The sequence below is a fragment of the Nocardia exalbida NBRC 100660 genome (genome assembly GCF_000308575.1).
GTDB lineage: Bacteria > Actinomycetota > Actinomycetes > Mycobacteriales > Mycobacteriaceae > Nocardia > Nocardia exalbida.
On sequence record NZ_BAFZ01000041.1, the window covers coordinates 168,757 to 226,427 of the forward strand.

Genomic DNA, 57,671 nt, shown 5'->3' on the forward strand with positions numbered 1-57,671 from the left:
CCACGGCCTCCGGGCCGTGCGGTGAGGGTGAAACGGTGCGGTAAGAGCGCACCAGCGCCCCGGGTGACCGGGGCGGCTTGGTAAACCCCGCCCGGAGCAAGGTCGAAGGTCGCACCGTTCGCGGTGCGGCTGCGCAGGCGCTCGAGGGCTGCTCGCCCGAGCCTGCGGGTGGACCGCTCGAGGTACCCGGCGACGGAGTGCCCAGATGGATGGTCGCCTCCCGGCCCCAGGGCCGGGGACAGGATCCGGCTTACAGACCAACTCGTCCGCCCGCCGGGCGTGCTTCACAAGTGCGAAGCACGCCCGCGCAGAGCAGGGTCAGCACATGAGCTTGGCCATTTGATAGATCGCCTTGGCCTCTTCGGAGCTGGGCTGGGTGGCGCCGCCAGCGCGCTTGGTGATGTTCGCGACGACGTCGCCCTCCGATTTACCGGCTTTGATGTCCCCGCATGTCTCGGTCAGGATGCTCGCGATCTTCGCGTCGTCCTTGCCTTCGGACAGCTTGGGGAACGCGCCGCGGAAGCTGACGAGGAACGCGCCCGCCTTCACGCTGTCGACCTGCGCGGCGGCCTGCGTCGCCGTGGTCGTGGCCTGCGAGCCGGCATCGCCGGTCTTGTCGTCCCCGCAACCGGTGAGGAGCAGGGTGAGGAGGGTGGCGCCTGCCGCGAACGCGGCCGTGGTTCTGGCCGCGAGCGCGGCGGTAGTTCTGGTCACGCAGCGGCATGCTAGCGGCCTGTAACGACCGTCGCCTCCCGTCAGGTGAACGGGAGGCGACGAGTAGTGGGAGAAAAGAATCGCGCGGTCAGATCGGGTTGATCACGAAAACCTGCGCCCAATAGGCGGCCTGCTCCGGGCCGAGCAGAGGCAACAGGTAGTCGAACAAAATCGATGACATAGGTATGGAGCTCCCAAATTGTCGACGTGCGGGACATTTCGAAGGCGCGGGCGAACGCGACGCCCGTCACGGCGGGCCACGTTAGCAGCGCGGGCGCGCTCGTGTCTCGGGGCGAGAAATTTTCCGCTGCCCGATTCGTACGGAACTGGCCCTGATCGTGATCGACGTCATAAAGTAGTCGCCGTTGGCAAGGCCCGGCGCAGGGCAGCACCGGGCCATTCATACTTCGATCGCGGGAAAGCAGGTCTCAACACATATGCGAGTAGTTCGCTCCATGGTCGCAGGCGCATTGGTCGCAGGCGCCGCTTCGATTTTCGCGGTGCTGGGTGCGGGTTCGGCAAGCGCCGTCGCGGTGACTCCACTGCAGGGTGGGGTTCAGGTCGACCTGAGTCCCGCCGACACGGTGTGGGTGCACCAGAACCACGTCGGCCTGGCTCTCGCCGGGTTGCCGCATCCGTCCGCCGCCTCCTTCGGCGAGGCGCTGGACGCCGCGGCCGGGGTCTCGTCCTCGGTGCCCGGTGGCCGGGTCACCTTCACCGTCTACGGTCCGTTCGATCAGTTGAACGGCACCATGCTGGCGCTCCAGTAGGACCGGCGCCTCAGCGTGGAACTCCACCCGCGGATCGTGTCGGGGCCGGTCGATTTCGGCGCCATACGTTCCGAGTTCGGCCTGGCCTCGGCGTACCCCGCCGAGGCCAGCGCGGAGGCCCGCGACGCGGTGGACGCGTTCGCGGGCATCCGGGCCGATCGCACGGACATCCCGTTCGTGACGATCGACCCGCCCGGGGCCATGGATCTGGATCAGGCCCTGCACATCGAACGCACCTCCGGCGGCTTCATCGTGCATTACGCCATCGCCGATGTAGGCGCCGTGATCGCCCCCGACGGCGCGCTGGCCGAAGAGTCCGGCGCCAGGGGACAGACCTTCTATCTTCCCGACGGCACCGTGCCGCTGCACCCGCCCGCGTTGTCGGAAGGCTCCGCGAGCCTGCTTCCCGAGCGGACGCGCCCGGCCGCGCTGTGGACCATCGAACTCGACGAGCAGGCCGAACCGGTGCGGTTCTCGGTGGTTCGTGCCCTGGTCCGCTCCCGGGCCCGGTTCGACTACTTCCACGTGCAGGCCGACGCGGCGTCCGGTCGGCTGCACCCCTCCATCGCGGCCCTGCCGGAATTCGGCACGCGGCGCATCGAGGCGGGGCTGGCGCGCGGCGCGATCGGGCTGCGGTTGCCCGCGCAAGCCGTGGTCGAGGACGAGCACGCCGACGGGCACTGGCGGCTGGTGGTGGAACCGCGCACCGCCGCCGACGACTGGAACGAACAGGTCTCGCTGCTGACGGGCATGTGCGCGGCGCGGATCATGCTGGACGCGGACGCGCCCGCCGGGGAGCGGGTCGCGCTGCTGCGCACCATGCCGCCACCATCGGAAGCCGCGATCGATTCGATGCGCCGCACCGCGCAGGCGCTGGGCGTGGCGTGGTCCGACGGCGAATCGGTCGGGCGGATGCTGGCCGGACTTGATACCGGCACACCAGCGGCGCTGGTCCTCATGTCCGAGGCGACAACCCTGCTGCGCGGCGCTTCCTACACCGTGGTCGACGGGGAGTCAGGGGAGCCGCCCGCGCCGGAAAATCTGCGGCACAGTGCGATCGGCGCCCCGTACGCGCACGTCACCGCCCCGCTGCGGCGGTTGTCGGACCGGTTCACGACCGAGATCTGCCTGGCCAGGTGCGCGGGAACCGAGGTGCCGCGCTGGGTGCGCGAGGGGCTGGCGGGCGCGGCCGACGCCATGCGGCGCAGCGACAACGTCGCGGGCAAGCTCGAACGGGCCTGTATCGACCTGACCGAGTCGACCCTGCTGGCGCCGCGGACCGGCGCGCAGTTCGACGCCGTGGTGGTGCGCGAGGCCAACGGCAACCGGCCCGCCGTGGTCTTCGTTCCCGACCCGCCGGTGCTCGGGCCGTGCGTGGGGAAACCGCCGGAAGGTAAGACGGTGCGGGTGCGGCTGCTGTCGGCCGACCCGGTGGAGCGGAAAGTGTCGTTCGAGTACCCGGCGTGACAGGCCGGGAGCCCGCTCATCCGAACAGTGTGGCGGCGGTGGCCGGATAGCGGCTCAGCTCGCGACCTGCCGCCGCGTCCTCCGCGGCGGCGAGAATCTCGTAGAGACCGGCATCCTCGCCCGCGGCGGCGGCCTCGGCCGCGCGGTGCAGGATCGCCTCGTGCGACTCCACCGCGTCCCGGTGATCGCCGAGCACGGTCTGGAGCTTCTTCGCGCGGCTGCCGCGCTCGGCGGCCTCGTCCCCGATCACCTGCTCCGCCGCCTCGCACGCGTACCGCAGCCGCTTGGCGCTCTTGCGGATGTCGTGCAGCAACTCCACCCGGTGCAGCGGGTCGACGGTGGCCTCGGCGCGGACCAGGGACTGCACCCGGTCGAGGTCGCGCCGCAGCACCTCGCCGAAGACGTCCGTCGCGGACGCGGCGGCGCGGGAGTGGCGCAGCGGCGGATCGGTGCGCCACCCGGACAGTTCGTCGCGCAGCTCGCGGTAGCGCGCGCTGTCCAGCGCGGCCAGCACCTCGTCGTGCGCCGCACGATAGCGCTCGCGCTCGGTGTCGACCAGACGCTTGGTGACGGCGTCGAGGCCGGCCCGCTCGGCATGCTCGGTGAGCAGGTCGGCGAACCGGTCGGCGCGCACCTCCGCGTCTCGCGCCGCGCCGAGCAATCCGGCCAGCCACTTGAGTTCCGCGCCCATCGCGGCGGCGGGTTTCTTCGTGAGCAGTCGGCCGTAGGACCGCAGCACGCTGCGCAGCCTGCGGGTGGCCACCCGCATCTGATGGACCGAATCCGGTGCGTCGGCGCGGACCTCGGGCTCGGCGGCCAAGAGCCGGTCGATGTCCTCGCGCAACGCGGCGACCAGTGCGTTCCCGGCCGTGACCACCGGGCGGACCCCTGCTTTCGCGAATCGGTCGGTCGCTTCGATCAGGTGATGGGTGATGCCGGGTTCGCTCGCCGCGTGCCCGGCGTCGTCGACGATGTGCAGGACCGAGCCGGGCCAGGCGCGATGCAGATCCCACGCGCTGACCGCCGGGCAGACGATGTCGTGACGGCCCTGCACGATCACGGCGGGAATGTGGGAGATGGCGTCGATATCGCGCAGCAGCTGGCCCTCCTCGAGGAACCCGCCGTTGCGGAAGTAGTGGTTCTCGATGCGCGCGAACGCGAGGGCGAATCGGGGATCGGACGTCTCGGCCACCCGATCCGGGTGCGGCAGCAGCGAACTCGTCGCACCCTCCCAGCTGGACCAGGCGATCGCGGCCGTGCGGGCGAGCTGCTCGTCGGGTGCGTGCAGCAGGCGGTGGTAGACCTCGACCAGGTCGCCGTCGCGTTCGTCCTCGGGCACCGGTGCGAGGAACTTCTCCCACTCGTCCGGATAGACGTAGCCGGCGGCGCCGTTGTAGTACCAGTCGATTTCCTTGCGCCGCAACAGGAAGATCCCGCGCAGCACCATTTCGGTGACGCGGTCGGGATGCCGCTGGGCGTAGGCCAGCGCGAGCGTGGACCCCCACGAACCGCCGAACACCTGCCAGCGATCGATGCCGAGATGTTCGCGCAACGCCTCGATATCGGAGATCAGATGGCCGGTGGTGTTGTACTCCAGACTCGCGCCGTCGGCCAGGTGCGGGGTGGATCGGCCGCACCCGCGCTGGTCGAACAGCACGATCCGATAGGCGGCCGGATCGAAGAACTGCCGATGGAACGGCGCGGTCCCGCCGCCGGGGCCACCGTGCAGGAACACCACCGGCTTGCCCTCCGGGTTGCCGCTGACTTCCCAGTACACCGACTGGCCGTCGCCGACCGCCAGCATGCCGGAGTCGTACGGCTCGATCGCTGGATAGCGGGTGCGCATCCGACCGCCCGGCTCAGAACGCCAGACCGGAGGCCAGATCCGGGATGCCGAGTGCCTCCACGGCCTGCTGCCGCACGTCCGGGCAGCTCTTGGTGGTGAGGCGGTCGACGATCGGCTTGTCGGCCAGCACCGCGCCGTTGATGCCGCCGTTGCGCAGCGCCCACTCGTGCACCAGGGCGTTGAGCCCGATCTTGCCGAGGGTGCCGCCCTGGATTCGCCAGTTGGACAGCTCCGGCCGGATCATGTCGCACAGCTGGGCCGCGGCCGCGTCGGAGATCTCCGGGGCCGTCGGCGTGACGCGGCCGGAGGTCGTGCCCGGCGCCCCGGTGGCCGATACCGTGGTCGAACTCGAGCTGCCGGTGGGGGCCGGGTCCGAGTCGCTGCCGCAAGCGGTCAACGCCCCGGCGGCGAATACGCCCGCCACCAGCAGGGTGCTGCGTGATATCCAACGGCTGTACGGCATGGGTACCTCTGGTCGTGTCGGTAATGTCGGCATCGAGTCTGCCATTGATTTCGGCGACCGGCCCGAACCGGCCGTTTTCGGTGGGAATAGGTCACTGGAAGTGCGCGCGGAGCTCGTCGAGCAGATCCTGGCGTACCCGATCGAAGGCCGGCTCGGCGCTTTCCACGGTCCGCCACGGATGCAGGGCGACCAATGGAGCCAGGCGGTCGGCTGCGGCGATCTCGGCCTCGGATACGTCCCCCACCTGTCGCCAGCGGGCGAAATACTCCGCGCGATAGGGACTGTTCAGCACGCGGTGGGACAGGAACGGGTGGGTGATCACGGCATCGCCCCAGTCGAAGAGCAGGCCGGGCCCTGCACCACGCGCGAAGACGTTGCCCGGGTGCAGATCGTTGTGCTCGATGCCGAGCAGACCGGACGCGGTCAGCACGGTGGCGGCCGCTTCGATGCCGCCGCCGAGCCCCGGCACGCGCGGCTCGAAATGGCGGTAGACGCTGATCAATTCGCCCGGCGGCAAGTACGGTGTGCCGGTGGCGCGCAAGTCTTCCACGTGCGTGCCGAGCGCGCGCTGGAGATCGGCATAGTGGCGGATCAAAGCGGGCCATCCTGCGTCGAAGCCGTCGGCGGTGGCGCCGCCGTCCGGGCTGAGCAGCCAGCCGTTGTCCGGGTGCACCGCGAGCGGTTCCAGCACGCTGCCGGGACGCAGGTGGGCCAGCAGACGCAACAGCGGTCCCTCGTGGACGAAGGCGCGCGCGTTGGCCTTGACCCACATCGGGCCGGCATCGGTGGGAACACGGGCGAGTAGCGACCATGCTCGCCGCTTGGTCTCCACCGCGATGCCGGTGACTTCGATGCCGTGGGCACGCAGGATGGTGCGCGCCCAGTTCACCAGGGGTTCCAGCGGTTGGCCGAGCAGCGTGCGGGGGGCGTGCGCTGCCCGGCCGGTGCCGGCCGGGGAATCGCCGGTCAGAAGCTGTGTTCCGGCCCGGGGAAGCTGCCCCGGCGCACTTCGTCGGCGTAGGCCGCGGCGGCGGCGCGCAATTCGTCACCCACGTTGCCGAAGCGCTTGACGAATTTCGCGGTCTTGCCGCTGGTGTAGCCGGCCATGTCCTGCCAGACCAGCACCTGCGCGTCGGTGTCCGCGCCCGCGCCGATGCCGACGGTGGGAATGGTCAGTTTGCGGGTGACCTGTCCCGCCAGCTCGGCCGGGACCATCTCCATGACCACGGAGAACGCGCCGGCCTCCTGGACCGCGATGGCGTCGGCGATCAGTTGCTCGGCGCCGTCGCCGCGGCCCTGCACCCGGAATCCACCCAGCGTGTTCACGCTCTGCGGGGTGAAGCCGATGTGCGCCATGACCGGGATGCCCGCCGCGGTGATGAGCGCGATCTGCTCGGCGACGCGCTCGCCGCCTTCCAGCTTCACCGCGTGCGCCCCGCCCTCCTTCATGAACCGGGTCGCGGTGGCCAGCGCCTGCTGCGGGGAGGACTCGTAGGTGCCGAACGGCAGGTCGGCCACCACCAGGGCGTGCGGCGCGCCGCGCACCACGCCGCGCACCAGCGGGATGAGTTCGTCCACGGTGATCGGCACGGTGGTGTCGTAGCCGTACACGACGTTGGCCGCGGAGTCGCCCACCAGCAGCACGGGAATGCCTGCTTCTTCGAACAGCCGCGCCGAGGAATAGTCGTAGGCGGTCAGCATCGCCCAGCGTTCGCCGTCGGCTTTCATCTGCTGCAAGTGGTGCACCCGGGTCTTGCGCACGACCTTCTCGGTCTTGCCGGGCACCGCACCGTAGGCAGGGGTTTCCGAATCGGATCCGGACATCATCGTCCCTTTCGTCTGTGTCGCCTCGGGGCCCGTCCGGGTCCCCGGGATTGTCTGACGAGAATCAGTGTGCCACTCGCCACCGAGGCGGATTAAGGCGATGACCGGTGCAATTGGTCACAGCACGGGTCGGGTTCGCCCGGGGCGGTGCCCGCGGTGGCGCGATGGCAATATCGAGGGCATGTCGACGGTGCGAAGTGGGCGCGGAGCGTTCCCGGTGGCGGTGCTGGCCTCGGTCGCTGTCCTGATGTCGGGGTGCGCCGTCACCCGCACCGAATCGGGGCAGCCGACGACGGCGCCGCCCACCGGCCTGGAGAAGTTCTACGGACAGACGGTGCAGTGGGGCGACTGCACCGGATTCGGCGGACCCGACGACCGGCTCCCGCCGAGCACCGAGTGCGCGCGGGTCACCGTGCCGGTGGACTACGCGGCGCCCGATGGGCCGACCGCGCAGATCGCGGTCTCCCGGATCCGGGCGACCGGGCGGCGGGTCGGTTCGCTGGTGATGAACCCGGGCGGGCCGGGGGAGTCCGGCCTCGGCCTGTCGTCGCTGGGTAACAAGACGGAGTTGGCCGAGCGCTTCGACCGGGTCGGTTTCGACCCGCGCGGTGTCGGCTCCTCCACACCCGTGATCGTCTGCCAGACGCCGCAGGAGCAGGACGCCGAGCGCGCCGAGCCGGAGGAGGACTACACCCCGTCCGGTATCGCCGACGCGGAGGCCGACAACCGCCGGTACGCCGACCGTTGCGCCGAACGCACCGGAAAGGACTTCCTCGCCCATGTCGGCACCCGCGAGGTCGTCCAGGACCTCGACGTCATGCGCGCCGCGCTGGGCGACGCGAAGCTCACCTACGTGGGGTACTCCTACGGCACCAAGATCGGTTCGGCCTACGCGGAGAAGTTCCCCGACCGGGTGCGCGCGATGGTGCTGGACGGCGCCATCGACTCCTCCCAGGACCCGGTGCAGGAGTCGCTGCGGCAGGCGGCGGGCTTCCAGAAGGTGTTCGATGCCTACGCCGCGGACTGCGCGCAGCAGCCGGACTGCCCGCTTGGCGCCGATCCGGCGCAGGCGGTGCCGCGGTTCCGCGCGCTGGTGAATCCGCTGTGGGACAAGCCCGCGCAGACCACCGATCCGCGCGGGCTGACCTACGGCGACGCGCTCACCGGCGTGCGCCAGGCGCTCTACACCGACGAGTTGTGGAAGGTGCTCACGCTGGGGCTGTCGGAGTTGCGCGACGGGCGCGGCGATACGTTGCTGGCGCTGGCCGACCTCTACGACGGCCGCCGCGACGACGGCAGCTACGCCAATACCACCGACGCGTTCAACGCGATTCGCTGCGTGGACGACCCGCGCGTCGCCGATCGCGAGGTGACCGGACGCCAGGACGCGCAATACCGCAAAGCGGCCCCGTTCCTGGACGACGGCCACGCCACCGGCGCCGCGCCGCTGGAGTTGTGCACCGCCTGGCCGGTGCCGAACACGAGTGAACCGCACCGCATCTCCGTACCCGGGCTGCCGAAGACGGTGGTGGTCTCGACGACCGAGGATCCGGCGACGCCGTACCAGGCCGGAGTCGACCTGGCCGGGCAGCTGGGCGCCGCGCTGATCACCTACCAGGGCAACCGGCACACGGTGGCGCTGGCCGGCGGCGTGCCGTGCGTGGACGACGCGGTCATCGCCTATCTGGTCGACCTGACCGAACCCGCTCCCGGTCTCACCTGCTGAACCGGGCGGGCACGGTTGCTGGTCGGTGACATCGTCCGGCCCGGTCCGGAGAAAACTCACAAACGGGACGATCCGGCTGTGCGGAGTCTTCCGAAAACATCCAGGTCAGCAATCTTAAGCGTGTATGTAACACAGATTTAACGCCGGATGCTTACGCTCGCGGGCATGGATCGCCAGAAGGAATTCGTGCTGCGGACGCTCGAAGAGCGGGACATCCGCTTCGTACGTCTCTGGTTCACCGACGTCTTGGGCTACTTGAAGTCCGTCGCGATCGCGCCCGCCGAACTGGAAGGCGCGTTCGAAGAGGGTATCGGCTTCGACGGCTCGGCCATCGAGGGCTTCGCCCGGGTCTCCGAGGCCGACATGGTCGCCCGGCCCGATCCGTCGACCTTCCAGGTGCTGCCGTGGGCCACCAGCAAAGGCCACCAGCACTCCGCGCGCATGTTCTGCGACATCACCATGCCCGACGGCTCGCCGTCCTGGGCCGACCCGCGCCATGTGCTGCGCCGCCAGCTGAACAAGGCCGGTGACGTCGGCTTCAGCTGCTACGTGCACCCCGAGATCGAGTTCTTCCTGCTGGAGAACGGTCCGCAGGGCGGCGTTCCGGTGCCCGCCGACAGCGGCGGCTTCTTCGACCAGGCCGTGCACGATTCGGCGCCGAACTTCCGCCGCCACGCCATCGACGCGCTGGAGTCCATGGGCATCTCCGTGGAGTTCAGCCACCACGAGGGCGCTCCCGGCCAGCAGGAGATCGACCTGCGCTACGCCGACGCGCTGTCCATGGCCGACAACGTGATGACCTTCCGCTACCTGATCAAGGAAGTGGCCATCGACGAGGGCGTGCGCGCGACCTTCATGCCCAAGCCGTTCGCCGAATACCCGGGCTCGGCGATGCACACGCACATGAGCCTGTTCGAGGGTGAGACCAACGCCTTCCACGACCCCGACGACCCGCAGAACCTGTCGGAGACGGCGCGCGCGTTCATCGCGGGCATTCTCGAGCACGCGCCGGAGATCAGCGCGGTCACCAACCAGTGGGTGAACTCCTACAAGCGCCTCATCCACGGCGGTGAGGCCCCCACCGCGGCCTCGTGGGGCCGGTCCAACCGATCGGCCCTGGTGCGCGTGCCGATGTACACGCCGAACAAGTCGTCCTCGCGGCGCGTCGAGATCCGCAGCCCCGATTCCGCGTGCAACCCCTACCTGACCTTCGCCGTGCTGCTCGCGGCCGGTTTGCGGGGCATCGAGAAGGGCTACACGCTGCCGCCGGAGGCGGAGGACGACGTGTTCGCGTTGACCGTCGCGGAGCGGCGCGCGATGGGCTTCCGCGAGCTGCCGGGCACGCTGGACGAGGCGCTGCAGGCGATGGAGCGCTCCGAGCTGGTCGCCGAGACCCTCGGTGAGCACGTGTTCGACTTCTTCCTGCGCAACAAGCGCCGGGAGTGGGCGGATTACCGCAGCCAGGTCACGCCGTTCGAGCTCAAGGAATACCTGGGGTTGTGATCCGCGCGATGTCCGGGGGCGGCGTGCCCCCGGTCGCGGCCATGTAATTTGAGAACCATGGTCCGGCCCCCGTCTGCGCGCTCCGCCGTCCCCGGTGTCGGCCGGCTCGGATTGCTCGAGCCGTCCGCCGCCGCGTCGCTGCGCGAATTGGGCTGGGACAACGTCGAGAGCATCCCCGTGCTGTGGGCACTGTCCCGCGCGCCGGACGCCGACCTCGCGTTGAGCACGCTGATGCGGTTGCGCGAGAGCATCGCCGACGGCTGGGACGCCATCGATTCGGCGATCCGCACCGATAGCTCCCTGCGGGGCAGGCTGTTCGCGCTGCTCGGCTCGTCCAGCGCGCTGGGCGATCATCTCGTGGCGGCACCGTCGGCGTGGGAGGTCTTGCGCCGCAAGGAGTTACCCGACCGCGACGAGCTGATCGCCGACCTGCTCGAGGTGATCGAGGCCGAGCCCGCGCAAGGGCCCCGCGCAGCCGAGACAGCGTCGCAGGGCGACTCGATCGGGGGTGGCGGTCGGGAGGCGGGCGAGCTGCTGTTTCGCGCCGGGCTCTCCGGACCCGACGTGGTGGCGTCGTTGCGCAAGCGGTACCGCGACCAGTTGATGCTGCTGGCCGCGCTGGATCTGGCGGCAACGGTGGAGAACGAGCCCGTGCTGCCCTACCAGGTGGTCGGCCGTCACCTCACCGACCTGGCCGATGCCGCCCTGACCGCGGCGCTGGCCGTCGCGGTGGCGCGGGTCTGCAAGGACGAGCCGGTGCCGGTGCGGTTGGGCGTGATCGCGATGGGCAAGTGCGGTGCCCGCGAGCTGAACTATGTCAGCGATGTGGACGTGGTGTTCGTCGCCGAGCCCGCCGACGCCACCGCCACGCGCTTGGCCGCGGAGATGATGAGCGTCGCGAGCCAGGCGTTCTTCGAGGTCGACGCGGCGCTGCGGCCGGAGGGCAAAGCCGGCGCCCTGGTGCGAACGCTGGATTCGCACATCGCCTACTACAAGCGGTGGGCCCGCACCTGGGAGTTCCAGGCGCTGTTGAAGAACCGTCCGGCCACGGGTGATCTCGCGCTCGGCGAGCAGTACCGCGCCGCGCTGATGCCGATGGTGTGGTCGGCGTCGGAGCGTCCCGATTTCGTCGCCGATGTCCAGGCGATGCGCCGCCGCGTGGAAGATCTGGTGCCCGCCGATCTGCGCGAACGCGAACTCAAGCTCGGGCGCGGCAGTCTCCGGGACGTCGAGTTCGCCGTGCAGCTACTGCAATTGGTGCACGGGCGGGTGGACGAGACACTGCACGTACAGGGCACCGTCGAGGCGCTCGGCGCGCTGGCCGCGGGCGGATACGTCGGCCGCGACGACGCGGCCAATCTCACCGCGTCCTACGAATTCCTTCGGCTGCTGGAACACCGGCTGCAACTCCAGCGGCTGCGTCGCACCCATACGCTGCCCGCCGCCGACGACGAGGAGGGCATGCGCTGGCTGGCCCGCGCGGCGCACATCCGCCCCGACGGCAGGCAGGACGCGGTGGGCGTGCTGGACAGCGAGATCCGCCGGAACGCGGTGCGCGTCCGGCGATTACACGCCAAGCTGTTCTACCGGCCGCTGCTGGAATCGGTGGCGCGCCTGGACTCCGCCGCGCTGCGCCTGAGCCCCGAGGCCGCCATCCGGCAGCTGGCCGCGCTCGGCTACGCGGCGCCCGAACACGCCCTCGGCCACCTCAAGGCCCTGACCGGCGGCGTGTCCCGTAAAGGCCGCATCCAGGCCCTGTTGCTGCCGACGCTGCTCGAATGGCTCGGCGACACACCGAATCCCGATGCGGGCCTGCTGGCCTACCGCCGCGTGTCGGAGGGGCTGGCCGATCAGATCTGGTTCCTGCGCGAACTACGCGACGAGGGCGCGATCGCGCAGCGGCTCATGATCGTGCTCGGCTCCTCGGAGTATCTGCCCGATCTGCTGATCAACGCGCCCGACACGATCCGGATGTACGCCGACGGGCCCGGCGGTCCGCTGCTGCTCGGCCCGCAGCCCGAGGAGGTGGCTCGCGGCATCCTCACCGCCGCCGCGCGCTACGAGGACCCGAAACGCGCGGTAGCCGCGGCGCGTTCGCTGCGCAGGCACGAACTCGCGCGGGTGGCGTCGGCCGATCTGCTCGGCATGCTCGAAGTGCCGCAGGTGTGCCGGGCGTTGTCGTCGGTGTGGGTCGCGGTGCTCGAGGCGTCGTTGCTCGCGGTGATCCGGGCGAGCGAGGCGGAGCGGGGTGCGCCCGCGCCCGCCGACATCGCGGTGATCGGCATGGGCAGGCTCGGCGGGATGGAGCTCGGCTACGGCTCGGACGCGGACGTGCTGTTCGTCTGCGATCCGCGGCCGGGGGAGGACGAGACCAAGGCCGTCAAATGGGCGATCGGGGTGGCCGACCGGGTGCAGCAGCTGCTCGGTGCGCCGAGCACCGACCCGCCGCTGCACGTGGACGCGGGGTTGCGTCCGGAGGGGCGCAACGGCGCGCTGGTGCGCACGCTGGCCGCCTACGCCGCGTACTACGAGCAGTGGGCGCAGCCCTGGGAGGTGCAGGCGCTGCTGCGCGCCAACCAGGTGGCCGGTGACGAAGAACTCGGGGTGCGATTCCTGCACGTCATCGACAAGGTGCGGTATCCGGCGGGCGGGGTGTCGGCCGAGGCGGTGCGCGAGATCCGGCGGATCAAGGCCAGGGTGGACGCCGAGCGGCTGCCCCGCGGCGCCGATCCGGCCACGCACACCAAGCTGGGACGCGGGGGGCTGGCCGACATCGAGTGGACGGTCCAGCTCGTGCAGCTGCGGCATGCCCACGAGGTGCCAGGTCTGCACAACACCTCCACGCTCGAAGCGCTGGACGTGATCGAGCAGACCGGCCTGCTGGACGGGCAGGACGTGGCGCTGCTGCGCGACGCGTGGCTGACCGCCACCAACGCCCGCAACGCCTTGGTGCTGGTACGCGGCAAGCCGACCGATCAGCTTCCGGGGCCCGGCCGCCTTCTATCCGCCGTCGCACGCGTCGCGGGGTGGCCCAACGACGACGGCAGCGAATTCCTCGATCACTACATGCGCGTCACCCGGCGCGCCAAAGCCGTCGTCGAACGAGTTTTCGGCGCGTGAGCGGCTCCCGCGCGGGCTCTCCCTCGGCCGGTGTCACGAACCGAGGGTGAGGCCGGTGCGGGCCGCGCGTTGTTCGCCCCAGTCGTAGAGCGCGGTGAGGACGGGCACGAGAGTGTGGCCTTCGTCGGTGAGGGTGTATTCGACCTGCGGCGGCACCGTGTCGAAGACGGTACGCCGGACCAGGCCGTCGGATTCCAGTTCGCGCAATTGCTGGACCAGCATCTTCTCGCTGGTCGTCGGCATCCGCCTGCGCAGCTCGCCGTAGCGGTGCACGCCCTCCTTCAGGTGGGCGAGGATCACCGGCTTCCACTTGCCGCCGATCAGGTCGACGGTCACCTCCACGGCGCAGTGGTAGCGCTTGTCGGGCACGTGTCCTCCGGGTACTCACTGAAAAGTGCGTTCTTGTAACACTGTAATCATCGCGATTCCATGGATGCCGTTCAGAGGAACCATCGCGGACATGGAGTGAAATTCTATGAAGGTCATCGTTTTCGACCGATTCAAGCCCGGCGTCACGCTGGAGACGATCAACCCCTATCTGCCCGAGGAGGTCGCCAATGTGTGGCGGCTGTGGAAGGCGGGCATCGTCCGGGAGAACTACGCCCGCGCCGACGAGCCCGGCGTGGTCATCGTCTTCGAGGTCGACAGCGTCGAGGAGGCGCGCAAGTACGTCGCGGACTTCCCGCTGACCAAGGCCGGGTACCTGGAGTGGACCTTTGTGCCGGTGCAGGCGCCGTTGCCGCTGGAGGCGCTGATGGACCCGGCCGTCGACGTCGCCGAGCCCTACGACCGGACCGCGTGAGCATGCGACACGCCTTCGGACTGAGCATCCCGGGGACCGTACCCGAGGCCTGCGATCCCGCGCGGATGGCGCTGCTCATCTACGACATGCAGGTCGGCATCGTGCGGCAGATCCCGGAGGGCGAGAAGATCGTGCGCGCCTGCGTGCGACTGCGCGACGCCGCGCGGGCGGGCGGTTTCCGCGTCTTCTACACCAGGCACATGTCGCTGCCGGTCGCGGCCTCGGGCGTCGCCCAGTTGCGCACCGCCATGTCCTGGCAGCGCGTGGACGACCCCGCCGAGCTGCGCTCCAGCTTCCCGCAGGGCTCCGCGCAGTTCCAGCTGGTACCCGAGCTGACGCCCGGCCCGGACGAGGTGATGTTCGACAAGATCACCATGTCGGCGTTCGCGGCGACCCCGCTGGATTTCGCGCTGCGCGACTGCGGCATCGACACCTACGCCGTGGCGGGCATCGCCATGGAGGTCGGCATCGAGCCGACCGTCCGGCACAGCCTCGATCTGGGTTATCTGCCGATCGTCGTCACCGACGCGTGCGGTGCCGGGCATCCGGAAGCGGCCGAAAGATCTTTTGCCACATTACAATTCGCGGGTGGCTCGCTCACAACGGACACCGCTGTACTCATCGAGTCCATGAGTCGGCCCTCCCGCTGACGCCGTCGGTCCGCTGCGCGCCGCCCGCCGGGCCGGGGTCGTGGCCGTAAGCTCGCTCGCCCGGTCGCATTCCGGCTCATCGATGCCCGTGGGCGAGGCCGCCTTGCGGCGGGGTGCTCGCAGCACCGGTCAAGGATTGGAAACGGTCGACGAACTGGCGGATCGCCAACCGGTTCTCGTCACCGAGCCCGTTCGCGGCCGTGACGATGACCATGGTGCCGGAGTCGATCCGCAGGACGTCCCAGGCCACCGGCAGGACGGGCGCGTGCACACTGCGCCCGTTACCGCTGACCGTGATGGACGAACGGCAGACACCCGGAATCCAGGCCAGCTCTTGGGCGATCTCGGCCGTGAGCGGCCCCTGCGCGGGAAATTCCTCGACGTACATCCTCGACCTCGTCACGTCGCCGACGGTGGTGAGTCAGTGTAGCCGGGCAGGAATCCGCTCGGACCACACAGAACGAACACCTGCGCTCCATCGCGTCTTCGGGGAGCTTGCCTAGGCTCGACCACATGCGTGAATGGATGGGCCGGGCACTGCTCGGTGTGGGGTGGTGCGCTGTCGCTGCGGGCGCCGTCGGACTCGTGCTGCATTTCGGCGCGTGGCAACGGCGCGGGCTGGTGCTGCTCGCCTCGGGGGCGACGTACTTGATGATCGGCGCCATCGCGGGTGTGGTGTTGCTGCTGATCGCGCGTGGGTGGCGCAGTGCGGCCGTCGCCGGAGTGCTGGCGGCGGCCGTGCTGTGGACGCTGGTGCCCGCGTTCGTCCCGGAAGGGCGGGCCGCGAACGGCCCGCAGCTAACCGTCATGCAGTCGAATCTGCTGTTCGGCGGCGCCGATCCGGCCGCAGTGGTGCGCGCGGTGCGGGACAACCACGTCGACGTGCTGACGGTCGACGAGCTGACCGGTGCCGCGGTCGAGCGACTGGCGGACGCCGGCCTGCTCGGCGAATTGCCGTATCACTACACCGAGCCCACCCGCGGCGGCGGCGGCGGCACCGGCATCTACAGCCGATATCCGCTGCGCGACAACAGGAAGTACGACGGCTACATCCTCAACAATGTCTCCGCGACGATGGTTCACCCCGAGCGCGGGCCGATCACCGTCTTCGCGTTCCATCCCGTGCCGCCGCCGTTCGATTTCCCGGCGTGGCAAGCGGAAATGCGCAGAACCCGCGAAATCCTCGACGCGCATCGAGGTCCCGCCATCGTGGGCGCCGACTTCAACGCGACTCGCGACCACGCGGCCTATCGTGACCTCTTGCGCGGCCGCTTCGCCTCGGCCGCCGACCAGACCGGCGCGGGCCTGCTGCCCACCTTTCCCGAGGACCGCGTCTGGGGCCCGGTGATCGGCATCGATCACATCCTCCTGGCCGACGCCACGGCCGAGGAGTTGCGGACGCTCTCCATCCCCGGCTCGGATCATCGAGCGCTGGTCTCTCGCATCCGCCTGCACTGACCGGGAGCTCGCACCCACCTGCGTGAAGACGTTGCGCGCCTTGCGAAGCCTGACGACAACCGTGGCCGCGATGATGCGCGAAGCCGGTTCGCGGCGATTACGATGTGAGCGCTCGGCGGGCCCGAGACGCGGTACTCGGGGAGGCGAGTTCGATGACGAAGAACAGGCGATTCGGCGCGGTGGCCGTGCTCGCGGTGGTGACCGCCGTGCTCGCCGGTTGCGCAGTGGGGACGAATAATCATGCGGCGCAGCATGTCTCGCCGCCGGCCGACACCTGGGAGCTGGCCGGATCCATGACGGCCGCAGGCCCGAACGGCCCGCGCAAGGGCGTGGCCGACGCGCCGCTCACGGCGGAGAACGGCGACGGCGGCGCCATGGACAAGCTGGCCCTCAATACCATCGCCGACGTTCAGGACTTCTGGGCCACCGAATACCCCGAGTACTTCCCCGGCACGTTCAAGCCGGTGACCAGGTATATCTCCTGGGACGCCAAGGCGCCGAAGGCTCAGTCGGTCAAGTTCTGCAAGTCCGACACCTACCAGGTGGTGAACGCCGCCTACTGCGGCGGCGACCACACCATCGGCTGGGACCGGGGCGTCCTGCTGCCGAAACTGGTGCAGAAGTACGGTGAGATGGCGGTGGTGATGGTGCTGGCCCACGAGTACGGGCACGCCATCCAAGGGCAGGCGAAGCTGGCGGGTCTGCTGACCCCGCCGCTCGTGCAGGAACAGCAGGCCGATTGCCTCGCCGGTGTCTTCCTGCGCCACGTGGCCGAGGGGAATTCGGCGCACTTCGCGCTCAACACCACCGACGGCCTCAACGCCGTGCTCGGCGCCACGGTGGCCGTGCGCGACCGGGACCCGAACGATCCGGAGAACGTGCACGGCTCGGCCTTCGAGCGGGTGACCGCGGTGCAGATCGGCTATACCGATGGCGCGGACGGATGCAAGAAGATCTCCAGGAAGGAGATCGCGCACCGCCGCGGCAATCTGCCCACCACTTTCGAGCCCGGCGAGGAGCAAGCCCAGCTCCCGGTGGATGCCGCCGCGCTGACCAGTCTCGGCCAAGCGCTGACCGAGATCTTCCCGGTTACGCGGCCGCCGCAATTCGACTACTCCGGGGTCGGTCGCGGCTGCTCGGACGTCACCGTCACCCGGCCGGTGTCGTATTGCCCTGCCGCCAACCGGATCGGCACCGACGTCCCCGCCCTGGCCCGGCGCGGCGGACCGATGGCGGGCGACGACCCGTTGTCGGCGGTGGTGGACGGCGACTACAACGCGTTCGTCGTCTTCGTGTCGCGGTATGCGCTCGCGGTGCAACAGGATCGCAAGCTGTCGCTGACCGGCGCGGAGACGGCCGGTCTGCGCACCGCCTGCCTCAGCGGCGTAGTGACCACCATGCTGAGCCGGCCGGGCAGCGATCCGCACCTGTCCGCGGGCGATCTGGACGAAGCGGTCTCCGGCCTGCTCGCCGACGGCGCGGCGGCCGCCGATGTGAACGGCAAGGTCGTGCCGAGCGGCTACCAGCGGCTGGAAGCTTTCCGCACCGGCGTCCTGGACGGCGAGAGCGCCTGCCTGGCCCGGTTCCGGTAGGCGCTACACCGGCAGCGACCGCAGCGAGCTGAGCGTGCCCGCCAGCGCGCGGGCCGCTTCGGCGCCCTTGGTCAGGAAGTGCTCGGTGAAGTACGTGACGTGCTCGCTGTGCTCGTGGAAGTGGTGCGGGGTGAGCACGACCGAGAACACCGGCACGTCGGTGTCCAGCTGCACTCGCATCAGGCCGTCGATCACCGCCGACGCCACGAAGTCGTGCCGGTAGATGCCGCCGTCCACCACCAGCGCGGACGCGACGATCGCCGCGTATCGGCCGGAGTGCGCGAGGCGCTTGGCGTGCAGCGGGATCTCGAAGGCGCCCGGCACCTCGTAGACGTCGATGCCCGCGGGATCGAAACCGAGGTCGGTGTATTCGGTGCGGAAGCCCTCGTAGGCCTTGCCGACGATCGAGCTGTGCCAGCTGGCGCGGATGAACGCGATGGATCCGGTTGTACTCATGTCGAGATACTACTTTCCGGTAAGGTGCGCTTCCAGCCAGCCGACCACGTCGTCGAGGACCTTCTGCTGCTCGGGCTCGTTGAACACCTCGTGGTAAAGGCCCTCGTAGCGGATCACCGTGAGATCCTTCGACCCCGCGCCCCGCTCGATGAGATCGGAGCTGGACGGCGCGGCGATCGCGTCGGCGGTGCCGTGCAGCACCAGCACCGGCACGGTGAGTTGCGCCAGTCGCTGTTTGACCGTATCCGTCGCGCTCAGCATCTCGGCGCCGGTGCGGGCGGGCAGCTTGCCCCGGTAGACCAGCGGATCGTCGTCGTAGGCCACGACCACCGCCGGGTCGCGGCTGATCTGCGACGAATCCAGCTTCAGCACACCGAGATTCGGAGTGAACCGGCTCAACACCGGTGCCAGCGCGCGCTGCACCGGATTGCCCACCGGGATGTCCAGCGGCGGGGCGGACAGCACGATGCCCGCGACGTCGATCGGCTCGCGGGTGGCCAGAGACAGGGTGATCAGGCTGCCCATCGAGTGCGCGACCACGAAGCGCGGCACGCCGGGCTGCGCACGGCTCGCGATGGCCAGCATGGCGGCGACGTTGTCGGCGGCAGCCGCCATGGAGCCGATGTTGGCCTTGCCGCCCGCGGACTTCCCGTGCCCGATGTGGTCGAGGGCGTAGACCGCGAAACCCGCGCCGACCAGCCGCCGGCCGACGTGCGTGTAGCGGCCGGAATGCTCTGCCACGCCGTGCACCAGGACGATCACGCCCCGCGCGGCGCCCTCCGGCAGCCACGCGCGCCAGGCGACCGCGCCGTCTGCTCCGTCGAACTCACCGGACTCGGTGCGGATCGCGGTCGGCTCGGTGGGCGTGGCGTCGCCCGCCGTCGGCTCGATCGTCATGCCTGGGCTCCTGACGTTTCTGGCGCGCCGACCGTCGCGAAATGCTCGATCAGCCGCCGGTTGAACTCGATGAGTCGAGCGTAGTTGACGCGGGAGAGGCGCTCGTCGGTTCCGTGGATCGAAGCCAGGTCGCTCGCCTCCAGCACGATCGGCGCGAAATTGCACCGGGTGCGCGCCAGGTCGTCGTAGTGCCTGGAGTCGGTCGCGCCGGGAACGATGCCGGTGGTCACCGCGATACCGGGGACGACGGCACGGGCGATACCGGCGATCAGCTCGAAGGCGGGGCCGGGCACCGTGATCCGCGACGGCTCCGACGACATCCCGATCAGCTCGAAACCGATCCCTTTGTCGCGCACCACTTTCCGGCAGTGCGCAAGCACCGAGGCGACCGTGTCGCCGGGCAGAATGCGGAAGTTCACCATGGCCTCGGCCCGCTGCGGCAGCACATTCGCCCGCACGCCGCCGCGGATCACCGTCGGCGCCGTGGTGGTGCGCACCATGGCCTCGGTCTGTGGCTGGGCCGCCATCACCCGGGTGATCACCGGCGCGGCGATGCCCGCCAGGCCCAGCAGCCGCCGCCGCGGGCCCGGCATGACCTCGCGCATCCTGGCCAGCATGTCCGCGATCACCGGCGTCAGGCGCAGCGGCATCGGATTGTCCTGGATGCGGGCCACGGCTCGCGCGATCCGGCCGACCGCCGTCTGCTTGCCCGGCATGGACGAATGCCCGCCCACCTCGGTGACCGACAACCGCACCGTCGCGTAGCCCTTCTCGCCGAGCATGATCGTCGCCACCGGCTGGCGCACGCCGTCGACGATGCCCGAGGTGATCACCCCGCCCTCGTCCAGCAGCAGATCCGCGCGCACGCCCTCCTGCCGCAGGTGGCCGGCCATCCGCTCGGCGCCGTCGCCGCCGAAGACCTCCTCGTCGTGCCCGAACGCCAGGTACACGGTGTGCCGGGGCCGCAGGCCCGCGGCGAGCGCGGACTCGACCGCCTCCAGGATGGCCAGCACCCGGCTCTTGTCGTCGATCGCCCCACGGCCCCAGATGTATTCCTCGTCGACCACGCCGGCGAACGGCGGGTGGGTCCAGCGCTCGAGGTCGTCCACCGGCACCACGTCCTGGTGCGCGAGCAGGATGGCGGCCACCCGGTCCGGTTCGACGCCCGGCCAGCGGTAGAGCCTGCTGTGCGCGAACCGTCGCAGTTCGAGTTCGGCGTGCACCCGGGGGAAGGATGCCCGCAGGTGCGCGTCGAGGCGTTCGAACGCCGCGCTGTCGGCGTCACGCGGGTCGTCGGTGGACACCGTCGCGCACCGCAGCGCGGCGGCGAGGCGTTCGGCGGTCAGGTCGTCGACCGGTTCCGTCATCGGTCACCGGTGCGGTCGGGCAGATTCATGGACACCGTTGCATTGTTCAACATGCTCGGGTCCAGGGCGATCGTCTTCTCGTTTCGCCACTTCACGATGCCTTCGGTGAGCCCGCCCGGCAGATCGGGACGGCGCGTTCCGGTCAGCAGGGGCAGTTCGATGCGCGCGGACGTCACCGTGACCGAGGCGAAGGCGGGGGAGTGCGACCATACGTCGTCGACCACGTCGGTGACCCGCACCCCGATGCGGTGACCGGCCGCGATCGGCCAATCCTGAGCCAGCAAGCGGACCTCGGCGACGTCGCGGACGGGGGCGATCCCGCGGGTGATCACGGTCGCGCGCAGGTCGGGTGCGATGTCGTAGAGCTCGACCGCGACCGTCGCGCTCGCCGGGCCGCTCAGCCGCAGGGTGGCGGTGGGGATGCCGGACAGGTGCTGGTCCCCGGTCAGCGGCGCGGAGACCGACCACAGTTCCCGGTCGGGCCCGGGGATCAGGCCCCGGTCGGTGTACTCGCCGGTTCGAAGTTCGACCGGGACCCGCTGCGCGTCGGCGGGCGGCCACGCGGTCTCCGCGCGCCAGCGGCCGTCGAATTGGCCGACGGTGATCCGCGGTCCGGAAACCACCACGTCACGACCCGCGACGTGCTTGTCGAAGAACGCGAGCAGCTCGGTGTCGAAGTGGGGTGTGCCGCATTTGTCGTGGCAGGTGCGGTGTCCCCACTGACCGAACCAGGCCCGGTGCTCGCCGGGCCCGAGGCCGTTCCACAGGTCGAACACCCGGTAGGCCCGGGTGTTGTAGTCGACGAAGCCCTGACCGAGGAACAGCGGGATCGTGTTGCCGCGCAGTCGCGCGACGAGGTCGCGGTCGCGCCAGAAGGCGCTGTCCGGATTGTGGTCGCCGATCTCGGCCAGGTACTGCCGATAGCACTGCCACGGCAATTGCGTCGCGTTCACCTGGTATTCGCCGGAGTCCTCCGGGCGCGGTGGGGTCGACGCGATGAGCAGGTGCTCCAGCCCCGCGAAGTCGGCGGGGCGCACACCACTCTCGGTGATCGGCTTGCCGGAGAATTTCCACGAGACGCCCTGCATGTACAGGTAGGAGTACGGGTCGACGACCGGCTCGAACGCGCCCACCGCGGCGAGGCCCTCCGGGGCCGCGGCCGAGCCCATGAGTCCCGTCCATGCTTCGTAGGACGTGCCGAACAACCCGACCTTCCCGGTGGACCACGGCTGACCCGCCGACCACTCCACAGCGGCGGCGACATCCGCGCGTTCCCCGGGGCCGCCGAAGTCCGGGCAACCATTGGAGCCGCCGAACCCGCGCAGGTCGACGATGACGTAGGTGTAGCCCGCGTTCAGGAACAGTTCGGCGGTGAGATTGTCGGTGGACGGGCCCGCGGTCAGGCGCGGCTCACTCAGGTACGCCAGGTGCGCGCGATAGGGGCTGACGGTGAGGATCACCGGTGTGCGCGTGTCGTCGGAGACACCCGCCGGGCGCAGGATGTCCGCGTGCAGCCGGGTGCCGTCCTTGCCGTCGATGAAGGTCTGCCTCCACTGATAGGGCACCGGCAGCGGCTCGGCGGCGGCGGTCACCGGAGTGAACGCGGCCAGCAGCAACAGCAGGCCGCATACGGCACGCGACAGGACGGCTCGTTCGGTCACCATAGGACTATCGAGTGTGCCCGGACAGCCGTCCAGCCCCCGGAACCAGGGTGGTCGCCATCCACCGTTCCTGGGCAGACCGGGATCCGGCGGCCGTTCCGGAGTGCGGATTCGCGGTTGCCACGCATGGAGGGCTTCGGCGGTCGTGCCGATGACGCCGTAGCCGAACATGACCGCCATACGCACATCAGTGCCTGCGGAAGGAGTGGACGATGGCGGAGAACACCGAGCCGGGATATCTGGCGTATGTGCCGACCATTCTCGGATTTCGGAGGTTCTCGGCGCGATGGCGATCGCGGCACAACGTATCCGGCTGGTGAAGGAATGGGCCTGTGCCGGTGTGTTTTTCGAACTCGCCGGTGCATTCGTCTCGCATATGGCGCACGGATCGGCGGTCGTCCATCTTTTCTACCCTGGATCTTGCGCGGCCTGCGTGGTCGCGTCCTGGCGTTGCGCCCCGCGAGCCGCGAGCCGAGCGTGCCGATTCCGGCGATACGGGCAGGTCACGTGGGTGGAGGAGGCGCAACGGGATGCGGCAGCGGCGTAATATCGAGGCAGGCCATGGCGAATGGCTATGGCTCGGTCCAACTCATCGGTGGCGCAAGGTAATCCATCCGGTGTCCGACGGGGTCGGCGTATGATCATGCCAGTGCGAATACCCGGGGGAAGAATGAACGAGCCGGCTACCGCGGACTGGGAACAGTTCGTGCAAGCGCTGGCGCATTGTCTTTCGGAGTTGCCCTCGCGGGCGACCCTGATCATCGCCGCCCCCGGAAATCGCTATGTCCAATTTGTCCAATACGACATCAAATTGTCCGCTGAACTGGCCGGGAACCATTACCTGAGCAACCCCATACCGGAGCCCGCCGCGCAGGAGTTACGCGCACTGGGCTGGCACGAGCCCGTGGTGCGGCGCGACGCGGACAACTGGACCAGGACCCTGTTCTGGCCCATCGCGCCGAACAGCCTGGTCGAGTTCGCCCGCTCGGTCGTCGTCGGCCTGCGCGACGCCCTCGGTGTGGCGACCCCCGTCGAGTTGCGCGCGATGGGCTGGACCGAGGCGTCGGGCGACCTGGATCTCACGGTGCTCGGCCCGATCGCCCGGCGCGGGTAGAACCGGCCGGGCCGCTGTCCCACGGCAAAGCCGCGACTACCTGGGCACTATCCTGAGAGACATGGCAGCAGGCAAGCCCACCAAGGAAGCGAAGGCCGCGGCGAAAGCGGCCCGCAAGCAGCAGTCGAGAGAACGCCGCAAACAGCTGTGGCAGGCGTTCCAGATGCAGCGCAAGGAAGACAAGCTGCTGCTGCCGCTGATGATCGGCGCCTTGGTCGGCATCACCGCCGTCTTCGTCGTGATCGGCCTCGTCTTCGGGCTGACCTGGTTCCTGGTTCCGCTGGGCGTGGTGCTGGGGGCGCTGGTGGCGTTCATCATCTTCGGCAGGCGGGTGCAGAAGAGCGTCTACCGCAAGGCCGAGGGCCAGGCGGGCGCCGCGGCCTGGGTGCTGGACAACCTCCAGGGCAAGTGGCGGGTGAGCAACGGCATCGCCGCCACCACCCAGTTGGACGCGGTGCACCGGGTGATCGGCCTGCCCGGCGTGGTGCTGGTCGCCGAAGGCTCCCCGCAACGGGTCAAGTCGCTGCTCGCCCAGGAGAAGAAGCGCACCGCCCGGCTGATCGGCGACACCCCGATCTACGACGTCGTCATCGGGAACGACGAGGGCCAGGTTCCGCTCAAGGACCTGCAGCGCTACCTCACCAAGCTGCCGCGCAACATCGACACCAAGCGGATAGACCTCATCGAAGGCCGGTTGTCCGCCCTCAGCGCGCGCGGCGGGCCCGCTCTGCCGAAGGGGCCGATGCCCGCGGGCGCCAAGATGCGCGGCGTGCAGCGGACCATCCGCCGCCGCTGATCCTGCTCGGTCGAAAGGCCCGCGTCCGAGGACGCGGGCCTTTCGTCTGCAATCGTCGCGAGGACATGGCTCGAGCCGCGCCCGGTTCGCGCTACCGGCCGAACCCGGCGCTCAGCGTGAATGCACCAGCGCCGTGCCGGTCGCTCGGTCGTGCATGCCGCGTCCGTCGGCGTCGGTGAACAGCGCGGGCACCACGAACAGCAGCAGGACCTGCCTGGCCAGCGCCCGGACGAACCCGACCGGCGCGTCCGCGTCGATGCGCACCGTCCGCAACCGCAGGAAATACTGCCCCGGCGTGAACCCGAACAGCGTGACCGCGCCGACGCCGATGACGAACCAGATGAGCAACGTCACACTCGACGCCGAACTGCCGCGGACGATCAGCGCCGCGATGCCGAGCGCGATCATCCAGTCCACGAACAGGGCGGCGATGCGGCGCCCCATACCGGCCAGCGAGCCCGCCCCGGTCTCCGGCAGGCCGAGTTCGGCGCCCGGGAACTCGGGGGTTGCCGGGCCGCCGGAGTCGGCGGGGGGTCCGGAGAGCCAGGAGCCGGTGATGCGTGCCATGCTCCCAGAATAGGTGCGACCGGACCGGCGCCCGGGATCGCATAAGCGGAGTTCAGCGTCGGCGCGCATGTCGGCGAGGGCACGACTACCATGCAAGTCGAGTCCGGGTGGTCAGCACCACGCGGCCAGATGCACGTGTAACACCGGCGAAACACATCCTTGACTGCGGGGAAACACGGCATCCATAGCGTCTGGTCGCGACGAACCCATGCAAGCGACACTGGCTGGGAACCGATCCGTAAGGAGAACAAGTGACGTTCAGCACGGCCGACGAGGTCATCAAATTCATCGCTGATGAGGACATCGAGTACGTCGACATCCGGTTCAGCGACCTGCCCGGTGTGCAGCAGCACTTCTCGATCCCGGGGAAGGCCTTCACCACCGACCTCGCCGAGGAAGGGCTAGCGTTCGACGGCTCCTCCGTCCGTGGGTTCCAGTCCATCGACGAGTCGGACATGCTCCTCCTGCCCGACTTCTCCACCGCGCGCGTCGACCCGTTCCGCGCCGCCAAGACGCTGAACCTCAACTTCTTCGTGCACGACCCGTTCACCCGTGAGGCCTACTCCCGCGACCCGCGCAACATCGCGCGCAAGGCGGAGGAGTACCTGCGCTCCACCGGTATCGCCGACACCGCGTACTTCGGCGCCGAGGCGGAGTTCTACATCTTCGACTCGATCCGCTACGACTCGTCCATGAACGGCGCCTTCTACGAGATCGAATCGGTCTCCGGTTCCTGGAACACCGGTGCCGAGTTCAACCCGGACGGCACCCTGAACCGCGGCTACAAGGTCCGCAACAAGGGCGGTTACTTCCCCGTCGCGCCGTACGACCACTACGTCGACCTGCGCGACAAGATCTCGACCAACCTGCAGAACGCGGGCTTCGAGCTCGAGCGCGGCCACCACGAGGTCGGCACCGCCGGTCAGGCCGAGATCAACTACCGGTTCAACACCCTGCTCGGCGCGGCCGACGACCTGCAGCTGTTCAAGTACATCGTGAAGAACACCGCGTGGGCCGAGGGCAAGACCGTCACCTTCATGCCGAAGCCCCTCTTCGGTGACAACGGCTCGGGCATGCACGCCCACCAGTCGCTGTGGAAGGACGGCAAGCCGCTGTTCCACGACGAGGCCGGCTACGGCGGCCTGTCCGATATCGCCCGCCACTACATCGGCGGCATCCTGCACCACGCGCCGTCGCTGCTGGCGTTCACCAACCCGACCGTGAACTCCTACCACCGTCTGGTGCCGGGCTACGAGGCCCCCATCAACCTGGTGTACTCGCAGCGCAACCGCTCCGCCGCGGTCCGCATCCCGGTCACCGGCAACAACCCGAAGGCCAAGCGCATCGAGTTCCGCGCACCGGACTCCTCGGGCAACCCGTACCTGGCCTTCGCCGCCATGCTGATGGCCGGCCTGGACGGCATCAAGAAGAAGATCGAGCCGCTGGCCCCGGTCGACAAGGACCTCTACGAGCTCCCGCCGGAGGAGGCCAAGAACATCCCGCAGGCCCCCACCAGCCTGGCGTCGGTCATCGACCGCCTCGAGCAGGACCACGACTACCTCACCGAAGGCAACGTCTTCACCGAGGACCTGATCGAGACCTGGATCACCCTCAAGCGCGAGGGCGAGATCGCCCCGGTGAACCTGCGGCCGCACCCGTACGAGTTCGAGCTGTACTTCGACGTGTAAGCCTTTCCGGGCTTCTGACCTGCGGCGGAGCGTCTAACCAAGATCCTCCGTCCGCAGTCCGTCCGCAGTAGGTTCCCGCGAGTCCATCCGTTCGGCGATCACTTCACCGATTGCCGAACGGGTGGACTCGTCTGCGTGAAGTGACCCGCCTCTTGACCGCAGCAGGCTCACTCGAGTCGTGACACGGCAAGACCTCGAGCTGTACTTCGAGGTGTAAGCCGCAAGTTCGTTCTGGCGTCGGCGGCCTACACAGCGCTCCACGTGGGTGTGCCGTAGACGTTGAGTTTGTCGATGCCGTGGTCGGCGGAGAAGCCCAGTCCGACCGCCGAGTAGCGCCAGGCGGCACCGGACGACTTCGCAGCCTGGGCGAGTGCGTCTACGGCGTATGTGGTGCCGTGGTGGCGGGATGCAAGTTCGGTCACGAGATCGCCGAAGTCGGTATGTTGCCGCGACCCGAGTGAGAGCCCGAAACCGGTGCCGCCCGCGCTTCTCGAACAGCAGACGAACCAGTCGTGTCGGTGGAGTTCGGCTGCCTCGATGCCACTCCGGACGAACTCGGACAGCAGTTCCCAGGCCGGATGCCCGAAATATCGAGACAGTTTCATCGGCACACCGACGTCGTCGTAGCGTGCCTTCAAGTAGATCTTGTGGTTCACATCGCCGCGTGCATCCACCTCGAGCGCGGCGGCCACCGGGGTGATGAGCTTCTCGTGATCGGGCACGGGGACCAATCCGGCGAAGCCGGGCCAAGTGCTGCACAGCCTGTCCAGTGCCCCCGGCACGATCTTGAGGCCGCCGTAAACCTTGAGGCGAGCCGCATGACGTGGTGCCGCGACATGATGAACAATCCCCGTCCACGTCGCCGAACGATGCTGCGCGGGCACTTTGGCAGGGTCCGGATACAGCGTCGTGACAAATGACCGCAGCATCTCGACCACGCTCTCATCACCGTTGGGCAGCCATGCGACCAGATCGCGTATCGAGGCCAGGTGAGCGGCGACACGAGAGGCGAATTGCGTCTCCTGCGTCGCGATCTCGGTGATGTAGCGAACGGCGGGCGTGAATTTCCCCCGGCCACCGCTGACACTGGCTTCGAACGGCGTGCCGGCAATCGTCAACATGCTGGCTCGGTGACCATCCGGCCCCCGCGGGTCGAGTCGACCTCCGCAGGCTTGTTCCAGCATGGCGCGGATGGTCGATGGGTCGCTACCCGGCGACAAGCGATCGGCCACGTCGACCAGGAATTCTCCGGCAGGTCCAGTCATCGAGATCGTCAGGATCGCCCGGCGTGGACGGGGCCTGCGGACGGCGCTGCGGCACTTCTACCCATATCGGCAGACTCTCTCACTCCAGCGCCGCGCCTCCTCGCGGCACTGTTCCCAATTCTGGGAATTGTGAGTCCGTGCGGCCTGCTGTGCTCGGAAGTGGCATGTCTTTCGATCGGCAGGGGCGCGACCTTGCCGGGTGGTGGGAGCCTGCCGCCGACGTTCGCGTACACCGCCGGGCGGCTTGCGCGCGGCCTGGCCTAGCCGGTCCGATCTCAGAGGGAAAGCAGGGTGTCGTGGACAGTGATGTCACCGAAATGATCGCCGCGGCGTGCGAGTTCTTGGTGAGCCACCAAGATGCCGATGGCTATTGGCGCGACTATGAATTGCCCCCTGGCAGATCCGAATCCTGGATCACCGGATGTGTGGGTGTCGCGCTGAACTCGGCCGAGAATCTCCTCGTACCCGATCCCCGCCGTACCCTGGCGCTCGACCGTGCCGTCGCGGCGTTGCGTGACTCGCAACGACCGGGCGGGTGGGGATACAACCGATCAGTGTCGTGCGATGCCGACACGACCTCATGGGTGGTGCGATTGATGGCCACTCGCGATATTGGATATCCCTTGACGGCGGATGTTTTTACCGACTACATCACACCGGTCGGCGCGGTGCGCACCTTTCCGTCGCCGGTATTCGGTTCGTGGGCAGAGGAACACGACGAGGTTGCTCCCATGGCAGGGCTTGCGCTTCTCGCACTGGGTGACACGCTCACGATCGAGAACATCCGCGCGCATACTGTGCGCCGCCACCTGGACAACGGAAAGTGGGATTCGTTCTGGTGGCGCTCGGACGCTTACGTCGCGGCACACAACTTGACGTTTCTGGCACTTTCCGGCGGCATACCGCGGGGGATCGCCGAAGCGGAGCGGGAGCGCTTGAGTGAAGCTGTCGGCCCGGCGGACGGATGCCTTGATCCCGGCTGTGAGCCATCCTTCGACATCGCTCAGCGCCTGATCACAGCCGTGCGGCTAGAGGCATCTGGCTACGTCGCCCTGCTATGTCAGGCGCTGCTGGCGGCGCGGCTACCGGATGGCGGCTGGCCGGCCTCGATGGGGCTGCTCGTTCCGGGTCAACGCACGCCGACCACCGAGATGTTCGCCGATGATCGCAGGCTACTCAGCACGGCAATGGCTGTGCTGGCCCTGACGGATGTAGTGCGCGCAGCGCGGCTCGGGCTCGCCACGACAGAGAGGTCTACGACCGCTGCGCCGACGGCCGAGCCCGTAGGATCGTCGGTCAGTCGCAGTGCAGGCGGGCGTCCTGCCGGCGGATGAGTGAGGATCCATGCGAGAAATTCACCCCAACGTACGCGCCGCACTCGGCCTGGGGCGAGAACTGCGGCACCGCATCGCCGCAATGCGCGAACGGTCCGACGGGATCGTCGCACGCCGACCGTCCCCGAGCGGCTTGGTCATTCCCGAAGTCGACGCGACCGGCCGGTTGCTGGACCTCTACCTGGCGCCCGGCACCTGCGCCCGTTTCGACAACGGAGAGCTGGCCGCCGAAATCATGGCTGCCGTCACCGAGAGCGTGGAGGATGCCCGGCGGCAATACCACATCGCGATGAACGACACCGACAATCTGCCACGGCCGCTGTCGGAGGTCATGCGGGAATGGCAAGGCGAAAAGGGGCCGGACCAGCAGGCCCCCACCTCTGGGAAGGCGGAACAATGAGCCTGAGATAGCTGGCGGGAGGGATCGACCGAGCATGCCGAATTACCTGGATGTCGAGCCGGATCAGCTGCGCGCGATCGCCGAGCAGCACGGTCTGGCCGCCGCGAACATCCGGAAGTGGGGTGAAATCCCGCACCAGTGGCTCGCGGACTTCGAGCCCACCTACGGCATGATCGCCGATCCAGTGCGAGCGGCTCTGGTGGACTACTACAACAGGCGCCATGACACCGCCGAACGTCTCGCCACCAATCATGAACGGTCGCGAGACGAACTGATCGCCGCCGCGAGGGCGCTCGAGGCTGCCGATCAGTCCGGCAGACATCGGATCGGAGGCGCCGGTGATGGTTTCGGCGACGCAGTCCCTCGTGTCGGCCCGACACCCGGCGCGCCTACGGATCACACGGCCCCGGTGGGAGACAGCGGGGACACGCCCTCCACGAACGGCACCCAGCCGCTGCCTCGTCCTTCCATCGAGCCCGACGCGGCAGGTGCGCCGGGCGCGCCCGACGGTGACGTCGAACGCTCCGACCAGCCGCTTCCGCCGTCGGTCTCCTCGGTGCCGCAGGCGTCCGACACCGCATCCACCGGGATCACCGCGCCGGGCGGGACGATCCCGCATTCGGTCAGTGGATCGGAGCCGGACAGCGGCGATCGGGCCGATGCAGTTCTTGCTGTCGACGGCTCGAGCAGCACGCCCGGCATGGTCGGCATGGCCGGTGATTCGGGTAGTGCCGCAAGTGCAGTCGGCGGGCTGGGTGCGCCACCGGTGTTGGAACCGCTCCCGGCGAACGCTGCCGGCGATGCCGCGGGAATGGCCACGGGGATGCCCGCGCCCCTGGCAACAGGTCCTTTCGCGTCGGTGGCCCATGCGTCCGAGAACAGGCGGCGCCTCCCGTCGTTGGTAGTGGGTGGACAGATCGGAGAGGATCTGGCACTCGCCCGTACCTTGCTCGCCGCTACTCTCGCTGCCGTAGCCGAATCGGCGCATGGTCTGGAATGGGCCGTGGCGGTGATGCGGACTCCGATCGGGCCTATCATTCTGCTGACTTCCACCGAGGGCCGTGGTTGGCTGCCGTCCGGTCTGTTCCTGCCGTCCGAGGTCACCCTCCCGTGGAAATGGGACGCCGTGCTGGACAACGCGGCCCGGAGAGCCACCGCGGCGCTGGAGAGCACAGCGGATCCGGCCCGGATGCTGGCGGAGTTCGGCTCGGTAGGCCGCCTCAGGAGCGCTCGAATCAGTGCGATGGTCTCGTCTACGGCCATCTCGGACGACTTGTTCGCCATCCTCGGCGAGGATGTCGCTGTCGAGGGCGGGGTATCGCCTGCCGAGTCCGCCGTCGACTTCACCACCCCCGGGGTCGGACTCGTGGATCGCTTGACACTTGCCGGTTCGAGCGAATTGCTGCTACAGGCGGATGCGCTGCCCGAAAACGAAATCCGGGCAAAGTGTCTCGAACTGGCCCGAGTGGCGGATGCCCGGGTCCGCGCCGCCGTCCCGCACATCGGTGGTGGGTTTCCTGCCTACCGTGCCGCGCGGCAGCAGATCTTCGATGCGATGCACGCCGGTCGGCCTGTTCCGGCGATCTGGTTGGAGGAGATTCTCGCCGCCGACAGCAGGACGGCAGCGGAATTGCGGTCGCGGCAGATGGGGATTTCCTACGCTCCGCCCGGGGGGCCTCCCTCGGACGTATCGAGCGCGGAAACGCTGCGGGCCATGGTTTTCGAGCGTCGTGCCAACGAACTGCTGTCGCTGGCCGTCGCGGGCGAACCAGATCGGCAGACGCTGCGCGACGCGCTCTACGCGTACGGCCAAATCGCTGATCACCCTCAGCTACCAGCGGTCGCGCGCGTGGCAGTGGAGGCGACCGACACCGCAATTGCGCACCCCCGGGTTGGCATGACGCGGGATGCCGGGATTGGTTTGCACGGCGTGAGCGCCAGTCCCCTCGGCTCCGACGGTGCGCCCCCGCCCATTACAGAATTGTTGAACGGTTCGGCTGGGTCCAAGGGCTCCAGTGAGCAGAGGAGCGCCTGATGAGCAAGGTAGACGACGCCGTCAACAAGATCAACAAGCACTACGAGTCGACCACGTGGGACGGGGCCGGTTTTCAGGACGGCCAAGCCGAAGACTCGTTGAAGGCGCTGGACGGACTGAATTCGACCGAGTTCAAAGAAGCCTTCGACAAGCTGGAGCCCCAGGTGCGAGAAATGCTCGCCAGGGACACGTCCGGCAGTGTCGCCGAAAAATACCCGAAGATCATCGATGCGCTGAAAACCGGACACCCGGAAGATGTCGTCACCGCGAAGAAGACGAAGGAAGACGAGGCTGCCACGCCGAAGTTCGCGGACGGTTACGGCTGGGAGTTGCCCGACGAGAAAGAACATTTGTATCGGGTCGACCTGTATCAGCCGAAGGGCGCCAGCGCCTCCCTGATCAGCCTGATCGAGGACACCGAGTTCACGATGCAGTGGGGCTTCGACACGCTGGGAGCTCGTGATCCGAAAGCCGCTCCCGACTTCACCAACGTGCTCGACGGCCAGCAGGTCACGAGTGCGGACGGGTGGTCCCAGGTCAGAGACAAGCACGACACGTTGAAAGAGCAGTTGAGCAAGCGGCAGACCGAGTACTCCGACGCGCACAAAAACGTCAAGGTAGACACAGACGACTCGGCGGTGCTGAACTCGGATACCTTCAAGAAGCTCAAGCGGATCACCGAAGACCTCAATGAGAAGCTCCAATTCGCGTTCCCGGGCGCGAAAGTGGTCGACGGCAAGATGAAGTACAGCTTCAAAGACGCCGATAATTCTATGACAGAGATCGTGGCTTATGAGAAGAACAAAGAATCGGGAAACTATTTCCTGACCGCGGAAGCGGAGCAGTCGTACTACGTGCGACATATCGATGCTGCTGCCGAAAATTGGGACAAGGAATACGAGCAGGCGACGAAGGAGTTTCAAAAGAAATCCGAGAATATCGATAATCAAAATAACAATAACAACAACAACGCGAACAACAACAACAACGCCAACAACAATAATAACAACGCAAACAACAATAACAACACCGGTAATCCCAACAACGGCAACAACAACACCTATGTGCCGCCGAACACAACGGGTAATTCGACAACGCAGCAGACCGGCGCCACGAACGACGACTGGAGTTCCACCTACGACGACCTGATCGACGGGTCTACCGACACCTCGGCGACCGAGACGGGTACGGGCACCCAGCCGATCTCCGACAGCGGCGGTGTGGATACGTCCTCCTCGGGCGCGTACCCGGGCGCGACTCAAGCAGGGTTGCAGACCGGGACCGGATCGGGAACGACGGGTACGAACACCGGCGCGAATACCGGCAGCGTCGCGCCCGCCAGCAATACCGGCGACAACGGTATGGCCAATGCGATGCAGCAAATGGCGATGATGAGCGCCATGAGCGGGATGATGAACCAGGGGAATCGTCAGCCCGACGACGATCGAGCCTACGCGGAGCGGGATCGGGAAAAGGAGCGGGAGCGGCGTGAGGAGCGCGAGCGGAAGCGCAACGCCCAGACGGCCACTGCGAATCAAGCAGTTCAGCAGGGGGCTCCTCCCGGCGTGACAGCGCCGACGTACGCGGGCGCTCCGCCGCCGATAAACGCACCCGGCACGACGCCGGCGGTTCAGATCGGGAATGCGACGGTGCAGGCATCGCCGCCGGTCGCCGAGGCTTTGCAGAAACAGACGCAGAACGTCGCTCTCGATGCGATATCCGCGTACAAGGGGACCGCGGGTGAGATCACGGCCGAACATCCGCCTGCGGTGGTCAACGGTCCCGGCGACTTGAAGACGGGCGACATTCTTCAGTGGGAGAAGTTCAGTGCGCTGGTCGTCAGGAACCCGAACGGGATGGACGGACTGTTCGTCCTGGACGGTGGCCAGCTCATTCCCTTGGATCCCAACAACCCCCCGTTGACGGAAAAGTACGGGAATTTCACGGGCTTCGTCCACCCGACGGGGCTGGATGTCGGTTCCAATACCGCCGATCCCGGAGCCACGGCACCGCCTCCGCCGACGTTGAGCACGGCGCAGCCTTCCGGTCCGCCGCCCGTGGGACCACCGCCTCAGGTCTGAACGGCCGGAGCGGAATCCGCATGGACGGTGCCATTGGTGGTAGGCAGCGAGCGGAGCGGACTACGCGCGCGCCTTCTCGCCGCGCACCGACGCGGCGACTTGGTTCGGCATCGGTTCGTGGCGGGCATAGGTGCGGGTGAAATCGCCGGTGCCGTGCGAGATCGAGCGCAGGTCGATGGCGTAGCGGCTGAGTTCGAGTTCGGGGACCTCGGCGTGGACGCGGGTGCGGCCGGTGCCGTGCGGCTCGGTGCCGAGGACGCGGCCGCGGCGGCTGGACAGGTCGCTGAGGACCGGGCCGACGTAGTCGTCGGAGACCAGTACCCAGACTTCGGCGAGCGGCTCCAGCACCCTGATCCCCGCGGCCGCCGCTGCCTCGCGCAGAGCGAGGGAGCCTGCGGTCTGGAACGCGGCATCGGAGGAATCGACGGAGTGGGCTTTGCCGTCGAACAGGGTGACGCGCACGTCCACGAGGGGATATCCGGCGGTCAGTCCGCGGGAGGCCTGTGCTCGGACGCCCTTCTCCACCGACGGAATGAATTGGCGCGGAACAACTCCACCGACCACTTTGTCCACGAACTCGATCCCGGCCCCTTCGGGCAGCGGTTCGACCTCGATCTCGCACACCGCGTACTGGCCGTGCCCGCCGGACTGTTTGACGTGCCTGCCGCGTCCGGTGGCCTTGCCCGCGAACGTCTCCCGCAACGCCACCTGGTGATCGATCACGTCGACCTGCACGCCGAACCGGGTCCGCAACCGTTCCAGGGCGACGTCGCGATGTGCTTCGCCGAGACACCACAGCACCAGCTGATGGGTCTGCGCGTTGTGCTCGAGTCGCAGTGCCGGATCTTCGGCGGCCAAGCGGGCGAGGCTTTGGGAGAGCTTGTCCTCGTCGGTTTTGCTGTGCGCGCGAATGGCGATGGGCAGCAGCGGGTCCGGCATCGGCCACGGCTCGATCCGCAGGGGGCTGTCGGTGGACGACAGCGTGTCCCCGGTTTCGGCGTGACCTAGTTTGGTGACGTAGGCGATGTCGCCCGCGATCGCCTGCCGCAGCGGGCGTTGCTGCTTGCCGAAGGGCGCCGAGATCGCGCCGACCCGCTCGTCCAGCTCGTGGCTCTCGTGGCCCCGATCCTCCAGGCCGTGTCCGCTGACGTGCACCGTGTCGTCGGCGTGCAAGGTGCCGGAGAAGACGCGGACCATGCAGACCCGCCCGACGTACGGGTCGGAGGCGGTGCGGATGACCTCCGCGGCCAGCTCTCCGTCCGGGTCGCAGCGCAGCGGATGCGGTTCGGCGCCGTTGCTGGCGGTGATGGCGTGCTCGGCCGGTGTCGGAAAGCCGCCGGTGATCAACTCGAGCAACTCGACCGTCCCGAGGCCTTGCCTGGCGCCCTCCGGCGCGGGTGCGGCGAACAGCACGGGGTGGAAGCTGCCGCGGGCGACCGCGCGCTCCAGGTCGGCGACCAGCGTCGCCAGACTGATCTCCTCGCCCTCGAGATAGCGCTCCATCAGGGTCTCGTCTTCGCTCTCCGCGATGATGCCCTCGATGAGACGGTTGCGGGCTTCCTCCAGCGCGGGGACCTGATCGGGCGAAGGGTCGCCCTGCACCTCCTCCCCGGAGGAGTAGTCGCCCACGCAGTGCGGCAGCAGCTCCACCATGCCGGTGACCGGCCGGTGGCCGTCCGGGTTCTTCGGGCCGTACACGGGCAGATGCAGCGGCAGGATGTTCTCCGACGATCCGCCGCCCAGCACCGTCCGGCAGGTCTCGGTCATCACGTCGAACTCGTCGCGCGCCGTGTCCAGGTGCGTGATCACGATCGCGCGCGGCATCCCTACGGCGGCGCATTCCTCCCACAGCGCCCTGGTCGCGCCCGCGATTCCGTCCGCGCCCTCGGCCGCCGAGATGACGAACAGCGCCGCGTCGGCCGCGCGCAGCCCCGCCCGCAACTCGCCCACGAAGTCCGCGTATCCGGGGGTGTCGACCAAGTTGACCTTCATCCCGGCCCATGCCACCGGCACGACCGACAGCTGCACCGACCGGTGCTGGCGATGCTCGATCTCGTCGTAGTCCGACAGCGACGTGCCGTCCTCCACCCGTCCGGCGCGGTTGACCGCCCGTGCGGTGAGCGCCATGGCGTCGACGAGCGTGGTCTTGCCCGACCCGCTGTGCCCGACCAGGACGACGTTGCGGATCTGCTCGGGCCGGTCCGCGGTCACCACGCCGCCGTTGCCCGCGGCAGCTCCGTTGGTCTTGTCCACCATGTGTCTCGCTCCTTTGCCGACACCTGCCGTGCATCCACCTTCCCACCGGGCGTGGCGTTCCGCCGACGAATCGGCAGATCAGGGGTGTGTGCGGTCGAATGCGCAGGCCGGGGGAGCGCTCACCGGCGGCGAGGATCGTCGCGCAGGCCCGGCCTGGGGGTGATAGGCCACGATCCGTTCGCCCGTCGGTCCCCGTGCGGGAACGCAGCCGGGCGCGGCATCCCCGGCTCGGTCCGTCACGCGAGACGAACGGCACGAGGCTCGGTAACCGGTCTTCCGGCCCGGGGACGTCACGGGCGCGATGCGCTGACCGGGCCCGGTGGCGGTCACCTCGGTCACTTCGTGACCGAGCAACTGCCGGCGCCACACGCGCGATCAACTCCGGGTCCGCGTCGTCGGCGAGCCGCAGTGGCTTCCCAGCCGCCGGAACCGCCGGGCCGAGCGTCTTCTGCAACCAAGTGCCGCCCTGTGGCGAGCCCGCGCCCGGTGTCCGGGCAATCCCGCGTTCGCCGCAAGGGCGACCAGCGAGCCACTCTGCCGAACCCGCGGGAAGCCGAGGTCCCACCGGAGACGTTCTTCGCACACGATGTGCGAAGAACGCTCTCGCGAGGACCTGATGCGGAGTGCGATCAGGACAGCCGACGGATGTCGCCGCGGACGCGGTAGAAGCCGCCGCGTGCCGACTCGGCGATGCCGTCGACCACGTAGCGGGCACCGGCGAGGCGAATGTCTTTGGGAAACTGCACATTCCATCCCTGGTGGAATCCGGGGGAGACGACACGCACGCGCAGGGAACTGCCGTGGCTCACGCATTCCACGATGACGCCGGTGCCAGCGTCGGAAGTTATCTCGACGGTGTCGCTGGGCACCACCGCGGAGATCTCGGGGGCTTTCACCGACACCGTCTGCGGCAGCACGCCCTGCTCGGCATCGCGGATGGCGGCTTCGCCGACGTCGAGACAGGCCAGCGTGCCGGTCGTGGTGACGAGGTACAGCTTCTCGTCGTGGTACTGCATGGAATAGGCCGAACCGCAGCCGGTGGCCAGTTTCCACACGCGGTTGCCCGCGGCGTCGAAGCAGTACACCGAGGAGTAGTTGTCACCGGCGAAGACGTAACGGCCGTCCGGCGAGGTGGCGCAGGAGAAGACCGCGGCATCGCACTGGTAGATGTGCTCGGCTCGGCCGTTCTTGGTCACCATGCGGACCTGGTTGCGGGAGGTGCCCGCGTAGACGGCGTCGGATTCCTGCCAGCCGAACAGGACGTCTCCTCCGGTGGCCGCCTGCCACAGGGGATTCCCGCTGTCCAGGTCGTATTTGGTGACGCCCGCGGAATGGCCGTGGTAGACGCCGTGCGCGTCGATGCGCACCATCCAGCCCGAATCGCCGGTGCTGCGCCGGGTCCACAGCGACTCTTCTTCGTAATCGATCACCGTGATGCCGCCTTGGCGGTCGGAGACGCCGAGAATGCCGTCGTGGATGTCGAGCCAGTAGATGTCGACATCGGCCGCGATATCGTAGGCCGCCCGCGGCACCTTGCCCGACAAGTCGTAGACGCGGCCGTCGTCGCATCCGGCGTAGATCCAGAAATCGTCGGCCACAATGCATTTGACGGCATCCGGCAGGCGGTACCGGCCGGTGACCACGCCGTCCGGGGTCAGGGTGAACACGTCACCGCTCTCGTTGCCCACCCAGCAGCGGCGCTCGTCGACGAAGATGCCGAAGGCGGCGGCGCCGGAGTCGAAACTCCACAGCACGGGCGCGGCCTTCGCGGTCGAGCGGCCGCTGCTGATCGCCCGCCTGGTCACCGGACGTCTGCCCCGCGCCCCCAGCACGGCGGGCGCGTAGCCCTTCCGGACCTTCTCGCCCACCTTCTTCGCCGCGGCCACCCGCGCCTTCTCCTCGGTGGCGAACGAACTGACCTTCGTCTGCCCCTGCTCGCCGATGCGACCGAAACGGACACTCACTTGCGTGCCCGCGACGATCACCTCGTAGAACTTGTGCGCGGTACCACTGTCCTCGGACAGTTCGAGATAGGTGGTTCCCCCGATTGTCATAGCGCCTCGCCTGTTTTCGTCAGATCAGAACGAAACGAAAGTTAGCAAGAGGCACCGACATTCAGCGGTGGTCTGCCCGGGTCACCCGACCGGAGCGGCGACGGGCTCTGGCAGAATCGTGCCGGGCTCGTCGTGAGGGGGACGCCATGGTGTTGACCGCGCGATTCCAGCCGGGATCGACCAGTCGTCCGTTCGTCGATCGGGAGCCGGTGCTGACGCGGTTCGAGGAGTTGCTGGGCGACGCCGCCGAGCAACCCCGGGTCATGCTGCTCAGTGGGGTCGGCGGGATCGGCAAATCCCGGTTGGTCACCGAGCTGCGGGCGCGGGTCGAGAAGCGTCATCCGGCGGCGGTGCTCGATCTACAGGTGCCGAGCCATCGGCAGGCCGCGGACGGGCTCGCCGTGCTGCGCGTCCAGTTCGGCGCACAGAAGATCAAGTTCCACCGCTTCGACATCGCCTGCGCGGTGTTGTGGCAGCGCATGCACCCGCATCTGCGCCTGACCTCGGACTCGCTGGCGCTGGCCGAGCACAGCGAGATCCTGACCGAAATCCTCAACGACGCCACCGGTATCCCGGTCTTCGGCACCGCGACCCGGCTGCTCGACCTCGGTGCGCGCCGCGCCATCCGCACCCACCGGATACGCCACGACCCCGTCCTCCAGGAACTCGACCGATTGAGTCTCGCGGGCCTGGAAGAAGCCGTCTCCTACCTGTTCGCCGAAGATCTCAAGCACGGGACCCAGGGCAAGAAGCCCTACGTGGTGTTCCTGGACGCCTACGAAGCCTTGATGGGCGGCACCGATCGCGAAGGTCGCGCGGCGGCGTCCGACGCCTGGTTGCGCGATATGGTCGCACAGCTGGACACCGGCCTGGTCGTGATCGCCTGCCGCGAGCCGCTCGGTTGGGAGCGGCACGACCCGGAATGGTCGACCCGGATTCGCGCCGTGCCGGTCGATGACCTGCCGATGGACGCCCGCTTCGAGCTGCTCGACTCCTCCGGTATCGAGGATCCCGCCGAGCGCGCGGCGATCGCCGCTTCGAGCGCGGGCGTCCCGTTCTATCTGCATCTGGCCATCGATGCCCGCACCCGCGCCGGCTGGGTGACGCCCGCCGAACTGGTCTCGCCCGAAACGATTCTGGAGCGCTTCCTGCAACATGTGCGCCCCGACGAAGTCCGGTTGCTGGAATTGCTGGGGCTACCTCGTACGTTCGATCGGGAGATCTTCGCCGCCGTCGCGGAGCAGTTCGAGCTACCTCATCACATCGCGGCATGGAAATCCCTGATCGCGTACTCGTTCGTGTACGCCGCCGACGAAAGCGGCGAAAGCGAGCGCTTTCAGCTGCACCAGCTGATGGTGGACGCGCTGCAGCGGCGCTTGGATCCGGATGTCCGGCGCACCCTGCACGCGGTGCTGCACAACCTGTGGTTCATCCGTGCCGAACGGCCGACCGGCCGGGTCACCGCTCTGCGGGAGGCGGGATACCACGGTGTTCGTTCGGGCATGCTTTCCGCGGTGACGTTGCTGCACTACGTCGACCGGATCGAAGCGGCAGGTGGCAGCCAGGGTGTCGGCGGGGTGATCAGCGATCTGGACCGCTACCTGAGCGATCCGCATGAGAACCTGGCAGGTATGGCGGAACTGTCGGAACTCACGCGGTGCCTGGAAGCGGAAGCGGCGGTGCTGCTCGGCGACGCCAAGCAAGCCGATCGCCTCACTCGGGACGTCGCTTTGGATCGGACCGGGCCGATCGCGGAGCGGTTGGCCGTCGCCGCGGCGAACGCGCGCCGCATCCTCGGTGACACCGACGAGGCGTTGACCATCTACCAGGACGTGTGGTCGCGCGGCTCGGGGCGGGCCCGGCTCGTCGCCGGTCAGTGGGCGGCCGACCTGCACATGTGCCAGGGCCGATTCGATCAGGCCTTGACCATGTGCGAGGACCTCGTGACGATGGCGGACGGCGACGACCGCGAGTTCCTGGGTGATGTGGCGCGGTTGCGTCATCTCGCCTACCGGCTGGCGTTCGACACCGACCGCGCCGCACGGTATCTGGCCGAAGCCGAAACCCATTACCGCGCCGCGGGCAGCGTCGTCGGACAGGCCAATATCGCGACGAACGTGGCCGAGCTGCTGGCGCTCACCGACCCGTCGCAGGCGATCGCGGCGGCCGGAGCCGCGATCGTGCAACAGCGTGAGCTGGGTGCGCTGCACGAATTGGGAAAGGCGTACACCGCACTCGGTCTGGCGCGGCTGTCGCTCGGAGAACTGGACGCCGCCGAGCACGCGCTCGCCGAAGCATGCGAGATTCTCGAACAAGCCGGGTACCGGTCGGGCCGCGCCAGGGCGGAGCTGTTCCGTGCCGGCGTCTTCGCACGCCGCGGCTTACGTGACGATGCCGTCCGCAGTGCGCGCTGGGCCATCGCGGAATTCGAGGGCGCGAACGTCTATCCGGGGCTGGTGCTCGTGGCGCGAGCAGTTCTGGCGCTGTACGGCTGGACCGAACCGGACATCTCGAGAGCCGCCGCAGCCGCGCGGTCGCGCGTCCAGCCGCCGACGCCAGGATCGGGCGTGGACCGCGACGCGGCACGGGTGATCGCACGGGTAGTCGGTGTCGACGCGGCGGCGATGTACCACGACGCGCTGTCCCGCTCGCAGTCGGCGGCCGGGTACTACAACCACAACGTCCGGGTCGATGGCATCGCGGGCGCGGTGAACGTGCGGATTCCCGTCGAGGGCGCCGATGCGATGGATCTGCGGCAATGGCCCGAACCCGCGATCTTGATCGCGATCGAGCCCTTCGTCGCCTCGGCGCCGAAGCTGCGCTGGGAATCGGTACGTCCCGCCTATCAGATCCACGACTACATCGACGGCGACCTGCTCGATCGCCTGGCGCCCCGCGGTGTGCCTGTTCCGGCTCATGTACCGCCGGACGTGGCGGCGTTGTTCGCGGAACTCCGCCGTATTCCCCGGGAACTGCTGCCGCCGATCGAATCGGACGGGGACGACGATCCCGCCGGATTCGCCCGCCGGTTGTCCGCTGTCACCGCGCGGGTGCACCGCGAAAGCAGCGCGGAATTCGGCGAGCTATACCGTCGGCTGGGCGTCCCCGATCGGCCGCTCGAGCGGATCGTCGCGTCGTGGGACACCCTCGAAGCCAGGCCGTTTCGGATGGTGCACGCCGACGTGCACCGCAAGAACATGATCGTGCGAAACGGCAGGGTCGTGTTCCTCGACTGGGAATTCGCACTGTACGGCGACCCGGTGTACGACGTGGCCACCCATCTGCACAAGATGGGCTACCTCCCGCAGGAGCAGGACGCGTTCCTCGCCGAGTGGATCGCCGCCGAACCCGAGGCCGCCACCGGTGAGTGGCGACGCGACTTGCAAACCTACCTCGATCACGAGCGGGTCAAATCGGTCATCGTCGATGCGGTTCGCTACAGCAAGGCGCTCAGGCAGGGAGCGGGGGACGCGGCGGCGGAGGCGGCGTTGGTGGGCAGCATGGCCGGGAAGCTGCGGCTGGCGCGTGAGGTGTGGGGGCACAGCGAGCCGGTCGACGACGGGATGGTGGAAGCGGTGCTACGCGGGCAAGGGTGACCCGGCAAGCCGAAATCACTTGGGCAGGGTCCCGATCGAGATCCCGGTGATGACATCGGCAACGATCACACCATCGGCGTATTGCCGCCCGTAGACGGCGACCAGAGCGCCCACGCGTATCTCGGTCGCCCGCTTGGCGAGCAGAACCTGCACCTTGGTGCCGGTGTCGGTACGGACCTTGACGCTGTTGCTGGTGAACGCGTTGCGCACCACCATGGTCGTGCCGTCGTTGGCGGTGACCTTCCCGAAGGTGAGCCCGATGCCCGAGCGGCCGGCAGGGGGAGCGGGAGCGGGGACCGCGGGCGTCGTCGCGCGCACGGTGGACGAAGGTGGCGAGGTGCTCGGTGCGCTGGTGTGGGGCGGTGTGGTCGTCGATGACGCCGTTTGCGTCGAGCCGCCGACGAATAGACATCCGGACACCACCAAGATCACCATGCCGATGCAGAGCCCGACGAATGCGGCTGCTCCCGTGTTGTGCAGCCGATGCGGCTCGTCATCCCGATCTCGCCGCGGCAGCGGCGGCATCCCCATTGCCGTTGTCCGGGAAACGGTTTCGGACCGCGGGGCGAGCGCACCCGGATGCACCCCGGACCGGACCGGACGCGAGGCTTCGCTGTCGGCACGCGACCGCGAGCCGCTCGCGCTCGAGGCAGTGGAATTCGAGCGCGTTCTTGCCATCGAAATAGTTGTCGCCGAGAGTGTTTCGGGATCTCCCCCGAGCCGCGCGAGCCGACCTACTCTCGCCGACTTCCCACTGTGCGTACTCCAGCGAGGCATATGGCAAGGGTAGGTGCGCCCATTCGTGTGCTTGTTGTCACTGGCGGGGAGTGCCGGTGTGACCAGCGTCGATGGGTGGTCGCCTGGATTCACCCGGCCTCTCCGGTCGTGCACGAATTGCACATCGGCCAGATAGTGTTGTGCGACAGCCGTATTGCGGGCCAGGCCACGGCTAGCGTCTGGTTGGAGCAGGGCGGTTCCGGTCGATCGTCCCTCGCCCCGGTCGGTCACCGATCCGATGGGCGCGGATTCCGATGGAACCGATCGGCGGCCTGCTGCGTCAGTGTCGATGTAAGAAGCGCGAACAGGCGAATGCGAAGTGGGAGGTGTTGGTGACCGAATTCGATGTGCACCATGCTGCGGATGACTTGGCGCGGATGGCTGCGGATTTCGAGCGCCGGGCCGGACGGTTTCAGGAGTTGGAAGGCCGGATGCAGGCGCTGACCGTCACCGAGTCCGGCAAGGATGGCAGGGTCCGGGTCACTGTCGACAGCAGCGGTGCACCCACGGCGATCGATCTGTCACCGCGTTCGCGCGGTGTGGACCCGGCGGTGTTGTCCGCCGAGATCATGTCGTGCCTGCGGCAAGCGCAATCGGCGTTGCGGATACAGGTCACCGAACTCGTGCGGGATACCGTTGGTGACGATGAGGCGGGCGCCGCGATCGTCGCTCAGTACATCCAGCGTTTCCCCGATCCCGAGCCGCAGGCGGAGGCGTCGTTCGAAGATCGGACGTCGTCATCGTCCGGCCACAGTCCATCCATGACACCGGCTCATTCCCCGGTGCCGCAGAGCCCGGCGTCCTCGGAAGCGACGCCACCGTCGCGAAGCCGCAAACCCAACCGCGACCAGGTAGTCGTCCCGGATGAACCGGATCCGGAGACCGAGTACTACAACCGCTCATGGCTGGTGTGACCGTGACCAATCCTGACGCCATCTCCGTCGATCCTGACGAAGTGCGCAATCATGCCGCGAAGCTGCAGAAACTCATGGAGAGCTTGACCCTGTCGCTCGAAGCGGCCGCCTACCTGGGTTCGGCAGACGACGGTTTCGGTGAGATTCCCCGTCCGTTCGTGAAGCTGGTGCTGGACGAGAAGCATCGGAACACCATCGAGGTGATTCGCAAGCTCGCGGAGGACGTCGCGGCACTGCCGGACAAACTCGACACCGTCGCAGCGGCATTCGAAGGCAAAGACAGCGCCTTCGGCAGATCTGTGACCGAACTGCGCGAGACCATCGCCGAGGCACCGGGAGGGTCGAAGTGAGCACGAGAATCGGTGACTGGCTCAACGAGAACACTCCTGGCTTCGACGATCGGAAGAAGCCCGAGAACAATCCACTGATCGCCGAGGGGACCGATTACCGGGAGGAGTACTTCCAGGAGACCGTCTTCTGGATGCACGACATCGGTCTGAAGCAGGATGAGGAGACCAGGCTGCCGGGCGTCCTCTCCGGCACGATCGCGGGAGACGCGTGGGAGGCGTGGGCCAATTTCCGGAACGCCAAAACCTTCGAGTCGATCACGGGCGGCATTGCGGTAGGCGCGAGCGTAGCGGACGCGGCATACGATCCGTTCGGATTCGTGGGCGATCAAATCGCAGGATGGATGCTCACGCACGTCGAGCCGTACCGCAAGGTGCTGGATGGGCTCGCCGGGAACGACAAGATGGTGGAGGCGTATTCCAAGTCGTGGAACCTCATCGCCGAAGAGCTGACCGACATGAGCGAATCATGGCGGTTGGGTCTGGAGGCCGATATCGCGACGTGGACCGGGAGCGCGGGGGACGCCTACCGCAACCGCGCCACCGATCTCATCGACCAGATCGCTGGGGCGGGCGGCGTGGCGGCCACTCTCGGCGAGATCATGGATACCGTGTCGAAGATCGTCAAGGCCTTCCGGAAGATGGTGCAGGACATCCTGACAAGCCTGGCGGGTGCACTGATCGGGTACACACTCGAACTCGCGGCCTCCCTGGGCGCAGCGGGCCCGCACGTCGCGGCCGCGGTGATCGCCAGGATCGGGCGCGATGGTTTGAAAATTTCGAAGTTACTGCTCGACATGGCGAGTGCCTTCAAGGACGTTCAGACGCTCACCCAGGCGGTTGCCGCTGTCATCTATGCCCTTCTGGGCAAGGAAAACCAGCCCGCCCAGGGCTGACGATCTGGATCCGGCTTCGCGAAGGCAATCTTTGCGAACAGCAGCATCTACGAGGGGAATCCAAGCACTGTGAACGATCAGCACGCGCCGTACGCCGGTGGTCCCGAGCAACAACCGTCCGCACCCCGGTCCCCGGGCGACTACCCGGGATCGGTTGGCGCGCAGGCGCATCATGCGGGCTTCGCTGGCCCGCAGCATCCTCGGCAACCCGGTGCAGGCGCCCGGCAACAGCCGGGCCGGGCGGATTGGGGTAATCCATTGCCACCCGCCCAGGTGGGCGCAGGAACGGCGGCGCAACCGGGACGGGCAGGCTTCGGCGGAACGCCGCATTGGGCCGGTAACTCGTTGCCGCACAGCGGATTCCATCCACAGCCGTATGTGTCGGAGGCTCATTCGTATGGTGGGGCCACTCACCATGTGCCGCCGCCGATTCATACCGTTGACCGGCCGAGACTTCGGTTCTTCCAAAACGTCGAGCGTCACCCGGTGGACGCATACCAGCCAGAACCGGGCGAGACCGGGATCGTGGTCGACACGTCCTACTTTCGATGGTGGATCGCTGGCCCTGCGTACGCGTCGACCGGACCGCGCATTTATGTGAACGGCAACGAAATACCGAACGCCTCCTGGGGTCCCACCTACATCCCGGTGCCCCCTGGGCTCTACCGAGTCGAAGTTCTGACGCGGGGTGTCAACCTTCTCATCAGATTCTTGGTCCGCGCGTGGGACTCCGATATGGGTCCGGCGGAAACCGTCGTGCCGGTAGAACCCGGATGCCGCACGACGGTGTACTACCGCTCCCCGGCCTTCTACCTCCTGCCAGGCGCTATCGCCCCGAAACCGCCGAGGTGGCCGGGTCTCAACTGGATCCGCACCAGTTGGGTCGTCTTCGGCGCGTTGTTCGCCCTGATGCTCTCGGCGGTGGTGCTGAACATCCTCGACTGAGCGGTCATCCAAGGTCTACCGATCCAACCACTGTGGGATGGAACAGTGCTGGAGTTGCTGCTCTGTACAGACTTTGCAATCGGTTCGGCAGATCGGTGCATCGACGCGGGGGATCACCATGATCAGGTGGGAGCGTGGCTCCTACAGTCGAGGGAGCAACGGTGAAGAGACCACGTTGGATCTGGATCTCATGCTGACCTCGGATCATGAGTGGCGCACGTATGCGGAGCTGGGTGGGATCGGAATTCATCAGATCGTGGGCGGCGACGGTGATGAGGCGGTGACGACGGCGCGGTTCACCTGGGACGGTAGGAATCTACTGTCGGCGTGAAAGGAACTCTGTGACAGCGAACAGTGCCAAGTGCCTGGTCGGAACCGACGCAGGCGATCGAGTGTCGATCTTCGACGACGGCCGGGTGAAGGTCTGGTCGACCACGCATCTGTGGACTATCGAGGGGCGTGAACGCCACAACGCGCTCGGCGAAACCGTCTTCCTCAGCATCGGCCCTGCTCTGTCGACACCTGGCCCGACCGCAGGGCAGCAACGGTGTGACGTCGAGATCTCGCTCGATCCGGAAGGCGGTCGAACTGTCGCCGCGACGGTTGGCGCCGATAACGGGACGTTCGTCCAGTTCTTTCACGACGGCAGCATTGCGGTCGGCAACGACGGCCGCGATCTCGCGAGCGTTTTCAACGTCGGCCGGGAGGCGAATCAGACGCGCGGCCGCAACGGCGTCGGGGGATCGGTGATGGTGACCTTCGAGGGGAGCTACCGCCCGCAAGTGTTGCGCGCATGTGATCACCTCGTCGAGGTCAATGAGCGTGCCGCACCGCCGCCGAACCGGTTGTACAAGGACGAATTCGAAGTACGCTGACTTGGTCAGCACGGCGACAGAAGTAGGTCCACTGGTCTGACTCCGGTGCGGTTCCGGCGCTGGTGCCGGCTGACTTCTTCGGCCCGCTCGATCCCGGTTGTGCGTGTGCAGGATTCCGATTCGTCAGGTGTAACTGGGATCGTTTTCCTCGCGGAAGGCCGCGACCGTCGCACGTATGGCCCGGTCGAGTTGGGTTCGTACTTCCGTGGTGTCGGCGGGGACTGCCTTGATGGTGGGTCCGCTGCGGACGAGATAGCGGCCGTCGGGATAGTCCATCACGTGGAAGCCGCGCGCGGGTGCCGGGCGATTGTCCCAGGCCGGGCCCGCGTACACCGCGACGTGGGCGATGATGCTGCGGGGGCGTTCGAAGAACTGCTCGGCTCGGGCGCGAGGCGTGGCAGGTGCGCCCACGCGGTACGGGTCCTCGTCGTCGGCGTCGAGTTCGTGCCGAGAGATCTCGATGCCGGGGCCGCTGCCGCGTGCGGCGTCGGGCAGGTGGTCGATGACCCGACGGCTCACGCTCTCCGCATCGATCAGTGACATGTGCACGGCCCCACCGCGATCCAGCGACGATGTGGGTTCCTGGACGAGCAGCACAGCATGCCGATAATGAACGGCCGCGTGGACGCGTACTTTCTCCTTCCCGCTGAAACCCGCCATCTCGATGCGCGCCTCGGGTTCGGCCAGCACACGCAATGCGCTGTACAGGGGCTCGTCGAGGCGATGGTGCAGTTCGGCGGCTTCGGATTTCCACTCCGACTCGTAATCGGCGACGGTGTCGGCGGTGGATCGGTACTGCAACGGGTATGGCAGCACGTCGCGGTCGACCGCCCGCCACAGCACCGTGAAGCCGAGTGCGGTGAACGACCAGTCCCTCCGGCTCATGAAGCCGGCTCCTTCGTCGTGCACCACGGCCGTGCTGTGCGTTTCGGTGTGGTGTCGCTTCTCGGCTCGCTCATTCGCCGATCACCGGGGGCACCGACTTCACCCTGTTCTCCGCACCCAGGCCGGTGAGTTCCTCGCCGTTGCGCTGGTTGACGAGATAGTCCTTCGTCTGATGTTCCTTGTCGTCGTCGCCCTTGCCGCGAGCGCCCGGCGCCATCATGCCCGGCATGCCGCTCGTTCCCGGCCGACCGGTCCCGGGACGCGCGGACGCGGCGGCGGGAACGCTGCCCGGAATGCCGGGCACACCGTTGATGCTGCGACCCGGCGCGGGATTGCCGAGGCCGGGCACGCCTGGGCTGGGGGTGCCCGGACTCGGCGTGCCGGGAGATCCGGGGCTCGGCGTTCCGGGGCGGGTCAGTGATGGATCGGTGCCGGGATTTGTACTCGCCGGTTGGGTCGAAGGGTTCGCGCCTGCGGGTGTAGTCGTGGTCTGGTCGGACGTGCTTTCCTGCTCGCCAGCGGGATTCGCGCTGGCCGGGACAGTGCTCTCTGGCGTGTTCTCGGTGCTCGGTAGCTGTGCTGGGGCCACCGTGGTGCCTTTATCGGTATCGGTATCGGTACCCGACGACGTCGGATGCCAACTGTTGTTCGGCACGGACGGCTGATCGCCCGAATTGTGCGCCGGGTTGTACGGTTTGGGTACCAGTGGAACGCCGGTGTCGGCTTCCCGGACGGCCGGGTAGAAGACGTTCTTGACGACGTTCACGGACGCATCGTGCGCGGAGTCGTCGCGGTGCTGGTTCAACTTCCAGGTCGGGCCCGGCACCCAGCTGGCGACGTTGCTGGTCCACGAATGGGTCGGCGCTTCTTGCACGGCAGGCCGCGTGACCTCGATGCCTGATCGGATGATCTTCACCTTTTCGGCGACGATCTGCACCGAACTGATCAGTCCGCTGGATTTGTCGACGTATTCCTTGATCCCGTCCGCCGCGGCCTTCGCCGCCGCTCCCTCCCACTTGCCTTCCATGGCTTTGCCGATCTCCGGACCGAAACCTCGCAAGCCCTGCTCGAGCCGATTGCGAATGGACTCCCACCGCTGGTGCAGCGCTACAACATCGGTGATCGACATGGCCTGCACGCGTTGATAGAGATCGTCGATCCCGTCCGGATTCTTGTACGCGCTCTCCGGAACTTTCGGTGACTGGGTCTGCACATCGCCACCGGCGCGCATGATTTCGGCGATGCGGTTGCGTGCGATGGCCGCGTCGGGACTCTCGTCGCGCGAACCACTGTCCGGCGGGCCGGATTTCGACTGCTCGAACAGTGCGGCGCCAATCGCTACCAAGAACGGCAGACCCATGATTAATCCCCCGGTCAGCTCAGCAGATTGCTCGTGTCTTGCGCATTGGAGTCGTCCTGTGCGCCGATGCGGTCCACGGAAATCTGGATCGTATCACGCATCAGGGTCAGTACCTCGATGTGTTCTTTGAGGGCGGAGTCCACATCGCCTTCGCCGCCGATTGCCTTGGCACCCAGCATGTTCGCCAGCTCGTCGGAGCAGTCGAAGCGGCCGAGGCCGGTTACACGGGTCATCATCTTCAGGTCTTCGAGAAGCGTGACATAGAGATCGATCTGACGATTGCAAGCATCGCGGCAACTCTGCGCGACCGCGGGGTCAAGCAAAAGCCTGCCAGCGTTGGCCTCGTCGGCAAGGTATCGCCACCGCGAAACCTCCTCGCTCATCGACATAGAGAATGCTCCCTGATCAGCGTGGAAACGTCGGCACAAGCACTTCCGCAGCGTTCATGGCCCGATCGCATGGCGCTACTTTGCCCTTGGGCGATGTATTGAAGACAGTGATCTGTAGTGCGCCCTGGCCAGCGGGGAATGCCAGATCGCAGTCTTCGCCGTCGACATCGGACGTGTTTCGGAAACGGAATCCATCCCGCCCGCCGACATTGATGCTGACGAAGTCGACGTTCCCCGGCTTCTTTCGCAGGTCGTCGATAGAGTAGATCGTCGACCACACTCCCAGCGAATAATTCCACTGAGACGCCGCATCATGCCAGGAGCAGACCTTCCATCCTGGCTGCTCGACACCAGCGATGCCCGACTTCTTCGTGGACGAGACCACGCCGATTCGTTGCAGTTGCTGATCCGGCACCTGCGTGCACGGATCCCACAACGCGGCCGTGGCCGCCGAAGTGTCGGTTGTCGTGCTGGGCGTGGCAGTCCCGTTCGTGTCCGATTCGCACCCTGAAGCGACCAGCACCACCCCAGCGAGCGCCGCAACTGTCGCCGTCGTCCGTCGTCCCACCGAAGCCTCCCGATCCGGGCCGTCAAAGTCGTCCCTGAAGTCTATGACGCACTCAGGGGGCCTCCGGTTCCATCGGATTCGGTTGTGCAGATCAGGAACATCGGGCCCTTGCATCAGCCATCGACCGGGGACGCAGCTCGGTGATCGCTGCTACGAGTGGTGTCGCGGCCGGTCAGGTCCCTGAAAACCCGGGTGATGGTGCGGTGCTCGGTCCGCACAGATGATGATCGACTGCACGACGGTGCTGACGTGTGGCCGGAACGCGTCGCGTGGTGCGACGACCCACCAGCGGTATCCGGTCCGTTCGTCAGCGGGGGAGGGCAGCAGTATCTCGCCGCCGTCGGGGACGATCGTCGCGCGGGCGCGCAGTAGTGCGATGAAGATGTCGCTGTCGTTGGCGAGCTGGTGGGTCTCGTCGGGGCGGACGAGGATCGTCCAGCGGCCGGAGCCGTGGGCGATGACCGGGCCCATCAAGTATTGCCTGGCGAGGTCGCTGTGGACCATTCTGCCGAGTTGTTCGGGTACCGTCACCGCGCCTACATCTCCTGCGCGCAGAGTGATTCGTCGGGTTTCCTCGTGGACGTAACACGGGAGCCCGTAGACGTGCCGGTAGCGCTGGCAGCGGGTGAGTGTCGGGTCGGCGGCGGGATCTGTATTCATGGCCGCTCCGTCAGGACTGGTCGGGAACGACTCGGCTCTGTTCGGGGGTAGGCGGATTGCACCGATGAACTCTCCGTTCGGATTCGGAAGATGAATGGCGGGGAAGCGTTCAGTCCCACAGCCGCGCGCAGGGAAGGTGCGGGAGGTCGTCGTCCAGGTTGTCGTCGACGGTCACGGTGATGTCCGGGAACCGTTGTGCCAGTGCGCGTGCGACGCTCTCGGCCTGTTCGGCGCTCGCCTGGTAGTCCAGCCATAGCGGGCCGGTTTCGATCTGGATGTGGCGGCGGTCCGGAGGCTCTGGGGCAGTTGGCTTCACTGCGGCCTGCTCGGGTCCGGCACCATTCGTCCGCTGTCGATCAGCACCTGTCGCGCCGCCGCCTTGCGTGCGCAATGTTTCGCGCGGCAGGCGACGTGGATCTGCATCACGTCATGGCCTGGGCGATGCTGAACGGCGACATCGGTGCTTTGTGGGCGGCTGCGTCACACAGGGCGATGAGTTGGTACATGGCGAGGGAATGCGGGGACACGGGAAATCTCTCTGCTTCGAGGATCGGCCGGTGCCCGGTACCGGGGGCTCTCGCCACCGGTCCGCCACTCTGGTCGGCCGGTGCGCCGCAGATAGTCCGGCGTCGGCCCGGTACCGGGCACCTGCGGCCGAACGTAAGCGCGGCATTCGGCCGAGTGGGAGCGTGGATTTCGGTTTCCGTTCCGACTATGCGAGGAGCCGTATATCCTGCGCAGGCACCCGTTTCGAGGGTGAATGCTCGGGGGAACGACGATCGAATAATCGGGGGGTGCTGGGCTATGTACATGACGACCGGTGAAGTGATCCGGCGAATCCGTAAATCGGTCGGCATGACCCAGACCGAGCTGGGCGCACTGATCAATTTCTCCCAGCCTGCCGTCTCGCACCTCGAGCGCGGCGGCCCCGCCTCCCATGATGTTCGCGTTCTTCGGCTCGTAGCCCGTGCGCTTCAGGTTCCGCTTGCCATACTGGTAGTGGAGTCGGACCAGGAGGCAGATGTGGACCGTCGCAACTTCTTCAAAGCAGGGGCATCTTTGAGCGCGGGGGCTGCCATGATGTCGGTTTCCGCTCCCGCGAACGCCGCGGCGACGTCCGGTGGGAAGGTCGGCGCGAGCGACGTGGAAGCCATCATCGAGAGCGTGAACCAGATCCACGAACTGGATCTGGTGGTCGGCGGCGACCGGTTGTGCCGGGTGTCGGCCAATCAAGTCCGCTATGTCGAGCAGCTTCTCGACCAGGGCAGCTACACCGAGGCGGTCGGTCGGGCGCTCACCAGCGCCGCCGCCGAGATGATGACCGCCGCCGGGTGGGTGCACTACGACGCCGGGCGTCTCGATGATGCTCGGCGGTATTACGCGGACGCGGCGAATGCCGCGAATGCGGCAGGCGACGGGATCGCTGCGGCGCATGCGCTGGGGAATGCCAGCTGCCTAATGATCAGCTTGCCCGGGGAGATGCGGAGAAATCCCTTGGCGGTGCAGTATGCGCAGGCTGCGTCCCAGGTATCTCTTCGGGAGGGCGGGCCGAAAATGCGGGCACTGATGGCGATTCGAGAAGCTGAAGCGCACGGCGCACGTGGAGACAAGACCGCCATGACGGCTGCGATAAGCCGATCCTTCCGCGCGTATGAGTCGACTCGGGGGCATGACCCGGCCTGGGTGTTCCTGCCCCAGGCTGAGCTGAACTTCATCACCGGCAAAGCCCAAATGTGGGTCGGGGAGCACGAGGCAGCAACCACATACATGCAAGCTGCCATCGATGGCTCGTCGGCCTGGCCGAGAGAGCGGGCTGCGTGGCAGCTCAGTCTCGCACGTAACTTCGTGAACGCTGGTGACGTCGCACAAGCATGCTCACTGCTGGCCGAAAACTACGACACCATCGCCGGGCTCGCGTCCACGCGCCTGCACCAGCGCATTGATGCCATCGCCAACCTGGTTCGCACGCATGCGGCGGTTCCAGAGGTACGGGAATTCCTGGGCAGACGCGCCGCGCAGGTCTAGCCTGCGCGGGGTAGAAGGATGCTCCGTCATCCGGATCGGCGAGCACCCGGTTCCTGCGGTACTGGGTGCGTGGCTCGGCTTCGCCGTCGGGGCTTTGCGGCGACAGCACGAAACTCTTCTCCGCACCAACAAGTGCTTCGCCGAAGACAGCGGAAGGTGCCAGGCAGTCACCTCGATGCGAACGCCGAACGCCGAACGCCGAACGCCGAACGCCGAACGCCGAACGCCGAACGCCGAACGCCGAACGCCGAACGCCGAACGCCGAACGTCGGGCTCGGGAGCAGCTTTGGCAATGCCCGGACGTCCAATTGATCCGTATGCGTTCGTCAGCATCGGCGGCTCGGGGAATCGCGATCAAGACTCGCCGCATTCCAATCTGAATCGAAGGCGGGTCTTGGCGAGCCGCGCCGTCGTCCGTCCGGACCCGCTGGCCCTCGAGTGGGCGACCGCTCTTGCCCTGCGTTCCCTTCCGTGTCCTCGGAAGGCAGCCCCATGTGCTCGCTTTCGTTCGCCGTGCTGGGTTCGGCGAGATCGTCGCCGCCGCGTCGATCAACCGGCGCACGCTTTTCACGCCCCTATGGAGACCCGGAGTCGGTGTCCTGGAACGCGATTATCAACGTGCTGCTGGCCGATGGTGGTGTCGCAGGGCAGTGGCCGATCGAGGTGTACTCGAGTCGCCGGGAAACGGCAGCGCCTCCGCGTCGAGAAGACGGGAGGCGCTTGCTCGGATTCGAGTTCGGGACTCAGTAGGCCCCGTTGACGTTGTCCATCGAGCCGTACCGATGGGCCGCGTAGTTGCAGGCGGCGGTGATGTTGGCGACCGGGTCGTAGATGTCGAAGGCGGTGCCGTCGACGTGGTAGGCGTTGAAGGTCGGGTCGATCACCTGGAGCAGACCCTTGGAGGGGGTGCCCTTGGCGGCGTTGGAGTCCGACAGGTTGATGGCCCGGGGATTGCCGCCGGATTCGCGCATGATGTTGCGGTGGATGCCCTCATAGCTACCCGGGATGCCGTGGATGCGCATCACGTCGAGGGACTGGCGGATCCAGCCGTCGAGGTTGTTCTCGTAGACCGGGGGCGGCGTGGGCACGATACCCTCGGGCGCCACGCCGGGCAGGCCTGGCAAACCTGGCAGCGCAGGCAGTGCGGGCAGCGCAGGCAGGCCAGGGAGGTCGATCGGCGCGGCAGCGGCGACCGGGACCGCAGCGTTGTCGTCGGCCACCGCGACTCCGGCGGAGAAACCAACGGCGATCACGCCGGCGGTGGCGGCGATGGCCGCGCCCTTACGAAGGGACGAGCGGCGGAGAAAAGAAATGCGTGCGTCAGGCATCGAGAAATCAGTTCCTTGTTCGTGCGGCGATCCGGCCGGAAAAACCAGCGCGGGGTCTACGGCGGGCACCAGGTGAGGTGTTCGCCAGCTCGGCTCGTGTGCGGTTTTCGGATTTCGTTGTGAAAAGCCAGGGTTCGAATTCCTGGCGGCGCGACGCGGTGCACAAGTCGGGGCGGTGCCCTTCGGTGCCGCTGCCGTACCCGGAGAGAAACAAGCCGTTGAAGATGTGAAGCTGGTTTCTCAGGTCTCTTCCGGACCTGATCTCAGCTTGATCACGGCCGGTGAACATTCGGCAAACAATAAATTAAGAAATAGTACTGCCGATCTTGGCAGCCCGAATTTCATACCTTCCGCAGTGCCCTGAACAGGCATTTTCCAGTAAAACGTGATTTGTGTCACAAACGGCTCGTTTGCAGTAACGAGACGGGGTTTGTCTCGATTCGATCACTGGAACGACGAGCGGGGGCCGGCGCGCCGACCCTCCGACGCAAAGTGCCGAAAATGTCCACGGCTCGAGCGACGGCGATCGAAATGCTCGTCCCAAGCGCACTTGACCGCGTTGTCGTAAATAGCGGTTCGACGCCTCGAATGGGTCCTGCTGAAAACAGAAGCGACCGTATGGCGGTGATCACTCCCAGGCTCGGACGAGATCCTCTGGCTCCCAATGCATTGCCAGCGGCAAGTTCTCTGCGACACCAGATTGGGAGACAGCAACGAGGCGGGTCTCATGGCCGGTGCCGGGCACCGCGAGCACCGAGCGGGCAAGACTGTCGTAGTCGTGGCGGTCGAAAGGCTGGTCTTCGAGCCATTTGATGGAATTGATGAAATGGATTGCCTTAGGCAGGTCTGCGTCGGACTGCACTATACAACTGCGAATCCGTTGTTGCGATCGAAAGATGTTGTGACACTGTAAGATTCCATTGCCTGGGCAAAGCTATGGCCTGTCTTGTCGGGTGATGCTTCCTGCTTGTCCCGGCCCCCGACAGCGGCCGCGCCGGGCGGTGCGTGGGCTGGCCCGATCTCGTGGCGGTGGCTACATCCGCGTCGTCCGTTTGCCGATGGCAGCGGAGAGTGCGTCGAGTTCGGCCAGGATGTCGGATGCCGCCCAGATGCGGTTACGTTTGCTCTCCGATAGCACCTCGAGGACGCCGGTCTCGGTCAATCTCCCGAGTGCCCGATACACGCTGGCTTCGGTAGTGCCAGTCATCTTCTGTGCGGTGTCCGCGTTGAATATCGGTGTGTCGAGCAATGCAGCCAGCACTGATTCGTCGGCGGAGTTCGCCCGGGGTCTGGCGATTGCGCGCCACCGGGCTGGGAGATCGGCGAGCGCACGGGCCGATTCCTGGGCCGCTTCACAGGAATGGATCGTCGCCGTGGAGACATATTCAACGAACTCGTCCACGTCACCTTTGCGATAGCCGTTCAGCTGTGCGAAGTAGCGGCCGGTGTCGGCGAGCATCGCTGAGGCCAGCGGAACTGTGACCCGCTGGGTCAGTCCCCGCCGCCGGAGGACCGCGTTGATGAGGGCGCGCCCGATCCGGCCGTTGCCATCGGTGAACGGATGGATGGATTCGAACTGGGCGTGCGCGATGGCGGCCTGCGCAAGAATCGGCAGATCGCTACGGCCGACAAAAGTAAGCAAATCGTCCATCAGCTCGGTGACGAGCTCCGGTGGAGGCGGAACGAACAGCGCGTCGATCGGGGTGAAGTCGCTGCCTCCGATCCAGTTCTGCACCGTCCTCAGCCTGCCCGAGTCCTGAGCAGTGTAGTAATCGGGAGCCATCAACAGGCGGTGTGCCTCGAGCAAAGAGGCGAGTGTGATCGGACCATCGCCGGCCGCGGTGACCAGTGCTGCTAACGTTCGTACCGCGGCAAGCTGAGACTTTGCCTCGTCACTGGCCTTCCCACCGGCGACCGCTCGGCCGAATGCTCGCCAGCCCGCGTCGATGTGCTCTATTTTCGATGACGCCACGGATTCGCTACGGAGCAAGAAATCGGCCAACGGCGCCAGATGTTGACCGTATCCTGCTTCGAGTCGCACGACCGCGATCACGGCGTCCTCGTGCGCCCGCGCGACGGCGCCGCCGACCGAGTACGTGAGATCGGCGATCCGCGGTGGGATCGATACTTCGATTTCGGTGAGGGTGCGGTCGGCGCGCGATCCCTGGCGGTGGCGAGGGCACCAGGTGCGGCTCTCAGTGCGATGGGGCGGCCAGCCCACGATGCCTCCTCCAGGCAAAAGAGCAACCAAGACGAATTTTATTATACTTGAGATGGTAAAAAGTACAATAGCAGAACCATTGCTTTACATTAAGCTGCTGCCTATGGACCGCGCAACGCTCGGGAAGGCCTCGCGGGCGGGTTGATGGGTCCTCCTGCCCCTGCGCGTCGGTGCAGGGCGCACAAAGTGATGGCGTTGTTCTGCTGGGACCAGTCGGCCACCGGTCGAGGCATCATCAGGCCCCTAGGGGATCCGGATTGCGGCGATCGGCTCGACGCCTGCGACTTACGCATCGAACTGGGCCTGGCCTTCGCGCAGAACGCCTGCGCTGGTACAACACTGACATGCTCGCGGCTGTCTGCCGGATTGGTTACTTCGCAAATCTGTTGTGGCGGGCCGAGAAGCAAGGATCAGTGTGACAACGGAGAAGGAAGTTGTTCGGCCCGGTACCGCATACGACCTACCAGCCCGTGATCTGCGGTTTGTGCGCACAGCGACCTCCATCGGAGGCCGCTTGGTCCGCCAGATCCCGACAATCGAGCGACAACTCGCTATACGCAATGTCATCGCCGACTGCTCGAGCGTCCGGCGGGAAGAACTACTGTCCGAGGTCGCCGGTGTCTTCGGCTGGACACGCGTCCGGTCGGACATCCGGGCGATGTTGACTTCAGATCTCGATAGTTAATCGCACTAGGTATGACACTCGCAGGCAGGGTGTAATCCTACAGCGGCACATTGGGAGGTCGAATCAATCACGAATTCGACCTCCCAGCGGAATCAGCTGCCGAAGCGGGCCAGGACTGAGCTGGCTTCCTGGGAGGCGGTGCCTTCCTCGGCGAGGTGGGCCATCTCAGGGGCGATCTCGCGACCGTGGTGGGCCATCGCCTGGGCGTACAGCCGACCCGCTCGGTAGGAGGAGCGGACCAGCGGGCCGGCCATCACGCCTGCGAAGCCGATTTCCTCCGCCGTCTTGGAGTGCTCGACGAACTCCTCCGGCTTCACCCAGCGGTCGACCGGGTGGTGGCGGGGGGACGGGCGCAGGTACTGGGTGATGGTGAGGATGTCGCAGCCCGCCTCGTGCAGGTCGCGCATCGCCTGGGTGACTTCCTCGGGGGTTTCGCCCATGCCGAGGATGAGGTTGGACTTGGTAACCAGGCCTGCTTCGCGGGCGGCGGTCAGCACCGCGAGGGAGCGCTCGTAGCGGAAAGCCGGGCGGATGCGCTTGAAGATGCGGGGGACCGTTTCGAGGTTGTGCGCCAGCACTTCCGGGCGGGCGGAGAAGACCTCGGCGAGCTGGTCGGGGTCGGCGTTGAAGTCGGGGATCAGCAGTTCCACGCCCGTGTGCGGGTTCGAACGCTTGATGGCGCGGACGGTTTCGGCGTAGAGCCAGGCGCCGCCGTCGTCCAGATCGTCGCGGGCGACGCCGGTGATGGTGGAGTAGCGCAGGCCCATGGCCTGGACGCTTTCGGCGACGCGGCGGGGCTCGTCCCGGTCGAGGGCGGCGGGCTTGCCGGTGTCGATCTGGCAGAAATCGCAGCGGCGGGTGCACTGTTCGCCGCCGATCAGGAACGTGGCCTCACGGTCTTCCCAGCACTCGAAGATGTTGGGGCAGCCCGCTTCCTCGCACACGGTGTGCAGGCCTTCGCGCTTCACCAAGCCTTTGAGTTCGGAGTACTCGGGGCCCATGGTGGCGCGGGTGCGGATCCACTTGGGTTTGCGCTCGATGGGGGTTTCCGCGTTGCGGGCTTCGATGCGCAAGAGCTTGCGGCCGTTCGCGGCACGAGCGTCCGGCCCGGAGGTGGCCTGCGCAGCCGCGGAGGGCACCGGGAGTGCCGCAGCAGGTTCGGCCGCGGCAGCGTTGTGTGGTGTCGGGGTGTCGACTGAGGTCACTCGATCGACCTTACGCCGTCGCGCTCGGGGACTGCGGGGTGGTGTCACCAGGAGTGACACGCGGAATATTGTGCTCGGTGACCGGCAGG

51 protein-coding genes, 1 other RNA gene and 1 pseudogene (2 of these 53 only partly in view) are annotated in these 57,671 nt (G+C 67.4%); 25 read left to right on the forward strand and 28 right to left on the reverse strand.

Annotated features, from left to right (window positions below; genetic code table 11):
- Positions 1-269: RNase P RNA component class A (gene rnpB / locus ON29_RS33750), an RNA gene on the forward strand (it extends 147 nt beyond the left edge of the window).
- 49 nt (positions 270-318) lie between these two features.
- Here rnpB and ON29_RS09375 read toward each other — a convergent pair.
- Entirely contained in the window at positions 319-714 is a 396-nt protein-coding gene (locus ON29_RS09375; protein ID WP_040865759.1) for a hypothetical protein, read from the reverse strand.
- Between the two features lie 455 nt (positions 715-1,169).
- On the opposite strand from ON29_RS09375, the gene ON29_RS09380 reads away from it, so the two are divergent.
- Both ON29_RS09380 and ON29_RS09385 read left to right on the forward strand, forming a co-directional pair.
- The gene (locus ON29_RS09380) at positions 1,170-1,484 is read left to right on the forward strand and encodes a hypothetical protein (RefSeq protein WP_245548880.1); all 315 of its coding nucleotides are present in this window, start codon (positions 1,170-1,172) and stop codon (positions 1,482-1,484) included.
- A 15-nt stretch (positions 1,485-1,499) separates the two neighbouring features.
- On the forward strand, positions 1,500-2,951 hold the full coding sequence (locus ON29_RS09385) for an RNB domain-containing ribonuclease (protein WP_040865761.1): 1,452 nt from the start codon (positions 1,500-1,502) through the stop codon (positions 2,949-2,951).
- Positions 2,952-2,967: 16 nt separating this feature from the next.
- On the opposite strand, the gene ON29_RS36940 is transcribed toward ON29_RS09385, so the two are convergent.
- The 5 genes and pseudogenes from ON29_RS36940 to panB all read right to left on the reverse strand — a co-directional run bounded on the left by ON29_RS36940 (position 2,968) and on the right by panB (position 7,084).
- Positions 2,968-3,828 carry a CHAD domain-containing protein gene (locus ON29_RS36940; protein ID WP_169332567.1) on the reverse strand — a complete coding sequence of 287 codons (861 nt, stop codon included), beginning with the start codon at positions 3,826-3,828 and terminating at the stop codon, positions 2,968-2,970.
- Positions 3,829-3,849: 21 nt separating this feature from the next.
- Positions 3,850-4,797, reverse strand: a pseudogene (gene pip / locus ON29_RS36945) (prolyl aminopeptidase); the annotation flags it as partial.
- A gap of 13 nt (positions 4,798-4,810) precedes the next feature.
- Positions 4,811-5,260 carry a hypothetical protein gene (locus tag ON29_RS09395; protein ID WP_040865762.1) on the reverse strand — a complete coding sequence of 150 codons (450 nt, stop codon included), beginning with the start codon at positions 5,258-5,260 and terminating at the stop codon, positions 4,811-4,813.
- 91 nt (positions 5,261-5,351) lie between these two features.
- Complete coding sequence (locus tag ON29_RS09400; protein WP_040865763.1) at positions 5,352-6,149, reverse strand: phosphotransferase; 798 nt, start codon at positions 6,147-6,149, stop codon at positions 5,352-5,354.
- 77 nt (positions 6,150-6,226) lie between these two features.
- Complete coding sequence (panB, locus tag ON29_RS09405) at positions 6,227-7,084, reverse strand: 3-methyl-2-oxobutanoate hydroxymethyltransferase (RefSeq protein WP_040865764.1); 858 nt, start codon at positions 7,082-7,084, stop codon at positions 6,227-6,229.
- Between the two features lie 181 nt (positions 7,085-7,265).
- On the opposite strand from panB, the gene ON29_RS09410 reads away from it, so the two are divergent.
- From ON29_RS09410 to ON29_RS09420, 3 genes are all read left to right on the forward strand, one after another.
- Positions 7,266-8,810 carry an alpha/beta hydrolase gene (locus tag ON29_RS09410; RefSeq protein WP_217999116.1) on the forward strand — a complete coding sequence of 515 codons (1,545 nt, stop codon included), beginning with the start codon at positions 7,266-7,268 and terminating at the stop codon, positions 8,808-8,810.
- A 165-nt stretch (positions 8,811-8,975) separates the two neighbouring features.
- A complete protein-coding gene (locus ON29_RS09415) occupies positions 8,976-10,313 on the forward strand; it encodes a glutamine synthetase family protein (RefSeq protein ID WP_040865765.1) in 1,338 nt (445 codons plus the stop codon).
- A gap of 57 nt (positions 10,314-10,370) precedes the next feature.
- Positions 10,371-13,433 (forward strand): bifunctional [glutamine synthetase] adenylyltransferase/[glutamine synthetase]-adenylyl-L-tyrosine phosphorylase, encoded by a 3,063-nt coding sequence (locus tag ON29_RS09420; RefSeq protein ID WP_040865766.1) that lies wholly within the window; start codon positions 10,371-10,373, stop codon positions 13,431-13,433.
- A 33-nt stretch (positions 13,434-13,466) separates the two neighbouring features.
- Here the strand turns inward: ON29_RS09420 and ON29_RS09425 are convergent, their stop codons facing one another.
- Positions 13,467-13,802, reverse strand: coding sequence for a winged helix-turn-helix transcriptional regulator (locus ON29_RS09425; protein WP_040865767.1), 336 nt, complete (start codon positions 13,800-13,802; stop codon positions 13,467-13,469).
- A gap of 106 nt (positions 13,803-13,908) precedes the next feature.
- On the opposite strand from ON29_RS09425, the gene ON29_RS09430 reads away from it, so the two are divergent.
- On the forward strand, positions 13,909-14,235 hold the full coding sequence (locus ON29_RS09430; protein ID WP_040865768.1) for a YciI family protein: 327 nt from the start codon (positions 13,909-13,911) through the stop codon (positions 14,233-14,235).
- Positions 14,236-14,237: 2 nt separating this feature from the next.
- A complete protein-coding gene (locus tag ON29_RS09435) occupies positions 14,238-14,885 on the forward strand; it encodes a cysteine hydrolase family protein (protein WP_040865769.1) in 648 nt (215 codons plus the stop codon).
- Between the two features lie 76 nt (positions 14,886-14,961).
- On the opposite strand, the gene ON29_RS09440 is transcribed toward ON29_RS09435, so the two are convergent.
- The gene (locus tag ON29_RS09440) at positions 14,962-15,288 is read right to left on the reverse strand and encodes a hypothetical protein (protein WP_157172713.1); all 327 of its coding nucleotides are present in this window, start codon (positions 15,286-15,288) and stop codon (positions 14,962-14,964) included.
- Between the two features lie 110 nt (positions 15,289-15,398).
- On the opposite strand from ON29_RS09440, the gene ON29_RS09445 reads away from it, so the two are divergent.
- Both ON29_RS09445 and ON29_RS09450 read left to right on the forward strand, forming a co-directional pair.
- Positions 15,399-16,343: an endonuclease/exonuclease/phosphatase family protein gene (locus ON29_RS09445; protein WP_040865771.1), complete on the forward strand. Its 945-nt coding sequence runs from the start codon at positions 15,399-15,401 to the stop codon at positions 16,341-16,343.
- A gap of 152 nt (positions 16,344-16,495) precedes the next feature.
- Positions 16,496-17,935, forward strand: a complete 1,440-nt coding sequence (locus ON29_RS09450; RefSeq protein ID WP_040865772.1) for a neutral zinc metallopeptidase — start codon at positions 16,496-16,498, stop codon at positions 17,933-17,935.
- Between the two features lie 3 nt (positions 17,936-17,938).
- On the opposite strand, the gene ON29_RS09455 is transcribed toward ON29_RS09450, so the two are convergent.
- From ON29_RS09455 to ON29_RS09470, 4 genes are read right to left on the reverse strand one after another with little or no spacing between them, the layout of a single operon-like run.
- Positions 17,939-18,391, reverse strand: a complete 453-nt coding sequence (locus tag ON29_RS09455; protein ID WP_040865773.1) for a 6,7-dimethyl-8-ribityllumazine synthase — start codon at positions 18,389-18,391, stop codon at positions 17,939-17,941.
- Between the two features lie 9 nt (positions 18,392-18,400).
- Positions 18,401-19,288: an alpha/beta hydrolase gene (locus ON29_RS09460; protein ID WP_051175025.1), complete on the reverse strand. Its 888-nt coding sequence runs from the start codon at positions 19,286-19,288 to the stop codon at positions 18,401-18,403.
- Positions 19,285-20,655 (reverse strand): M20 family peptidase, encoded by a 1,371-nt coding sequence (locus ON29_RS09465; RefSeq protein WP_040865774.1) that lies wholly within the window; start codon positions 20,653-20,655, stop codon positions 19,285-19,287. Before ON29_RS09465 ends, ON29_RS09460 begins: the two co-directional genes overlap by 4 nt.
- Positions 20,652-22,319 (reverse strand): CocE/NonD family hydrolase, encoded by a 1,668-nt coding sequence (locus tag ON29_RS09470; RefSeq protein ID WP_040865851.1) that lies wholly within the window; start codon positions 22,317-22,319, stop codon positions 20,652-20,654. The genes ON29_RS09465 and ON29_RS09470 overlap by 4 nt, the downstream gene beginning before the upstream one ends.
- A 667-nt stretch (positions 22,320-22,986) precedes the next feature.
- Between ON29_RS09470 and ON29_RS09480 the strand changes: the two genes are divergently transcribed.
- Together ON29_RS09480 and ON29_RS09485 are read left to right on the forward strand one after the other, a co-directional pair.
- Entirely contained in the window at positions 22,987-23,430 is a 444-nt protein-coding gene (locus tag ON29_RS09480) for a TY-Chap domain-containing protein (protein WP_040865775.1), read from the forward strand.
- Positions 23,431-23,491: 61 nt separating this feature from the next.
- Positions 23,492-24,226, forward strand: a complete 735-nt coding sequence (locus ON29_RS09485) for a DUF4191 domain-containing protein (RefSeq protein ID WP_040865776.1) — start codon at positions 23,492-23,494, stop codon at positions 24,224-24,226.
- A gap of 111 nt (positions 24,227-24,337) precedes the next feature.
- On the opposite strand, the gene ON29_RS09490 is transcribed toward ON29_RS09485, so the two are convergent.
- The gene (locus ON29_RS09490) at positions 24,338-24,793 is read right to left on the reverse strand and encodes an RDD family protein (protein WP_040865777.1); all 456 of its coding nucleotides are present in this window, start codon (positions 24,791-24,793) and stop codon (positions 24,338-24,340) included.
- A 251-nt stretch (positions 24,794-25,044) separates the two neighbouring features.
- On the opposite strand from ON29_RS09490, the gene glnA reads away from it, so the two are divergent.
- A complete protein-coding gene (gene glnA, locus ON29_RS09495; RefSeq protein ID WP_040865778.1) occupies positions 25,045-26,481 on the forward strand; it encodes a type I glutamate--ammonia ligase in 1,437 nt (478 codons plus the stop codon).
- A gap of 245 nt (positions 26,482-26,726) precedes the next feature.
- Here the strand turns inward: glnA and ON29_RS09500 are convergent, their stop codons facing one another.
- Positions 26,727-27,746, reverse strand: a complete 1,020-nt coding sequence (locus tag ON29_RS09500) for a hypothetical protein (protein ID WP_157172714.1) — start codon at positions 27,744-27,746, stop codon at positions 26,727-26,729.
- 296 nt (positions 27,747-28,042) lie between these two features.
- On the opposite strand from ON29_RS09500, the gene ON29_RS09510 reads away from it, so the two are divergent.
- The 4 genes from ON29_RS09510 to ON29_RS36600 are packed head-to-tail and all read left to right on the forward strand — an operon-like array spanning position 28,043 to position 33,596.
- A complete protein-coding gene (locus ON29_RS09510; RefSeq protein ID WP_157172715.1) occupies positions 28,043-29,080 on the forward strand; it encodes a prenyltransferase/squalene oxidase repeat-containing protein in 1,038 nt (345 codons plus the stop codon).
- Positions 29,081-29,090: 10 nt separating this feature from the next.
- Positions 29,091-29,480 carry a hypothetical protein gene (locus tag ON29_RS09515; RefSeq protein ID WP_174371799.1) on the forward strand — a complete coding sequence of 130 codons (390 nt, stop codon included), beginning with the start codon at positions 29,091-29,093 and terminating at the stop codon, positions 29,478-29,480.
- Positions 29,481-29,514: 34 nt separating this feature from the next.
- Positions 29,515-31,515, forward strand: coding sequence for a type VII secretion target (locus tag ON29_RS09520; protein ID WP_040865782.1), 2,001 nt, complete (start codon positions 29,515-29,517; stop codon positions 31,513-31,515).
- Positions 31,515-33,596, forward strand: a complete 2,082-nt coding sequence (locus ON29_RS36600) for a hypothetical protein (RefSeq protein ID WP_051175027.1) — start codon at positions 31,515-31,517, stop codon at positions 33,594-33,596. The genes ON29_RS09520 and ON29_RS36600 overlap by 1 nt, the downstream gene beginning before the upstream one ends.
- Positions 33,597-33,656: 60 nt before the next feature.
- On the opposite strand, the gene ON29_RS09530 is transcribed toward ON29_RS36600, so the two are convergent.
- Together ON29_RS09530 and ON29_RS09535 are read right to left on the reverse strand one after the other, a co-directional pair.
- Positions 33,657-35,852 (reverse strand): elongation factor G-like protein EF-G2, encoded by a 2,196-nt coding sequence (locus ON29_RS09530; RefSeq protein WP_040865783.1) that lies wholly within the window; start codon positions 35,850-35,852, stop codon positions 33,657-33,659.
- 629 nt (positions 35,853-36,481) lie between these two features.
- Positions 36,482-37,906, reverse strand: a complete 1,425-nt coding sequence (locus tag ON29_RS09535) for a WGR domain-containing protein (protein ID WP_040865784.1) — start codon at positions 37,904-37,906, stop codon at positions 36,482-36,484.
- Between the two features lie 146 nt (positions 37,907-38,052).
- Here ON29_RS09535 and ON29_RS09540 point away from each other — a divergent pair, with 146 nt between their 5' ends.
- A complete protein-coding gene (locus ON29_RS09540; RefSeq protein ID WP_051175028.1) occupies positions 38,053-41,502 on the forward strand; it encodes a phosphotransferase in 3,450 nt (1,149 codons plus the stop codon).
- Between the two features lie 15 nt (positions 41,503-41,517).
- Here the strand turns inward: ON29_RS09540 and ON29_RS09545 are convergent, their stop codons facing one another.
- The gene (locus ON29_RS09545; protein WP_040865785.1) at positions 41,518-42,033 is read right to left on the reverse strand and encodes a DUF5666 domain-containing protein; all 516 of its coding nucleotides are present in this window, start codon (positions 42,031-42,033) and stop codon (positions 41,518-41,520) included.
- A gap of 578 nt (positions 42,034-42,611) precedes the next feature.
- Here ON29_RS09545 and ON29_RS33735 point away from each other — a divergent pair.
- From ON29_RS33735 to ON29_RS09575, 6 genes are all read left to right on the forward strand, one after another.
- The gene (locus ON29_RS33735; protein ID WP_217999118.1) at positions 42,612-43,193 is read left to right on the forward strand and encodes a YbaB/EbfC family nucleoid-associated protein; all 582 of its coding nucleotides are present in this window, start codon (positions 42,612-42,614) and stop codon (positions 43,191-43,193) included.
- Positions 43,190-43,543, forward strand: a complete 354-nt coding sequence (locus ON29_RS09555) for a type VII secretion target (RefSeq protein ID WP_040865786.1) — start codon at positions 43,190-43,192, stop codon at positions 43,541-43,543. The genes ON29_RS33735 and ON29_RS09555 overlap by 4 nt, the downstream gene beginning before the upstream one ends.
- Complete coding sequence (locus ON29_RS33740; protein ID WP_051175030.1) at positions 43,540-44,436, forward strand: hypothetical protein; 897 nt, start codon at positions 43,540-43,542, stop codon at positions 44,434-44,436. Before ON29_RS09555 ends, ON29_RS33740 begins: the two co-directional genes overlap by 4 nt.
- A gap of 756 nt (positions 44,437-45,192) precedes the next feature.
- A complete protein-coding gene (locus tag ON29_RS35720) occupies positions 45,193-45,381 on the forward strand; it encodes a hypothetical protein (protein WP_157172716.1) in 189 nt (62 codons plus the stop codon).
- Positions 45,382-45,556: 175 nt separating this feature from the next.
- Entirely contained in the window at positions 45,557-45,712 is a 156-nt protein-coding gene (locus ON29_RS09570) for a hypothetical protein (RefSeq protein WP_157172717.1), read from the forward strand.
- Between the two features lie 61 nt (positions 45,713-45,773).
- A complete protein-coding gene (locus ON29_RS09575) occupies positions 45,774-46,256 on the forward strand; it encodes a hypothetical protein (protein WP_040865788.1) in 483 nt (160 codons plus the stop codon).
- A gap of 123 nt (positions 46,257-46,379) precedes the next feature.
- On the opposite strand, the gene ON29_RS09580 is transcribed toward ON29_RS09575, so the two are convergent.
- The 6 genes from ON29_RS09580 to ON29_RS09605 form a co-directional block, all read right to left on the reverse strand.
- Positions 46,380-47,141, reverse strand: coding sequence for an ESX secretion-associated protein EspG (locus ON29_RS09580; RefSeq protein WP_157172718.1), 762 nt, complete (start codon positions 47,139-47,141; stop codon positions 46,380-46,382).
- 70 nt (positions 47,142-47,211) lie between these two features.
- Positions 47,212-48,501 (reverse strand): hypothetical protein, encoded by a 1,290-nt coding sequence (locus ON29_RS09585; RefSeq protein ID WP_040865789.1) that lies wholly within the window; start codon positions 48,499-48,501, stop codon positions 47,212-47,214.
- 14 nt (positions 48,502-48,515) lie between these two features.
- On the reverse strand, positions 48,516-48,884 hold the full coding sequence (locus ON29_RS09590; RefSeq protein WP_157172719.1) for a hypothetical protein: 369 nt from the start codon (positions 48,882-48,884) through the stop codon (positions 48,516-48,518).
- Positions 48,885-48,906: 22 nt separating this feature from the next.
- Complete coding sequence (locus tag ON29_RS34570) at positions 48,907-49,458, reverse strand: DUF3558 domain-containing protein (protein WP_157172720.1); 552 nt, start codon at positions 49,456-49,458, stop codon at positions 48,907-48,909.
- Between the two features lie 150 nt (positions 49,459-49,608).
- Entirely contained in the window at positions 49,609-50,118 is a 510-nt protein-coding gene (locus ON29_RS33745) for a hypothetical protein (RefSeq protein WP_063825275.1), read from the reverse strand.
- Positions 50,119-50,227: 109 nt separating this feature from the next.
- Positions 50,228-50,434 carry a hypothetical protein gene (locus ON29_RS09605; RefSeq protein WP_040865792.1) on the reverse strand — a complete coding sequence of 69 codons (207 nt, stop codon included), beginning with the start codon at positions 50,432-50,434 and terminating at the stop codon, positions 50,228-50,230.
- Between the two features lie 488 nt (positions 50,435-50,922).
- Here ON29_RS09605 and ON29_RS09610 point away from each other — a divergent pair, with 488 nt between their 5' ends.
- On the forward strand, positions 50,923-52,143 hold the full coding sequence (locus ON29_RS09610) for a helix-turn-helix domain-containing protein (RefSeq protein WP_040865793.1): 1,221 nt from the start codon (positions 50,923-50,925) through the stop codon (positions 52,141-52,143).
- A gap of 743 nt (positions 52,144-52,886) precedes the next feature.
- On the opposite strand, the gene ON29_RS09615 is transcribed toward ON29_RS09610, so the two are convergent.
- From ON29_RS09615 to lipB, 5 genes are all read right to left on the reverse strand, one after another.
- Positions 52,887-53,471 carry a transglycosylase SLT domain-containing protein gene (locus ON29_RS09615; RefSeq protein ID WP_040865794.1) on the reverse strand — a complete coding sequence of 195 codons (585 nt, stop codon included), beginning with the start codon at positions 53,469-53,471 and terminating at the stop codon, positions 52,887-52,889.
- 628 nt (positions 53,472-54,099) lie between these two features.
- Positions 54,100-54,333 (reverse strand): hypothetical protein, encoded by a 234-nt coding sequence (locus ON29_RS09620; RefSeq protein WP_040865795.1) that lies wholly within the window; start codon positions 54,331-54,333, stop codon positions 54,100-54,102.
- 171 nt (positions 54,334-54,504) lie between these two features.
- Complete coding sequence (locus ON29_RS09625) at positions 54,505-55,692, reverse strand: Fic family protein (RefSeq protein WP_040865796.1); 1,188 nt, start codon at positions 55,690-55,692, stop codon at positions 54,505-54,507.
- A 777-nt stretch (positions 55,693-56,469) separates the two neighbouring features.
- Positions 56,470-57,516, reverse strand: a complete 1,047-nt coding sequence (gene lipA / locus ON29_RS09630) for a lipoyl synthase (protein ID WP_051175034.1) — start codon at positions 57,514-57,516, stop codon at positions 56,470-56,472.
- 76 nt (positions 57,517-57,592) lie between these two features.
- On the reverse strand, positions 57,593-57,671 hold the 3' portion of the coding sequence (gene lipB / locus ON29_RS09635) for a lipoyl(octanoyl) transferase LipB (protein WP_040865798.1). It continues 668 nt past the right edge of the window; only the last 79 of its 747 coding nucleotides appear in the window; its start codon lies beyond the right edge, outside the window; it ends in the stop codon at positions 57,593-57,595.

Excerpts from the sequence above, each read along its gene's own strand:
- ON29_RS09380 (WP_245548880.1), top strand. The coding sequence starts at position 1,170 with ATGGTCGCAGGCGCATTGGTCGCAGGCGCCGCTTCGATTTTCGCGGTG.
- ON29_RS09395 (WP_040865762.1), bottom strand. The coding sequence starts at position 5,260 with ATGCCGTACAGCCGTTGGATATCACGCAGCACCCTGCTGGTGGCGGGC.
- panB (WP_040865764.1), bottom strand. The coding sequence starts at position 7,084 with ATGTCCGGATCCGATTCGGAAACCCCTGCCTACGGTGCGGTGCCCGGC.
- ON29_RS09410 (WP_217999116.1), top strand. The coding sequence starts at position 7,266 with ATGTCGACGGTGCGAAGTGGGCGCGGAGCGTTCCCGGTGGCGGTGCTG.
- ON29_RS09415 (WP_040865765.1), top strand. The coding sequence starts at position 8,976 with ATGGATCGCCAGAAGGAATTCGTGCTGCGGACGCTCGAAGAGCGGGAC.
- ON29_RS09420 (WP_040865766.1), top strand. The coding sequence starts at position 10,371 with ATGGTCCGGCCCCCGTCTGCGCGCTCCGCCGTCCCCGGTGTCGGCCGG.
- ON29_RS09430 (WP_040865768.1), top strand. The coding sequence starts at position 13,909 with ATGAAGGTCATCGTTTTCGACCGATTCAAGCCCGGCGTCACGCTGGAG.
- ON29_RS09435 (WP_040865769.1), top strand. The coding sequence starts at position 14,238 with ATGCGACACGCCTTCGGACTGAGCATCCCGGGGACCGTACCCGAGGCC.
- ON29_RS09445 (WP_040865771.1), top strand. The coding sequence starts at position 15,399 with ATGCGTGAATGGATGGGCCGGGCACTGCTCGGTGTGGGGTGGTGCGCT.
- ON29_RS09450 (WP_040865772.1), top strand. The coding sequence starts at position 16,496 with ATGACGAAGAACAGGCGATTCGGCGCGGTGGCCGTGCTCGCGGTGGTG.
- ON29_RS09455 (WP_040865773.1), bottom strand. The coding sequence starts at position 18,391 with ATGAGTACAACCGGATCCATCGCGTTCATCCGCGCCAGCTGGCACAGC.
- ON29_RS09460 (WP_051175025.1), bottom strand. The coding sequence starts at position 19,288 with ATGACGATCGAGCCGACGGCGGGCGACGCCACGCCCACCGAGCCGACC.
- ON29_RS09465 (WP_040865774.1), bottom strand. The coding sequence starts at position 20,655 with ATGACGGAACCGGTCGACGACCTGACCGCCGAACGCCTCGCCGCCGCG.
- ON29_RS09470 (WP_040865851.1), bottom strand. The coding sequence starts at position 22,319 with ATGGTGACCGAACGAGCCGTCCTGTCGCGTGCCGTATGCGGCCTGCTG.
- ON29_RS09480 (WP_040865775.1), top strand. The coding sequence starts at position 22,987 with ATGAACGAGCCGGCTACCGCGGACTGGGAACAGTTCGTGCAAGCGCTG.
- ON29_RS09485 (WP_040865776.1), top strand. The coding sequence starts at position 23,492 with ATGGCAGCAGGCAAGCCCACCAAGGAAGCGAAGGCCGCGGCGAAAGCG.
- ON29_RS09490 (WP_040865777.1), bottom strand. The coding sequence starts at position 24,793 with ATGGCACGCATCACCGGCTCCTGGCTCTCCGGACCCCCCGCCGACTCC.
- ON29_RS09500 (WP_157172714.1), bottom strand. The coding sequence starts at position 27,746 with ATGACTGGACCTGCCGGAGAATTCCTGGTCGACGTGGCCGATCGCTTG.
- ON29_RS09515 (WP_174371799.1), top strand. The coding sequence starts at position 29,091 with ATGCGAGAAATTCACCCCAACGTACGCGCCGCACTCGGCCTGGGGCGA.
- ON29_RS09520 (WP_040865782.1), top strand. The coding sequence starts at position 29,515 with ATGCCGAATTACCTGGATGTCGAGCCGGATCAGCTGCGCGCGATCGCC.
- ON29_RS36600 (WP_051175027.1), top strand. The coding sequence starts at position 31,515 with ATGAGCAAGGTAGACGACGCCGTCAACAAGATCAACAAGCACTACGAG.
- ON29_RS09530 (WP_040865783.1), bottom strand. The coding sequence starts at position 35,852 with ATGGTGGACAAGACCAACGGAGCTGCCGCGGGCAACGGCGGCGTGGTG.
- ON29_RS09535 (WP_040865784.1), bottom strand. The coding sequence starts at position 37,906 with ATGACAATCGGGGGAACCACCTATCTCGAACTGTCCGAGGACAGTGGT.
- ON29_RS09540 (WP_051175028.1), top strand. The coding sequence starts at position 38,053 with ATGGTGTTGACCGCGCGATTCCAGCCGGGATCGACCAGTCGTCCGTTC.
- ON29_RS09545 (WP_040865785.1), bottom strand. The coding sequence starts at position 42,033 with ATGGGGATGCCGCCGCTGCCGCGGCGAGATCGGGATGACGAGCCGCAT.
- ON29_RS09580 (WP_157172718.1), bottom strand. The coding sequence starts at position 47,141 with ATGAGCCGGAGGGACTGGTCGTTCACCGCACTCGGCTTCACGGTGCTG.
- ON29_RS09585 (WP_040865789.1), bottom strand. The coding sequence starts at position 48,501 with ATGGGTCTGCCGTTCTTGGTAGCGATTGGCGCCGCACTGTTCGAGCAG.
- ON29_RS09590 (WP_157172719.1), bottom strand. The coding sequence starts at position 48,884 with ATGAGCGAGGAGGTTTCGCGGTGGCGATACCTTGCCGACGAGGCCAAC.
- ON29_RS33745 (WP_063825275.1), bottom strand. The coding sequence starts at position 50,118 with ATGAATACAGATCCCGCCGCCGACCCGACACTCACCCGCTGCCAGCGC.
- ON29_RS09610 (WP_040865793.1), top strand. The coding sequence starts at position 50,923 with ATGTACATGACGACCGGTGAAGTGATCCGGCGAATCCGTAAATCGGTC.
- ON29_RS09615 (WP_040865794.1), bottom strand. The coding sequence starts at position 53,471 with ATGCCTGACGCACGCATTTCTTTTCTCCGCCGCTCGTCCCTTCGTAAG.